We start from the raw sequence: 57,671 nt of genomic DNA, 5'->3' as shown, positions 1-57,671 counted from the left end.
TTCCCGACTGGCCGATCCGGAACAGATAACCCGGATGAGCGAGGTTGCCCAACTTTGCCATGCGAGTGTCCGTGTGCTGACAGCTTGCCGCGGTCATGTCGCGGAGGCCGACTACAGGAAACAGAAACTGGCATGGCGCAGCCGGCTCAACGGCGTTACCAATTCCTTTCAGGACCTGGGTCGTTCCGGATATTTCAACGCTTTCTCCGGTGTCCTGAGAACAAACGGCAAACTCCTGGGCCATTTTCGAAAAAAACCCAATATATGGCAGCGAATAGGGATCAAAAGCCCGGATAGTGCCCGTATCCTCAGGAATACAAAGAATCCGGTTTTGCTTCTCTGAGCCCCCCCCGGATAGAAGCCTCGCCAAAAATTAATTAATTAGGACATTTTTGTCCGATTAAATAATTATCTTTGCCCTGGGTACAGGATAATTATGTTTTCAAAAGCCTGCGAATATGGAATTCGGGCGGTGGTATATATCGCCCACAAATCCCTGGAAGGGCAAAGGGTCAGCTTAAAGGAGATTGCGGATGCTATCGATTCACCAGTGGCCTTCACGGCCAAGATACTCCAGCAATTATCGCGAAATGGCCTTGTCGATTCCGTTAAAGGTGCCTCAGGGGGTTTTGAGATGAGCGAAGGACGGATCCGAGAAGTCAGGCTGGCAGATATCGTTTCCGTCGTAGACGGCAACCGCGTCTATGAGGGTTGCGGTTTGGGGCTGAAAAAATGCAACGAACATAAGCCCTGTCCGGTGCACTGGGAATTCGTCGAAGTGCGGGACCGGCTCAAGGCCTTGTTGGAAACCACCAGCATCCACGATATGACCCTGGGGGTCGGGAGTGGGATCAGCTACCTGAAGCGCTGAGCTGGAGCCTGACGATGAATAAAAAATTTTTGGTAAGAATTCGGATAATGTTATCCTAATTATCAGGTAACCGTCCGGATTCCCAATTTAAAACCCTTAAAATATCATTAACTCCAAGTACAACGCCATGGAACAAACACTCCAACAACCAATCGGCCAATGGGTAGCCGACGACTATCGTACGGCCCAGGTATTCAAAAAACACAAGATCGACTTTTGCTGCAAGGGCAACCGGACGGTTGCAGAAGTGGCCCTCAAAAAAGGACTTGACCCGGATAACCTCCTGCAAGAACTGACAGCAGTCCTCAGGAGCGAAGGGCCCCGGGAAGATTGTACCTCCTGGCCCCTGGACCTCCTGGCTGATTACATCGAAAAAATCCACCACCGGTATGTGGAGGCCACGCTGCCCACCCTAAAGCAATACCTGGACAAACTCTGTAAGGTCCACGGGGAGCGCCACCCGGAACTCCACGAGATCCGGGAGCATCTGTACGCATCTGCCGGGGAACTCGCCATGCACATGAAAAAAGAAGAACTGGTACTGTTCCCCTGGATTCGCAAGATGGAAAACGCCCGGCAAAGCGGGACTTCTCCCGGACGACCTAAATTCATGACCGTAAAAAACCCGATTGCCGCCATGATGGACGAACACGACAACGAAGGGGAACGCTTCCGCAAAATCGCGGCGCTCAGCGACGACTACCAGGCCCCTTCGGACGCTTGTGCCACCTATCGTGTGGCCTACGCCCTGTTGCAGGAATTTGAAGCCGACCTCCATCGGCATATCCATTTGGAAAATAACATCCTGTTCCCGAAAGCGCAGGAATTGGAACGGGTATTCACAGCGCCTTCCGGCAACCCCGGCTAATCGGACTATGGAAAGAGGCGATATTGCAAATCGGAAGGATGTAGCACGGCTCGTGCGCACATTCTACGGTAAAATCAGGCAGCACCCGGTACTCGGGCCCATTTTTGAGCAAAACATCACCGACTGGGAGGCCCATTTTGAGGTATTGACGGACTTTTGGGAAAGCCAGCTCTTTCCGGTGAAAAAATACTGGGGCAACCCTGTTACGGCTCATCAGCAGGTGGATGTACAAAGTGGCGGCACCATTACCATGGACCACTTTGGCCAGTGGATCAACCTGTGGACGGAAACCCTGGACGAACTCTTTGAGGGGGATAATGCCTGGATTGCCAAAAACCGGGCGCGGAAAATGAGTACGATGCTGTTTCTTAAAATCTACGAGAACCGCAAACGATGAAGCCTGGAGTATCATTGATATACCGGGATCTGACCCGCTGGTTCGGAACCCATATCACCGGGCAGACCGATGCAGGCCTCCGGGTTGTGCAGGAAATCAGCAAAGCCTCGGGCCTCTCCTGCCTGGACCACCCCTTTGAACCGGATACCTGCCTACAGGCAAGTAGCGAAGTGCGTCGGGAATACCGGCTACACTACTCCCCTGAAGATTTATTTCACTTCCTCCTGGGTTATTGTATGAAGGCCCCGGCGGGACACATGCCACGGCGATTCATCGCTGTGGATTTTGCGGGCATGGTCGTGCCCGACGGCCCTGCGGCCTTTTGGGAGCTGGTAGATTGGGGAGAGGATGTCGCTAAACAAAGCGGGGGAGGGAATCCAAACGGGGCCCCATCTGATTAATGGCTACGCGGCCATTGGCAGGTAATGATCCATAAAATCCCCAGGACCATCAGCAGGCTCGTGTAAAAAATCCATTGTGAAAAATCCAGGGGGACAGAGAAATTTAGCCAGCCCTGGGAACCCCTGAGGAAGATCAGCAACTCCGACAGTACAAACCCCAGCAGGAAGACCCCTGTTCCACCGACGGGCAGCCGGATGATCCTTTGCGATTTGCCCAAGAGCCACAACGCGGGGGTGAGGATTCCTAAAAAAGTCAGGTGCAGGTACCCGATTATATAATCGATATTCCCGGCTATCAGGGTGGCGAATGCCGGCAAGGCTGAAAGGGCCTGCAACAGAAGCTTTACCCCGAATAGTACCAGGACAAACACCAACAGGCGATGTAAGGCCCAACCGTTGAACCGTTGGCGCAGGCCCACCCATAGGGCGCTCCCAATGTAGAGGAACCCGGCGAGTTGCAGCAGGGCCCCCAGGCCGCCGATCACATAAAACACCCCGGGTGGCTCCATCCACAGGGTAGAGAGGAAAAAGGAGAGTATGATGCCACTTTGAAGCAGCCAAAACCCGGTTTCAAATCGTTTGGGCAACAGGCCTATCCCCCGTTTGCCGGCCAAATGCAGTCCGAGCCCGGCCAGGGCAAGGACCATCCAACCGTTGTACTGGAAATGCAAATATAAATAGATAGCCAGCCGATACCAGGCGGATTCCGGGCCCAGGGTGTTCATGATCCCACCCAGCGCCCAGGGGCCCAAACTGGAAAGGACCATGTAAATAAGTGAAGCCCGGACCAGGCGGAAACCGGGCGCTTTTCGTTGATCCGCCCTGGAATTGGATAGGAAAAAAGCAAAATAGCCGTAGGAGGCCAACAGGAACAGGGTCGAAAACAAGATAGACCAGAATGCATACCCCTGGAAGGGGAAGCTCACGAGCATGCCCACCAGGGTCAATTGCGTAAAAAGGAACAACCGGTGATAACGAGCCCGGATGGAGGAGCTATGTAGGAAAGCGTGGTAAATTAAGGTGGTCAAAGCCAGGTACACCCACCCCAGTAGTGCAATATGCGAATGCGTGTGCACCAGGAACCTGTATTTCCCCGTAAATCAAACACCCCGAAACCCCGTAAGGCCAAACCGAATAGTGCGGCGACCAAAAAATAGACGAGGGCCAGGCGAAAATGGAGGCGGATAGGCTTCACGGGGTGAAATTTAGCCTTTTTATACGCGGGCAGAAAGTCCTATCATCTTATTGCCACGGCACGCCTCCCGCCTTGCGAATGTGTTCCTTGAGTTGGGTCCTCAATGCCCGGTACGCTTCCGAATCCGTTTCAAGGGGGGTAGTTTCCAGCTCATCCTGGCCGATATTAAAAAACTGTATGGGTTCAAAAGGTGTGTTCTGTAAAATCTTGAAATCCCCGAATCGCGCGGCGTAATAGGCTTGTCCGCCATAATCACCCCCCTCGCGGCGGACCCAGTAGAGGTAGCGGTTGGCCGTGTCCTGCACTTTCCCTGTCAAGGTGGGCACAAGGCTGATGCCGTCGACGTTTTCAGGGGGCTTGCGTCCCGCCAATTCACAAAATGTGGGGAATAAATCCATCAACAGGGCCGTATTGTCACTGGTGGTGCCAGGGGCAATTTTTCCCTTCCAGTAAAAAATGGCCGGGACGCGTATCCCGCCTTCGTACATATCCTGTTTGCCGCCCCTGAGCGGGCCGTTGCTCTGCGCATACCAAAGGGCCCCGCCATTATCCGACACAAAAACCACCAACGTATTTTCTTCGAGCCCTGTGGTTTTCAAAGCCTCCATAACCCGGCCGACACTATAGTCCAGGTGCTCCACGAAAGCCACGTTTTTGGCCCGTTTCTCCGTCAGGTTTGGTTCCCGCTCCCGGACCTTATCCAACCATGCCTGAGGGGGTTGGATCGGGAAGTGGGGTGCGTTGTACGCGAGATAGAGGAAAAATGGTTGCTCCTTCTCCTGGCGCTCTTTCAGGAAATCAATGGTCCAATCCGTAAACAGGTCCGTGGCATGTCCTTTGGGGTCGATTTCCTCCCGGTTCAGCCGCATCCAGTTGATGCCGCCCCGGCGGTGGTCCCAGTAATCGTCCATCATATCCCCCAAAAATCCCTTGAAATAAGTAAACCCGCGGTCATTGGGCGTATCGGGCTCTTCCAACCCCAGGTGCCACTTGCCGATAATCCCGGTGTGGTAGCCTGCCGGGTTCAACTCCGAGGGGATGAGGACCGCATCGTCCGCGAGGTTCCCCCAGTTGTTCTCCGGGTTTTGGCGGATGACGCCCGGGACGCCGACGAGGTCCGGATACCTGCCCGTAAGCAACGCAGCCCGGCTCGGGGAACATACCGTGCTGTTCGCGTAGAAATTCGTGAACCGCATGCCGTTTGCCGCCAGGGCATCGATATTGGGCGACTGCAGATCCGCAGCCCCCTGGCAGGACAGGTCGCCATACCCCAGGTCGTCGACCAGGATACAAAGAATATTCGGGGCATCCGGGCGCTCTTGCGCATAACACGTTCCGGTTGCTGCGGCCAAACAACCTATGGAGAAGAGGGCCAGGATGGCGTTCAGCGGGCAAAGCCGGCGGGAATCCGATTGATGGAAAGTCATGACAAATACATTTAAAGTTAAAGCGCGGTGTCCCCACCGCGCTTCGAATTAACTAACTAAACAATCAATCTACATCTAGAACAAAACATAAATCAATTTCTTTTCAGGTCAACCCCGGTCCTTCAGCAAATCGGGGGCTTTGACCATTTTGGCGTTATGCGCTTCCACAACCCGCCGGATTTCTTCGATGACCTCCGGGTGCTTCCCGGACAGGTCGTATTTTTCGGAGGGGTCCTCTTCCACGTTGTAGAGCAACGGCGGATTGTGTTCCACCCGCTCGGCCCCCATCACATAGGCCTCCTTGGTATAGAAATGTGCCTTGTACGGCCCCAGGCGTACGGCATACAGGTCGGCCCCCTGATAGTAAAACATTTCCTTCCTGGGCGACTCGGCATCCCCGAACAGGATCGGGCTCAGGTCTACCCCGTCCATTTCCCGGTCGTCGGGCATGGGCACCCCGGCCAGGCTGCTGAAGGTGTTAAACAGGTCCAGTGTGCTGCCCATATCCATGACAACTTTGGCAGGGAGCATTCCGGGCGCCCAGAAAATCGTGGGCTCCCTCATTCCGCCTTCCCAGGTTGTGCCTTTGCCTTCCCGCAGGAGGCCGGCGCTGCCCCCGGAGATACCAGTGGGCAGCCAGGGGCCGTTGTCGGAGGTAAAGACCACGATGGTATTTTCTGCGAGACCTTCCGCCTCGAGCAGCTCCATGATCTGCCCTACCCCATGGTCGATTTCCTCCACCACGTCGCCGTAGAGACCCCGGGCGCTGGTGCCCCGGAACTCATCCGAGGTAAACAGGGGCACGTGTGGCAGGCTGTGCGCCAGGTACATGAAAAAGGGCTCATCCTTGTGCTCCCGAATCCATTTCACCGCCTCATCGTTATAGCGCTTGGTGATGGTGTTCTGGTTCACCGGACGTTCGATCTCTTCCGTCCCGCGGATCAATGGCACGTTATATTCCTCGGTTTTCAGGGATTCATAGCGCTCCGTATACCGGCCAAAATAATCCTGGTAGGAAGCAAACTGGCCCGTAAAGTCCATGTCATTCGAGTAAGGAATACCGAAATAATCGTCAAAACCGTGGTTGGGCGGCAGGTATTCCTCCTTGTGCCCCAGGTGCCACTTGCCCACCATCCCGGTGGCGTATCCCGCCTTTTTCAATTGCTCGGCCAGGGTGATTTCCGAAGCCGGCATCCCATTGTGGGAGTCCGGGAAAAACACACCGATCTCGTTACTCGTCAAGCCGTTCCTTACCGGCAGTCTACCAGTCAGCAGTCCCGCCCGGCTTGGGGTGCAGACGCTGGCAGCCACATAAAAATTCGTCCATTTCTGGCCTTCGGCTGCCATCCGGTCCAGGTTTTTTGTATGGATCGTCGGGTGGCCAAAGGAGCTCAGGTCGCCGTACCCCAGGTCATCGGCAAATACGATGATGAAATTCGGCTTTTCGGGTATGCCCCCGGCAGCAGCGGTTCCTTCGCTGTCGCCCGGGCTGGTTTCGGTATTTTGACAACCCGCCATCAGGGCCAGGCACATGGTCAGGGCCATCAGGTTACGGGCGCCCATTGCCTTCCCCTTGAGGATGCGCATAGGCAGGAGTCTTCTATAAACTTGCATATACAATAGATCTATTGATTAATATCCGGGGTTCTGTTCCAGCAGGGAATTCGCGTCCAGCTCTACCTGGGGGATGGGGAACAACCTGCGGAATTCCTGGGCGTTCTTCCCTCGGGCCTGAGCCCGCTCGATGAACACGCCATGGCGGATCTGATCCTCCCGGGCTTTCTGCTCAAAATAAAATTCCCATTCCCGCTCCTGCAGGATCGCCTCCCGGAGGGTGGTTTGGTTGTAGTCTGCCAGGACCAAAGGCGTGGCTCCCGCCCGGTTGCGCACCTGGTTGATCAGGTCGATGGCTTCCTGGGAGGGCCCATTGAGTTCATTCAGCGCTTCGGCCCGGCTGAGCAGGATATCCGCATAACGGATAACCGGCACGTCATTCCCCGCCCAGGGGCCTACGGATGTCGGCTCAAAGGGGAATTTATTGGGGAAGGACTGGTCGTTGCCCAACCCCTGGACGAGTTCCCCGGTAGAAGTACTGGTCCATTCCGTAATGATCTGGCTGGTCCGCGAATCGGAAGCCTCGAAAGAATTGACAAAATCGTCGAAGAGGTAGGTGCGGGCCGCAAAAACCGAGTTGCTGGGAAACGGCACGGGAAAATCCGGGGGGAATGTGAGTGCATTCAGGGCGTTCCCGGCTGCTGTAATGGTGGCCCCGTCCTTGGGGTGCGCCCAGATCAGCTCCTGGTTACCCTCGTTGTCAAAGGCAAACACATCCGAATAGTTGGTCAGCAGCGCATATTGCCCCAGTTCAATCACATCCTGGGCGGCGTTTGCCGCTTTCTGCCACTGCCGGGTATTGAGATAGTACTTGGTCAGTACGGCCAGTGCGGTCCCCCTGGAGGCCCGTCCGAATTCGGTGGCCTGATCCGGCAGGTTCGCAGCTGCTGCCTCGAGTTCCTGTTCGATGAAGGCCCGGGTTTCCTCATCGGTAGCCCGGGGTTGCAGCGGGTCGTCCGTCGAAGACGTGTAGAGCGGAAGCCGGCCGAACCAATTGTACAGCGCAGCATAATTCCATCCGCGCAGAAAACGAGCCTCAGCTTCAGTTACCTGTCGGAATCCATCGGACAGATTCTCATTGTCCAGGTTGTCCAGGACGATGTTCGCATCCCGGATACTACTAAAATGTGCCTGCCAGATGGAGAATAATTGTGAATGGTTGGAGTCCCAGGTAAAATCCATGAGGGCAATCCACAGGTTCTCGATGGAACCGCCGGCCCCCCAGGTCTCGCCGGAGGTCATGGATTCGATATGGAGCGGGCCCCAGGTTTCAACAGCTCCGGAACGGTGCGCATTCGTATAGGATGCCTTCAGCAAAGTCGACAATCCGGTTTCCGTTGTAAACAGGGTGGAAGGAGACAATTCTGAAAAGACTTCTTCATCCAGTCGCTTCTCACACCCCAGGTGGAAAAATACGATAAGGGCTAAGAGAGTTATTTTATATGGTTTCATTGTTATATGATTTTTGATGGTTGGGTTTAGAAATTAGCGGTCAAACCGAGGAGGAATGTCCTCGCCAGCGGATAACTGCTATAATCAACCCGGACGTTGCTGCGCCCCAGGGAGTTGGCCTCGGGGTCAAACCCGGCGTAATCCGTGATGGTAAAGAGGTTCTGGCCGGTAACATACACCCGGAGGGCATTGATAAAATCCAGGTTGTTCACCGGTACGTTGTAGCTCAGCTGCAGGGTCTTCAAACGGAGATACGACGCATCCTCTACTGTCAGGCTGTTTACCTTGCCCGCGCCGTAGGCGTTCGGGTTAGTAGACGACGGCCAGGGTGCATTCGGATTCTGCGGTGTCCAGCGGTTCAAAATCTGGTCGGCGATGCGATTCCGGCGGAAATTGGCCGGATACAGGGATTCGATGACGTTGATGTTGATCAGGTCGGCTCCTTCCTGCCCCTGGAAAAAGAAGTCCAGCTGGAAATTCTTCCAGGAAATCGAGTTCTGGATCCCATAGGTGAAATCCGGGAAGGGACTTCCGATGATTGTCTGGTCATCCGGGGTGATCGCCCCGTCGCCGTTCCGGTCTTCAAATATCGGAAAACCGGGCTCTGCCGTGGGCTGAGCCGAGTTGGCGATATCGTCCCCTTCCTGGAAAATACCGGTAACCACATAGCCGTAGTAGGCGGCCAGCGGATCGCCTTCGCGGATCACGGCCGTATTTCCAACCGACTGGATATTCCCGGTCACGATATTGTCAATCCGGCCCAGGTCGACGACCTCATTCTTGATGGCCGCAAAGTTCAGCGTGGTCTTCCAGGAGAAATCCTCCGTCGAAATATTTGTGCTGCTGAACAAGAATTCAAAACCGGAGTTTCGGACCTCACCCACATTGGTGAGGATGGAGGAATAACCCGATGCAACGGGGAGCGGCAGGTTAAACAGGAGGTCCTTGGAGCTCTTGGTAAAATAATCGAGGGTTGTGCTAAACCGCCCGCTGAGGATGGATGCATCCAAACCGACGTTGAATTGTTCGGTGGTTTCCCACTTCAGGTCCGGGTTGGCGATCCGCTGGGGAACCACCGTACTCTGGATATTTCCGCCGAGCACAACGAATGGGCCGGTGCCAAATGTCAGTTGGGAGGCGTAATTCCCAATTTCCTGGTTCCCGGTCTGGCCCCAGCTGGCTCTTAACTTCAACTGGTCGAATATCTCAGGGATAAACTCCTCCTCCTGCAGCTTCCACCCAAAGGCGAAAGACGGGAAGTACCCCCACTTGGTATTCTCCCCGAAACGGGAGGAACCGTCCGCCCGGATCGATGCGGTCAGCAGGAACTTATCGAAGAGCGTATAGTTTACCCGTCCCAGGTAAGACAACAGCGTGTTTTCCTCCTTGCCGCTGTTCAGGTCGTCGTTGTTCGTGTTCCCCAGGGAAAGGTTGTTGGTACCAATTTCGTCCGTTGGGAAACCGCTGATGTTGGCCGACACAAACCGGGTGCTGAATTTCTGGTAGGTCGTTCCCCCCAGAACGGTCAGGATATGGTTTTCATTAAAGGTTTTGTTGTAGGTCATCGTGTACTCAAAGAGGTAGTTGTTCCGCTCGAGTACGTTGATGTTGGCGATCCCTCCGGCCGCGCTGCCGTAAATCGTGCGGCTGGAATTGTAGATGTCCCTGCGGGAAGTTTGCCGGTCCGTTCCGAAATTGAATTTACCGGATAATTCATCCGTGAAATTGTAATTCAGGAAGGCGCTTCCAAAGGTCCGGTTGGTTTCGTTCTCGCTCAAAATCCCGTTCAGGGTTGTCACCGGGTTGTTTACCGTGAGGTTGGGCGATTGCGCATACGAGCCATCCGCATTGAAAATGGGTTCCGTCGGGTCGTACAGCAAGGCACCGTAAATGGGTCCGGCATTTTCATTGGTCTGGATACCGTCCACGTTGTTCTGGTCCTTTACGAGGCTTGTGTTGAAGTTTATACCGATCTGCGCGTTCTCGCCCAATCGGGTATCCACGTTGATCCTTCCGGTATATCGCTTGATGCCGGAATTCTTCACGACCCCTTCCTGGTCAAAGTAATTGACCGAGGCGTAAACGGAGGTAGCTTCGGAGCCGCCGCTGATGGATAAGTTGTGGCTGGATATCGGCGCCGAGCGGAACACCTCATCCTGCCACTGGGTCCCATCCCCGATAGCGCTGATGTCCTCCGGGGAAAAAACCACCCCGTTCCCCTGTGCCTGCGACAGTTCGTTGATTGCAGTGATGTACTGGGAGGTAGAGAGGACGTCGATTTGCTTGGCAACGGTCTGCATGCCCGCATAGGCGTCATAGGTCAGGTTCACCTTGCCATCCCGGCCTTTCTTGGTAGTGATGAGGATCACCCCGTTGGCTCCCCGCGAACCGTAAATGGCAGTTGCCGAGGCATCCTTGAGGATTTCGATAGACTGGATATCCGCCGGGTTGAGCGCATTGAGTGGGTTCCGGGGGCTTTGGTTGTCCCCGGTTTGGGCCGCACCGCCGGAACTCAGGTTCGGGCTGTTGTCAATCGGGAACCCGTCGATAACGTAGAGGGGTTCATTACTCGCATTCAGGGAACTCGCCCCCCGGATCCGGATGGCAAGTCCGCCCCCCGGCGCCGAGCTGGCCTGGGTAATCTGCACCCCGGCTGCCCGACCGAGCATCAGTTGGTCTACCGAGGCATTCGCCCCCGGGTTCAGGTCGTCCTGGCTCAGGGAGGTGACGGATCCTGTCAGGTCGCTTTTGCGCTGGGTACCGTAGCCCACTACCACAATCTCATCCAGGGCCGCCGCACTTTCCTCCAGGGTAACATTCAAAGTAGCTTGTCCGTTGACGGCTACTTCCTTGGTGGAAAACCCGATGTAGGACACCACTACGGTTGCGTTCTGGCCGGAAACCACCAGGGAATAATTGCCATCGAAATCGCTTTGCGTTCCAGTGGTGGTACCCTTTTCGACAATATTCGCGCCGGGCAGGGGAATCCCCTCCTGGTCCAGTATCGTCCCGCTGATCTCAAATCCCTGAGGCACATTGGCCTCTTCAATTCCCGGGGCTTTAGCCAGGGGCAGGGCAAAAATCGTCACCTGCCGGTCGCTGATTTTGTAGCCCAGGTTCCACCTCGGGAGTACCGGGTCCAGGATGTTCATCAGCGTGGCATTTTCCTTCCTTACGGTAACGATTTCGCTTTCCGGCAAAACCCCGTCCTTGTAAAAGAAAATATATTCGCTTTTACCTTGAATTTCGTTGAGCAGTGTTTTCAACGTAACTTTTTCGACATCGATGTCGAGCCGTGTCTGTGCGTAGGAATCATTTGCCTGCAATGTGGTTATCCCGATGGCGATAAAGAGCAGAAATGTCCTCATAATGGTGAAGATGATGCGTCGGGAGTTGATTTGGCTCAAAGCCTGCTCGCATCTTGCGTAATTATTCATAATTTTACAGTTCAGTTTAGTATTAGTTGTCGTTATTCTGGCGATAATTAAAACTTCGGCCGGCGGGTGTTGGCGCACCTGTCGGCTTTTTTTATGTGCTTTTCTTCATAGGCGTCGCATTATTGGGTTGGTTCTTTGGTCAATACGATGGCGTCAGCAGTTTCTCGGAAATGGATTTCGGTCGCATCCGAGATGATGCCGATAACACTTTCTACATTTTCTTTCAGGTCCAGTTTTCCGGAAAACGTCTCTTTGGCCAGGTCCGGGTCCTCAATGCGGACGGTCCGGTTGTAATATCTCGAGAGTTTCGTGGCAATTTCTCCCAGGCTGTGGTTTTTCAGGCTCAGGAACCCATCCCGCCAGGAAAAGTAATCTTCCGGGTCCACCTGCTGGGTATAGACCTTTTGGGTCCGGGCATTAAACGCAGATCGCATCCCGGGAGTCATCCGCATGGCCGCATCCTTTTTTGCCGAATAGGACACACGAACACTCCCGCTTTTTAAAACGGTACTCGTTTCGACGTCCTCCGGATAGCTGGAGACATTAAAAACGGTTCCCAAAACCTCGATCCGCTGGTGTTCAGACAATACGCGGAAGGGTTTCTCCGGGTTATGGGCCACGTCAAAAATTGCCTCGCCTTCCAGGTAGACTTCCCGGTTGTCCTCGTTAAAAACGGCCGGGTAGACCAACCTGGTTCCCGAGTTCAGCCAGACTACCGTACCGTCCGACAGCTTCAAGTCGGTACGCTTGCCATAGGGCACGAGAATGGTGTTGTAGGTGGCTTTGTTGTCCCTGAGCGCCTCCTGTTTGACGGTCTGGTTCCCAACGCGTACGTCAGTCCCGGTTTCGGAATACGCCACCCCGGCCTGATCCTCATCGAGGGTCAGGTTTTTCCCCTGGCCCAGTACGATGGTAACCTGATCGCCTTCATTCGGGCGGATGTCCGGGGCGGATTTTACAAAATCCTCGATACCCGGTGTTGCCGGCTGGCGGTAGAAGAATGTCAGCCCGATGGAAATAGCCAGGCAGGCTGCTGCGCCAATCAGGACACGACGGCGGAATTTCCATTTCCTGTGGTGATCGGCCTTGCGGGCCGATTCCATGATCCGGTCCCGTAACGCCTGTTTTTCATTAGGGGATAATATGTTCTTTGAATCTTGTTGCATGGTGTTTTTGGATAGGGAATCGGTGCATGTCTGCCGGCCCCTTTAACTAAAGGAGTCCGGGCATTCGCATTTATAGACACGTAAATCGAAAAAAAATTAAAAAAACAGGGAGAGGGCTGCTTTTCGCATGGCTTTCAGCGTGCGATAGACCAGGGTGCGAGCCGAAGGTACCGACAGCTGCAGGTCCTTTGCGATCTCCTCGTAGCTCTTGTCCTGGGTAAAACGAAGCTGGATGGCCTGTTTCTGGTGCTCGGTAAGCGTTTGCAATGCCTTGTGGAGGCTCTGGCGCAATCCTCTTTGGGATTCTTTCAGGACGATCACCTCTTCCGCGGATTCTGTAAAGTGACCGGGCTGGTCCAGGAAACGGGCCCCGTTGGTTTCGTCATCCAGGGATCTCGATTTTGCCTTGCCGGCCTTATAAAGCCTTCTCCTAAGTGCAGTGATCAGGTAGGCGCGGACATTGTCGGCCGGGGCGAGTTTTTTATGATACTTATACAGATCCAGAAAGAGGTCGTGAATGGCATCCTGGGCGGTACTCCGGTCGCCGCATACATAGAGAGATACTGCAAACAAATCATCCACATGCCGGTCGTAGAGCGCTCCGAGCGCCTCCATGTCTCCAGCTTTTAATCGGCCCCACAACCCGGAATCACTTGGAGCTTCCGGCGAGTGCTTGTGCCTGTCTGTTGATTGGTCCAGCATGAGTTGAAACAATATCCGCGAGGGTTTTTAAAACGTGAAATTGCCAAATCCGCAATAATCTGATCCTGCATTGCGGCATTGGAATCAAATATATTAATTAATTAACAAAATCTTAAAATGAATTTTTTAACCCGAAGACGTCGGAAATACCGGATGACTTGGATCAGCATCAAAAAAAACAGAAGTTCCGAACACAACTGTCTTCAAATTAATAGTCCTGCAAAATATTATTTCAGCAAACCGTGTCTATAAACAGGGAGAAATCAACTCTATGAAATAGAACTACGAGATGGAATTCGTCCACCCTTGGAACAAAAAGACGCCCTGTGACTATACGATCTGCTTTTCAATACGTTTCCCCGAGAAAGATTTTCTGGCCCCTCCAGATTTTCCTGGCAACTACCTTCTTGGGGTTTGCGCAGGAGAAGCCCAATATCGTCTGGATTGTGTGTGAAGACATCTCCCCCTATTTGGGGAGCTACGGGGAGGCCGGGATCCGGACCCCTAACCTGGACGATTTTGCGAGGGAAGCCGAGCGGTATACCCGGGTCTATACCACTTCCGGGGTGTGCGCACCCAGCCGGTCTGCCATCATCACCGGGATGAACCAGATATCCATTGGCACCCCACATATGCGTACGCACAACGACCCGAGGCTGATGCCCGAGGGCGTCCCCAGCCATTCGGCCGTGCTGCCCGAGAATGTGCGCGCCTTCCCGGAATACCTGCGCATCAACGGCTATTACACCTCTAACAATGCCAAGGAAGACTATCAGTTCGAAGAACCGGTCACCGTTTGGGACGAAAGCAGCGTGGCGGCCAGCTATCGGAACCGGGCAGCCGGGCAGCCTTTTTTCAGCGTCTTCAACCTGGCGATTACCCACGAATCCCAGGTGATCCGCCCCCCGGATTCCCTGTACTACGACCCGGAAGCAATGACCTTGCCGCTGTACTATGAGCACACCGGACAAATGCGTCGCGACAAGGCAGCCCTGTTTACCCGCATCGAGCAAATGGACCGGGACTTCGGGGAGCTCATAGCCCAACTCAAAACCGACGGGGTCTACCAAAACAGTTATATCATATTCTACAGCGACCACGGCGGGAACCTGCCCTGGATGAAACGCGAAATCCTGGAGCGCGGCCTGCACATCCCTTTTATGGTCCGGCATCCCGGGGGCCAAAAGGCGGGTTCGGTAAACAACGACCTGATCAGCGCTGTCGATTTTGCCCCGAGCATGCTCTCGATTGCGGGCATCCAGCCACCGCAGTACCTGCAGGGAAAGGCTTTTCTGGGCCCCCACGAAAACGAGGAAAAAAATGCGTACATCTTCGCTGCCCGGGACCGCACGGCCAACCACTACGACCGGGTGCGGTCCGTGAGCGACGGGACGTTCCGGTACGTGTATAATTTCATGCCGGAAGTCCCCAAATACCAGGATTTGGCCTACCGGAAGCAAATGGCCAGCATGCGGGAAATAATCGAAATGCGGGATGCGGGGGAAATCACCAATCCGTTTCTGCTGGACTGGTTTCAAGCCCCCAAGCCGCAGGAAGAGCTCTATTATACGGCCAAAGACCCGGACGAGGTTCACAACCTGGCCGGCAACCCGGCCTTCGCCGAAAAACAGGCTGAATTAAAGACCGCCCTCTTTAACTGGCTGGAGGCCGTTGGCGACGTGGCGGAAATACCGGAAGCCGAAATGATCCGGAATTGGTGGAACGGAAAGGATTCCCCGCCGGTAACCGCAACTCCCGTGATTGAAAAGGTGGCGGGGGGCGTCCGGCTCTTTTCCGACACGCCGGGAGCATCCATCGGCTACCGGATCTTTGACGGGGCCATCGGGGATACCACCCGGGTCCGCGAAATAAAAACCTGGGACTTTTTCTATCTTATGCCCGGGAACAAAGCTACCACCGTGGAAGTCCCCATACCCTGGGAAGTGTATTCAGGCGGAACGGTCCCCCTGAAACCGGGGCAGACCATCCAGGTAAATGCCCGGCGGATCGGCTACCTGCCATCCGAGAACACTCTTGAAATGAATGAATAAATCCAATTAAACAACCTAAATAACCCAAACCAGATGTTCCAAATAATGCGACCCCTGATTGCACTAGCCTGCGGACTCCTCCTGGGAGTCCCCACCTCGCTTACCGCCCAGCGAAATACCGGCAAAAAACAGCGCAACGTCATCTTTATCCTCACCGACGACCACCGCTTTGACTATATGGGATTCACCGGGAAGGTGCCCTGGCTGGAGACCCCGAACATGGACCGGCTGGCGGCCGAGGGCGCCTACCTGCCGAATGCATTTGTCACCACCTCCCTCTGTTCCCCGAGCCGGGCCTCCATCCTCACCGGGATGTTTTCCCATACGCATACGATTGTGGATAACCAGGCCCCGAACCCGGGTAACCTCACCTATTTCCCGCAATACCTGCAGGAGGCGGGCTACCAGACGGCCTTTTTGGGCAAATGGCATATGGGCAGCCATACGGACGAGCCCCGCCCGGGCTTCGACCACTGGGAGAGCTTCTTTGGGCAGGGGGTCTACTACAACCCCACGCTGAACATCAACGGGGAGCGCATCGAATACAAGGATTCCACCTATATCACCGACCTGCTCACCGAGCACGCCGTGGACTGGCTGGAGTCCCGGGATAAAGACAAGCCCTTCTTCCTCTATCTCTCCCACAAGGCCGTACACGCGGAATTCCAGCCGGCCCGGCGGCACAAAGGCCGGTATGCCGGGAAGAAAATTGAATTGCCGCCCACATACGAGCAGACCAAAACCGGGGCCTGGCGCGACCTGAAATGGCCGGAATGGGTAGCCGACCAGCGGGTGAGCTGGCACGGGGTGGATTATATGTACCACAGCAACATCGACATGCAGGAACTCGTACAGGCCTACTGCGAGACGCTCCTGGGGGTGGACGACAGCGTGGGTGCCGTGCTGGAATACCTGGAAGAAGAAGGCCTGGACGAGGAGACCCTGGTCATCTATATGGGCGACAACGGCTTCAGCTGGGGGGAACACGGGCTTATCGACAAGCGCCATTTCTACGAGGAGTCCGTCAAGGTTCCGCTGCTGGTGCGTTGCCCCGAGCTCTTCGAGGGCGGCCAGGTGCCGCAGGACATGGTCCAGAATATCGACATTGGCCCCACCGTGCTGGCCGAGGCCGGGGTGGCCCAGCCGGACGATATGCCGGGGGTTTCTTTTATCCCAATCCTGACGGGGGATAAAGATGCTACCAAACGGGATAAGATATTTTACGAATACTATTGGGAAAACGATTTCCCGATGACCCCAACCGTCTTTGGCATGCGGACGGATAAGTACAAATACATCCGCTACCACGGCATCTGGGACCGGAACGAACTCTACGACCTGGAGAACGACCCCCATGAGATGTACAACCTCATCGGCGACCCGGAAAAACAAGAGGTAATCCAAACCATGCTCGATTCCCTCTACAACTGGCTGGAAACCACTGACGGCATGAAGATACCGCTCAAATCAACGGACCGGCCCCGGTGGGGGGACTACAGGCACAAAGGGGAATATTAGGGCGCATACGTTCCGTCAAAATGACAAAAGCATTGTATCTTTTGGATTTTAACCGGTACCCGAACCCGTAAATATCCAATTAGCAACTGCCATGAACCAGACCCATCGGAACCCGTCGGGCTTCCGCAATTCCAGCCGTGTCCTTTTAAACTTTTTATTCGCCTGCCTCTGCGCCATCCTCTCAGGGGGCAGCCTCGCCTCCTGCGAGGATGAAGGCCCGCGGGTCCTGGTATTCTCCAGGACGGCGGTCTGGGAGCACGAATCCATCCCGATTGCCAACAAGGCCATCGACAGCCTCGGGGAGGCCAACGGGTATCGCGTGGATCTCAGCCGGGACGCCTCGGACTTCAACGACGAGGAGCTGCAGCGGTACGATGCGGTGATCTTCAACAATACCACGGGGAACGTCCTCAACCCGGAACAACAGGCCGCTTTCCAGAGGTATATCCAGGCCGGGGGCGGGTTTGTTGGCATCCATGCCGCGGCGGATACGGAGTACGAATGGCCCTGGTACGGCCAACTGGTGGGCGCCTATTTTGAAAGCCACCCGCACAACCCGAATGTGCAGACCGCCGCCATCGATATCGTGGATTCGGACCATCCCGCCACGGATAGCCTGCCCGCCCGCTGGGAGCGGCGGGACGAATGGTACAACTACCGCTCCTTCTACCCGAATATCCATGTCCTGGCACAGATCGATGAGGAAACCTACCGGGGCGGCACCAACGGAAGCCAACACCCCATCGCCTGGTACCACGAATTCGACGGGGGCCGCTCCTTTTACACAGGAGGGGGCCACACACCCGCCTCCTTTTCGGAACCCTTGTTCCTCAGGCACCTGCAGGGTGGTATTCGCTACGCCATGGGAAGCGGGCGGAACCTGGATTACTCCCGGGCAACGGCCATGGCCGAACCGGAAGCGAACCGGTTTGAGAAAACCGTCCTGCTGAACGACCTGAGCATCCCGATGGAGTTGGATATCTCGGATGACGGCCGCATTTTCTACACGGAACTCCGGTCGGCCAACCTGGGGGTTTACAACATCCATACGGGCGAGCACGGCATTGCCCACCGGTTTGACGTGGCCACCGAAGGCGGCACCGGCCTGATTGGAGTGAAGCTGGACCCGGGATTCGCCACCAACAACCTGATCTATGTGTACTATGCCCCGGCCACGGAGGCCGAAACAATCGTCTTCAACCTCTCGCGTTTTGTCGTACGGGATGACCAGACCCTGGATCCGGATTCCGAGCTGGTCCTCCTGCAGGTACCCGTACACCGGGACGGCGGATCCCACCACGGGGGGTCGATGGCCTGGGACCCGGACGGCAACCTGCTCCTTTCCACCGGGGACAGCTCCAACCCCTTCCCGGCTGAAGGCTACGCCCCGCTCGACGAGCGGCCGGGCCCGGAGTATATCAGCCTGGACGCGCAACGGTCCGCAGCCAATACAAACGACTTAAAAGGAAAAATCCTCCGGATCCGACCCAATTACGGACCGGAATCCAACACCAACCCCTATACGATCCCGGATGGCAACCTGTTTGCCGCCGATACGCCCAAAACGCGGCCGGAAATCTACATCATGGGGTGCCGCAACCCCTATCGGATTGCCGTCAACCCGGATACCGGTACGCTCTACTGGGGGGATATCGGACCGGATGCGGGTGAAGACGGGCCCCAGGGCCCCAAGGGGTACGACGAATTCAACCAGGCCAAATCGGCCGGGAATTACGGCTGGCCCTATTTTATCGGGAATAACCGCGCCTATACGGACTGGGATTTCCAGCAACAGGCCGGGAATTCCACCTTTGATCCGGATGCGCCCTACAACGACTCCCCCAACAACACGGGTCTGAACCAGCTCCCGCCGGCCCGGGGGGCCATGATCTGGTATCCGTACGACGCGTCTGCGGAATTCCCGGATTTCGGGACGGGCGGGCGTTCGGCCATGGCAGGCGCCTTCTACAAATACGACCCGGATTCCGAGGCCCCCAACCGGTTTCCGGAGTATTACGACGGTACGTTGTTCGTGTTTGAGTGGATGCGTAACTGGGTAAAGGCGTTGCGGTTCGATGCGGAAGAAAATTACCTGCGGGCTGAACCATTTATGACGGAAAACGGGGATTTCAGGCGCCCGATCGATGCGGTGTTCGGGAAGGACGGCATGCTGTACATGCTGGAATACGGTTCGGTCTACGGGGCGGACAACGACGATGCCCGCCTGGTACGCATTGCCTACAACCGGGGGAACAGGCCTCCGGTAGCCAGTGCAGGTATCCGGGATTCCGCCGCCGAAGCAAACCTCTCCAAACGGGTATATATTACCTCGGAATTGCGCACCCTGCAGGCGCAACGGGAAATTGCCGGGCAGGCACCCCTCAGGGTCCATTTCACGAGCCGGGGTTCGGGGGATCCGGATGGTGGCGAGACACTATCCTACTCCTGGGACTTTGACGGGGGGGAAACCGTCAGTTCGGAGCGGCATCCAACCCATACGTATACCCGTCCGGGAACCTATACCGCCCGCCTGTCCATTACGGATGCGGCCGGGAATAGGGCCACGGACAGCGTCCGGGTAACGGTGGGCAACGAGCCGCCCCGGGTGGCATTCGAGAGCCCTGACAATCAATCCTTTTTCTGGGAGGGCCGGCCATTCCGCTATGAGGTACGGGTTTCGGACCCGGAAGAACCCGCAACGGACCCCGACAGGCTTTCCGTCCGGTTCGGGTTTACTTCCAAACCCGCCAGGGCCGCCACAGCCGGAGCGCCTTTAGCGGACACCCCCATGCCCTACGGCTACGCGCTGATTGAACGCAGCGATTGCCGTGCCTGCCACGTGACGGAAGGGGCCTCGGTAGGGCCTTCCTATACGGATATCGCCCGCCGCTACTCCGGGCAGCCGGACGCAATGGAATACCTGGTGAAAAAAGTCATCGAAGGAGGTGCCGGGGTCTGGGGTGAAAGCCCGATGAGCGCCCACCCCCAGCTGGCCGCGGCCGATGTGCGGGAGATGGTCCGGTACATCCTGTCCCTCTCGGATGCCGATGGGGAAATGACCCAAGTAGCCCGCACGGGTTCCGTTCGATTCAGGGACCACGGGGAGGAAGGCGCATCCGGAAGGTACTTGTTGGAAGCTGCCTACAGGGATACAGGCGCTAACGGAATCGGCCCGCTGACCGGGCGGGAGGTCCTTATATTCCGCAATGCCCGCGTCCCCATGGTATCCATGGACGAGTATGTAGGCTTTGAGCGCTTCGGCAACTACCTGACCAATGCAGGGCATAAAGCCTACTATATGATGAAGGACGTAGACCTGACGCACATTACGGGGTTTTTGTTCGAATATTCGGCGGAGGGGCCCACAGGTGCCATCGAGGTCCGCATCGATTCCCGGGCCGGACCGGTTATCCTCAGGACCCCGTATCCGGCCACCGGCAACTGGGACCGGGTGGAAACCCTGGAAGTACCGCTAGAACAAGAGATACAGGGACGCCATGACATCTATTTTATCCCGGTAAAGCCTGAGGCCCCGAATACGGACATCATCAACATGAAGGCGGTCACCTTCCTCGCCGATGCGCCCGGTTGATTCCCTGGGGAATCGAGGCAATTCCTGGTGGGAAACCAAACGTTTTAGCGGACGATTACCAGTATATTTCGGGTGTAGCGAATGCATTTGCTCTATCTTAAAAAATCATTCCCATGCCGAATTCAAGCATCAAGAACGAAGATCAGTACGAAGCGCTTCGGGAGAAGGGCTACAGCAAGGAAAAAGCCGCGCGGATCGCCAATACACCCGATGCCGGGGAAAAAGGAGGCGCTGCCGACAAATACGAGGCCCGGACACGGGAGGAGCTCTATGAGCAGGCCCGGGAAATCGGGATTGCAGGCCGATCCAAAATGAACAAGAAGGAATTGATCGATGCCCTCCGGAACCACTAGGGAAATACGCTGGTTCCTGGAACGCGAACACACGCAAATCCTCCGATGGTTTCAAAGCCTCCCCTTTGAATCCCCGGAGGAACGGGTGGATTACTACCTGGACCTCCACAAGGCCGACGTCGGCACCAAATACCGCGAAGGGAATATCGAGATCAAACAACGTTTGGGCACCTGGTCCGACGGCTGCCTCTCCCCGTACCACTGGGGCCGGTTTGAAAATTATACAAAGTGGAGTTTCGCCCTGGCCGATGCAGGGGCTACCCACTCGCTGCTTCACAAAAACCCCGACAATTGGTTGCCGGTATCCAAGAGTCGCCGGGTCGCCATCCTGCACCCGGTTGGGGATACCCTGACAACCTCGCCCCCCGGGGAATCCATCCAATCGGGCTGTCAGGTGGAATACGGCCGCGTGGCCTTTTGCGAACAGCAATGGCATACCATCGCATTTGAGTTTTTCGGCCCGGAATTCCCGGAATTGCCCGAATCCCTGGCTCGCTCCATCCTCGGCGAAGAGCCGTTAGACCGGGATACCTCCATGGGGTACGCGGAATTCCTAATGAAGCAGCTGGAGCCCCCGGGAACCCAATAAAACGCGATGCGTTTCCGGGTTTTTTGACCATCCCCAGCCAGCCGCCATAATCCTGGCGTCTGGTTTCCTACTATATAAATCGCTAATTTTCCCGGGAGTCCATCCATCTCTAATCAATCCAACCCAATACATGGAGACCGCAAAAGCCCCCTGGTACTACCTGTTATTGCTCATCCTCGCCGGGGAATCGGTGTTTATCCTGCCTTTTGTCCTGTCGCGGGTTTTCCGGCCTACCGTCCTGGAGGCATTTGACCTGACCAATACGGAATTGGGACTTTGCTTTTCGGTGTACGGGTTGGTGGCACTCATCGCCTACCTGCTGGGGGGGCCGCTGGCCGACCGCTACGCGCCGCGGCGGCTGATCGCCATCGCCCTGTGGACTACCGCCCTGGGCGGCCTGGTCTACGCCACCTTTCCCGGATTTACCGTACTGCGGATCCTCTACGGGTATTGGGGATTCACCACCATATTCCTGTTTTGGGCACCGATGATTAAAGCTACCCGGGTTTGGGGCGGCACGGGGTCCCAGGGAAAGGCCTTTGGATTCCTGGACGGCGGCCGCGGGCTGGTGGGCGCGCTTTTCGGCACCCTGGGCGTGCTGGTATTTTCCCTCTTCCTGGTCTCGGAAGCCCTGGACGCCACCTTTGAGGAGCGTCAGGAAGCTTTCAAATACGTCATTTTGTTTTCATCGGCCCTGGTCGCACTCGTCGGGGGGTTGGTCTGGCGCTTTATGAAAACCAGCGATGGGGACGAAAAGTCCATCCGGGTGGAACGGATTACCTGGTCGCAAATCGGCCAGGTGCTCCGCCTGCGGTCTGTCTGGCTGCTCATGCTGATCATCCTGTGCGGCTATGTGGGCTATAAGATTACCGATGTCTTCTCCCTCTTTGCCCAGGACGTGATGCACTACGACCAGCTGGAATCCGCACAGGTGGGGACCTTCCTGTTGTTTATCCGTCCGGTGATCGGGGTATTGATCGGCATTGTGGCCGACCGGACCCAGACCACGCTGATGCTCTTTTTGAGTTTTGTCATCGCTGCCGGGGGCTCCCTCCTCTTTGCCGCCGGGCTGGTTACCCATTCCGCCACTGTTTTGTTCTTTGTTTCCACATTCATTGTGGCAGCGGGCGTATACGCAACACGCGCCATTTACTTTGCGGTGATGGAACGGGGCCGCATCCCGTTATTGCTTACGGGAACCGCTGTGGGTATGGTGTCCCTTGTCGGATATACCCCGGATATTTTTGCCGGCCCCGCCATGGGATACCTCCTGGACGCATCTCCCGGCCCCCCGGGCCACCGGCACGTCTTCTGGATGCTCGGGGCTTTTTCGGTCATGGGGGCCGCCGCCGCCTGGGCCTATCACCGGCGGTACAGCCAGGGGAAAAATGACTAATACACCAACCCGTATACTGTTTCAGGCCTGCAAACACCCACCCCCGAAGCAGCGGCATTTTGAATTCGTGTTTTGATTATCTTTAAGGGAAAAATCGGGGTACTGGTAAATCACCCGCAAATTCATTCCGTATGTCTGCTATGAGCGAACTCCCTGGCCTGCTCGCCTCGAAGACCACCGTCAAAAGAATGCTCCTGGGGGCATCCATCGGCCTTGCCATCATCTCCCTGTTCGTCTTTTCAGTCGATGACCCGAATCCGGAGTGGGGGGCCAACTGGCGAATTCGACCTCTGGTCATTACCCCCCTGGCGGCTGCCCTGGGAATGCTGGCTTTCTACTTAAAAGACCTGGCACGACCCCAATCCGATGTGATGCGATTGTTAGTTTTCATGCTGAGCCTGTTCGGTTTCCTGGTGGCCCTTTGGCTAGGGACTGTCCTGGGCCTTGACGGGACGCTATGGGACTGATCTGCCGACCTTAGGGCTGCCTATTTCGCGATCCCGCCGGTACAGCCTGAAAATATTTTACGTTGAACTGTGTACCTTTGGCCGAAAATCCAACGCGGCATGCCCCATCCAATCGACTATCCGAAAAAAGTTTACCTGAACGGGGAAATCCTCGATGCCGAGGAGGCCCGGATTTCCGTTTTTGACCGGGGGTTTATCTTCGGGGATGGGATCTACGAGGTGATGGCCCGGATTGGCGGCCGGTTTTTCCGGCAGGCCGATCATATGGCGCGCATGCAATCCTGTCTGGAAAAAATTGCCATCCCCTTTGACGCATCCCGCCTGGAGGCTGAAATACCTGCCCTCCTGGAAGCCTCCGGCCTTGCGGGCCAGGACTGCCTGCTCTACCTGCAGGTGACCCGGGGTACGGCCCCGCGGCAACACGCCTTCCCCCCGGACGCCCAGCCCACCGCCATGATGTACGCCTGGCCCAAAACCCTCCCGGAGGTTGAAACATCCCGGGCTTCGGTAATTACCCGGGAGGATTTCCGCTGGCATCGCTGCGATATCAAGTCTACTTCCCTACTGGGAAATATCCTCTCCAACCAGGAGGCCGCCTCCAATTCCTGTTACGAAACCATTTTTATCCGGGATGGACGGGTTACGGAGGCTTCCCACTGCAATGTGTTTTTCGTACGGGGCGAGGTGGTTTATACCCATCCTGCCGACACGAACATCCTGGACGGAATTACCCGCCGGGTTGTCCTGGAACTATGCCGTGAAATGGGCCTGGAGGTGCGGTTGGAAGGGGTGCCGGCCGGTCAGGTGCGCCAAATGGACGAGGCCTTCCTAACCGGGACGAGCACGCAGGTGATGGCCATCGCGCGGGTGGATAGCGAGGCGTGTTACCAAGAGGCACCCGGCCCGGTCACCCGCCGGATCCAGGAGGCATTCCGCGAAGCGAAAAAAGGTGAATGACGCAGAAACTCCGCGGTATGCATCCCAAGTGCCCGCAACAGGCCGGACCCAATCTCCAGCCGCCAGGATCCAACCCCCCGCCGCCCGGACCCAACCCCCAGCCGCGGGCCGTGCAACAAAAATCCCCGAAATAAAAAAGGCTGCATTGCAGCCTTTTCCTTTTCCGAATTACCGGTTTAATAGTAGCTATAGGTAGTCTCTTCCCCCTGGGTTGTCCGGCGGACAGCCCTTCCTTCGGTATCGTATTCATAAGAAAAAACATACTGCAGATCCGCCCCGTTTTCCTCCACCCGGTAAGAACCGGGCAGGTTGTGTTGTGCCTGAACGGTCGGCACCACCTCAACCACGGGAAACATATTCGGTTTATCGAGGTAGTTTTCATAAGTACGGGTCGAAATCAGCTCGTACTCTTCCGGGGTATCCACCGGAATATACGTCAGTTGCCTGTACAGGTTCCCGTCGGTGAAAAACAGGTTGACAAAGACATAGGAGAGCGTGTACTCCCCGGAACCCTGCAGGTGGAATTGCTGCTTACCCCCGATATTCCCGGCGTCGTCATAGGCGTACACATCGTACGACTTGCGAACTCCCTGGTCAATGACTTCCGAGGTGGTCAGCCGGCCGTTATCCCAGTGAAAATACTCGTCCCGGCCATCGTGGTAGTTAATCTGGGATATTTTCCCGTCTTCATAATAGTAGGTATCCGTACCGCGGCGCAGGCCTGGGGTTTCCGTCTCCCATTCCACCCGGTCGATTTGCCCGTCCGGGCGGTAAAGATAGGTTTTAGAAGATTTCCAACCGCCTCCGGACGACTGGTAGGACCTGGGTTTCCCCTGCAACTCGTCATCGATGATTTCCACGCTGACGGACCCCCGTTCGCCTATGGCAAATCCTTCGCTGGCGGAGGAAATCGTAAAATCGACGTGTTTCATCCCGCCGATCAGGTCATCGTCCTGAGGGACCAATGTAAAGGCGACTGTTTCGGCTTCTTCTGCAATTTGCAGGGTCAAAAACCCGTTGATAGCCGCGGGGACTGTATGGAACTGCAAACCGTCGTCCGCTGCGATCCGGATGGTTACCTGACCGGTTCTGAAGGCTGGAATTTCCAGGTTCAGGGTAATTTCAACTGCCTCGGCATTTTCCAGGTGCGAGAAATCCTCCACGAGGTTAATCGCTACCGGGTTCGAACCCCCGGGGTTACCCGGAGCCTGGTCGTCGTCTTTTGAACAACCAATCAGGATGGCAGGCAGGAGTATATACCCCATGTAATGAGCAAATGGTTTCATAGTTTTCTGATTAATGGATAAAGGCGTAGGTAAACGAAAGTTGGGAGGGGCGAAGGTCCGTTGGTCGCCTGGCGACCCTGGCGGAAATGAAGTGGTTTATTCCGGTATCTGAATTTGAAATATCAACAATAGACGCCGCGGGTCAATTTTTGTTACACGAATTAATATGATGATGGGGTTTACGCCCAAATGGTGGGGTTTACGCCTAAATTTAGTAGTTTGGGTTTCCATTCCCCCGTAAAACAAAGTCCTTATGGCCACCCGCCACTACTGGAAACTGTATCCGATCCTGCTGCTCCTACTCGCCGGGCCCGAGGCATGGGCGCATCCCACAGGCAACCTGCTTGTTGTTGGCGAACAGGTGCTCTGGTCGTATATCAGCCCGGTGGAAGATCCGGACCACAAGGCTTGCATCATGTCCTGGAAACCGGGTACGGATCCCATTGTCCTGTTGCAATCCGAATACCCGGCGAGCGATTTTATGCTCTCTGCCCGGGGCGAAGAAATATACGCGGTTGAAAGGCGCTACCTGGCTGCCGAAGACCGGTTTGAATCCCGCGTGCTGAAACTGGGCCCCGGTGAAACCGCCGAGGAAATATGGCCCTGGTTCCCGGACTCCTGGCGCGTGGGGGAGGCGGGCTTTTTCATGCTTTCGGATATGCAGATGGTAATGGGCCGGTACCCTGGGGTAGCCGTTTTGGAAAAAGGCGGGGAGCCCGAGCCTTACCTGAATTTCGGGGAGCCTGTCCGCAAGATCCGCCACCTGGAGGATGAACGGCTGTTGCTCCTGGGCGAAGGCGCGTGCTGGTTAACGGACCAAAAGGGCAAAGTCCTCCAATACTGGGATTCCTTCCTGGACCCGGATGCCCCCGAGCCCCCGTTGGGCCGCAACCAGGTTTTTGACGCGGATTACCGGGACGGCGAACTGTTGCTGGCCTATTGGGGAATGCGCCAATACAAGGTCATCCATCCTGACGGGAGGCAGGAGGTAATTCGCCAATTGGAAGATCCGCTTACCCCCCATTGGGTGGCCTATTCCAACTTCGGAAAACTCCTGTTTGCTTCCCGCCTGGTATTTACCGGGGAGACCCCCAGGCCCGACCTGGTGCGGATAACCGATGCCGGCCGGATCCTATCCGTTTGGCAAATGCCCGAATAAAACCGATAACAGAAAAGCCGATAACTAAAATCACGCTGCGATGAAACGAACCGATCCGCCCATTATAATTTCGACAATTATTAACGCCTCTCAGGAAGCAGTCTGGCAGGCCATTACCGACCCGGACCAAATGCGCGCATGGTATTTTGAGGACATCCCGGATTTCAAGGCCGAGGTGGGGTTTGAAACCGGGTTTGACGTGGCGGTTGAAGACCGGGTATTCCCCCACAAATGGCGGATTACCGAGGCAGATCCGCCCTGCCGGATTACCTGCGAATGGCGGTATGAGAATTATGCGGGGTGCGGGTATGTAACCTTTGAACTGGCCGGTGTGGAAGCCAAAACCCGGGTACACCTTATCAACACGATTACCGAGGATTTCCCCGGGGATATACCCGAATTCAAACAGGAAAGCTGCATCGGCGGGTGGGAGTATTTTATCCGGCAGCGCCTCAAGGGATTTCTGGAGAATCCCGAATAGCGGCTATTGAAGGGATTCCCTATCTTGTAAGCTGTTTCAACTCAAAATCAGGGATGTTATGCGCTTACGATTTTTCACCCAATTCCTATTTACGGCACTTATCGGGTTCCACGCCGGGGCCCTGGCCCAGCCCATGGACAAGATCCATCCGGTCTTCGAAAACGGGGAAGCCCAGGTGGTGCCGGGGTTTCTGGACCCGGAAGACTGGATCCGACACGACCTGTGGGTGGAAACCCCGTTTGACACGGATGGGGACCAGCAACCGGACCGCATGCATGTCTCGGTCACCCGTCCGGGCCAGACCGAAACGGAAGGGTTGAAACTGCCGGTCATCTATATCTCGAGCCCGTATTTTGCGGGGACGGCGCCTTTCGTGGATGGGTTGTTCTGGGATGTAAAACACGAACTCGGGCAACCGGCGCCCAGGGAGCGGGTGCACCCGGCAGTGACCCGCAAGGGCAAACGGCCGGTTATCTCGGATTCCCATATCGATACCTGGGTGCCGCGGGGCTATATCGTGGTGCATTCCTCCTCCCCGGGAACCGGGCTGTCCCAGGGGGCCCCAACTGTGGGCGGCGACAACGAATCCCTGGCGCCCAAAGCCGTGATTGACTGGTTGAATGGCCGGGCCAAAGGATATACGGAGCCTGTTGGCGGGGAACCCGTCGAGGCGTACTGGACTACCGGGAAGGTTGGGATGACCGGTACGTCCTATAACGGGACCATCCCGCTGGCAGCGGCCACCACCGGGGTGGACGGGCTCGAAGCCATCATCCCGATCGCCCCGAATACCTCTTATTACCACTATTACCGCTCCAACGGCCTGGTGCGCTCGCCGGGCGGGTACCTGGGCGAAGACATCGACGTGCTCTACGACTTTATCAACAGCGGGGATACCGCGCGCAGGCCCCACAACGACCAGACGGTCCGGGATACCGAGATGCAGATGGGGATGGATCGGATTACCGGGGATTACAACGATTTCTGGGCAGGTCGCGATTACCTGAACGACATGGAGCCGATGAAGGCGGCCCTGTTGATGTCGCACGGCTTTAACGATTGGAACGTGATGCCGGAACACAGTTACCGGATTTACAAAGCCGCCCGGGCCAAAGGCATCCCGGCACAGATCTTCTACCACCAGAAAGGACACGGGGGGCCGCCTCCCCTGAAAATGATGAACCGCTGGTTTACCCGCTACCTGCACGGAGTGGAGAACGGTGTGGAAAACGACCCCAGGGCCTGGATCGTCCGGGAAAAAATGGATAGTGGCCAGCCGACCCCCTACGCGGATTACCCGAACCCGGAAGCCGCACCGGTTGTGCTGTACCCCTCCCCCGGGGCGCCAGGCCATGGAAGGTTACTGGCCAGTAAAGCCGATAGCGGTACCCGGGAGACCCTGGTAGACAACTTTTCGTTTCCCGGAGAGACCCTGGCACGGGCAGAAACCTCCGGGCACCGACTCCTCTACACCACCCCGGTACTTGCCGAAGACCTGCATATCTCGGGGGTTCCCCGGGTAACCATCCGGCTGGCGAGCAGTGAGGAAGCGGCCAACCTGTCCGTTTGGCTTGTTTCCCTGCCCTGGAATACCGGGCAGGGTACCCGCATCACGGACAATATCATTACCCGGGGATGGGCAGACCCGCAGAATTACCGATCCCTTACGGAAAGCGAACCCCTGGAACCCGGACGCTTCTACGACGTCGCCTTCGACCTGAACCCCGACGACCAGGTCATTCCAAAAGGACAGCAAATCGGGTTGATGATTTTTTCGACCGACCGGGATTTTACGCTTTGGCCCGAACCGGGCACGGAGCTGACCATCGACCTGGAAGCCACCCACCTGGAGCTACCGGTTGTAGGGGGCGCCCCGGCCTACCGGAAAGCAGCAGGAACCGGGCATTAAACCGACAACAACGGCTTAGCTGCCGTTGTGAAGCCCGGGAGGGAGCCCGCGCCAGGGCCGGAGCCCTGGAAGGAGCCGAAGCCCGCGCCGGAACCGTAGCCGGAGCCCTGGAAGGAGCCGGAGCCTGAGCCGGAGCCGTTTCAGAAAACCACAAATCGAAAAGCAAGTATGTCAATGGACCGTCGAAAGTTTATTTCCCGTTCGGGCCTGGCCGGTGCGGCCAGCCTGCTGCCGCTGGGCGCCCTGGGACGCAGTAATATAACACCCGGGGGCCATCGCCCCTGGCGTGAAACCTCCCCCGAAACCGGCCCGGTGTTTTCCGGCAATCCACCTTCCGGATCCCGGAAATTTAAACTGGGGCTGCAACTCTTTACGGTCAATGACGACATGAACCGGGACCCGCTGGGCACCCTGAAGGCCGTCCAGGCGATGGGGTATGAAGACTTCGAGATATACGGCTTTGACCCGGAACCGGTGACGTATTACGGCCTGGAGGCAGCCCGGTTAAGAAGCAGCCTGGACACGCTCGGGCTCACTGTAAGCAGCGGCCACTACGGTTTTTCGACCTTCTTCGACGCCCCCGAAGACCGCATGCGCTGGTTTACGGATCGATGTATCCAGGGAGCACTCGCCCTGGGGAGTCCCTATATCACCTGGCCCTGGCTGGCCCCGGACTACCGCACACCGGAAAATTACAGGAAGTTGGCCGGGATGCTCAACCGCATCGGGGAACAGGTTAAGGGAGCCGGGCTTGGGTTTGCCTACCACAATCACGGCTTTGAATTCGAAGCCGCCGGGGAAGTGACACCCTACGAATTGCTGCTCCGCGAAACGGACCCGGAACTGGTAAAGCTGCAGATGGACCTCTATTGGGTAGTACATGCGGGCCGGACCACCCCGCAACAACTGGTGAGCGAACACCCGGGGCGGTTTGTGATGTGGCACATCAAGGATATGGATACCCGTACCCGCGACTATACCGAACTGGGCAACGGGTCCATCCACTACCCGAACATCCTCCCGGACCCGGACGCCTCCGGCCTGGAATATTACTACATAGAGCAAGGCGGGAATTTTGCTAGCAGCCCGCTGGAGAGCGTTGCCGCCAGTGCCGCTTATTTCAAAGAGCACGTGCAGGGGTATTTTGAATAGGAAGCAGGCGTACTACTTGTAATCCGTGCGGTTTTCTTTTCCATATTGCCTAGATTTACGGGGGGATTCGATATTCGCGACATCATGAACACCCGACAAGATGAATACCCCAAAATATGAACACCTGATAATCAACCATGAAAAAAATCCTTCTCGTACTCCTTGCCATCATCCTGATTTTTGCAGCGGTATTGCTCTTTAATGCCTTCACACTGGAATCCCGCCAGATCGATGCGGAACCCCTGGCACAACCTGAATTGCCCAGCGGCATTTACGACCGCCTGGCCGGGGCCATTACCTTCCCGACGATCTCCGTAAGCGAAGAAGCGGAACCGGATTCGGCCGCTTTTAAGGGCTTCCACAAATTCCTGGATTCCGTTTTCCCACGGGTGCATGAAAACCTGGAACTCACGCTGATCGGCGAATACAGCCTTTTGTATCGTTGGGAAGGCTCCGACCCGGCCAAGAAGCCCGTCATCTTTATGTCCCACCAGGACGTGGTCCCCGTAGACCAGCCTACCCTGGAAGACTGGGAGGCCGGACCCTTCGAAGGCGCTATTACGGACGAGTACGTGATCGGACGCGGGACGATGGACGACAAAGGCACGCTCATGGCCCTGATGGAAAGCGTGGAACTCCTGCTGGGCGAGGGCTACCAGCCGGGCAGGACCATCTACCTGGCCTTCGGTCATGACGAGGAAGTGGGCGGCAGCAACGGGGCCGCCAAAATTGCGGAATACCTGGAACAGCAGGGCGTTGAAGCGCTGATGACTGTGGACGAAGGGGGGTATCTGGCCCAGGACCTCGTACCCGGCGTAGAGGCACCCGTAGCCGTGATCAACCTGGCCGAGAAGGGGTTTGCCTCCTTCGACCTGGTAGTGGAAACCGGGGGCGGCCACAGTTCCCAACCCCCCAGGGAAAATACCATCGGCATCCTGGCACAGGCCATTGTGGATTTGGAGAACAACCAACGGCCTTATAAAATGGTGGAACCCATCAACCATACCCTGGCGTTTATGGGGCCGGAACTGCCTTTTGCCGAGCGGGTGGCCTTTGCCAACCCGTGGCTGCTGGACGGTCCCATCCTCGAGGCGATGAATGCGCATACCACCACCGCCCCGACCATCATCACCGGGGGCGTTAAAAACAACGTGATCCCTACGGTAGCGCGCGCCACCATCAACTTCCGGATCCTGCCGGGGGAAACCATTGAAACCGTCGAGGAACACATCCGAAGCACCGTCCACGACACCATCCGGGTGGAGCCGACGGGCTTCCTGACCAACCCCTCCCCGGTATCTAAAATCGATTCCGAAGGCTTCCGGGTATTGCAGCGGACCATCCGGGGCCTGTTTCCCGAAGCAGTAGTGGTTCCCAGCCTGGTTGGCGGGGGAACGGATGCCCGTTATTTTTACAACATTTCCGAAGATGTGTACAGGTTCTACCCCATGCGGCTCAGCCCGGAGAACGCCAGCCGTTTCCACGGGATTGACGAAAAAATTTCCAAAGAGAATTATGCGGAAATCATCGGTTTCACCTACCACCTCATCCGGGAGCTGGACTAATCGGGAAACCGCTGCGTGAAACCTGCCCGTCACATCCTGCCCGTCATCGTATTCGCGCAGTTTTGCTGTACCTCCCTGTGGTTTGCAGGCAACGCGGTGATGCCGGACCTGGTCCGGGAATTCGGCCTGTCCCCGAACGATGTCGGCCATCTGACTTCTGCCGTCCAGTTCGGATTTATCAGCGGTACGCTGGCTTTTGCTATCCTGACAGTGGCCGACCGCTTTTCCCCTTCCCGGGTTTTCCTGTTCAGCGCCCTGGCCGGGGCCCTCTGCAACCTGGGGATGTTGCCCGGGGAACAAGGCATGGCCAGCCTGCTCGCTTTTCGTTTCGCCACGGGGTTTTTCCTGGCGGGCATCTACCCCGTGGGCATGAAAATTGCCGCGGACTACTTCGATAAAAAGCTGGGGCGCTCCCTGGGGTTCCTGGTGGGGGCCCTGGTCCTCGGCACGGCCTTTCCCCACCTGGTCCGGGGCCTGGGCGCCGACCTCCCCTGGCGGTATGCCCTGGTTGCCACTTCGGCCCTGGCCGCACTGGGCGGGGTCCTGCTTTGGGCAACCGTAGCCGACGGCCCGTATCGGCGGCCCGGCAGCGGCCCGGACTTCTCGGGCTTTTTCCGGATCTTTTCGGACCGCAATTTTCGGGCGGCAGCCTTCGGTTATTTCGGGCATATGTGGGAACTCTACGCCTTCTGGGCCTTTGTCCCGCTACTCCTCGCTGCATACCTGGAAAAGCACCCGGGAATTGCCGCCTCCGTCCCCAGCCTGTCGTTTGCCGTTATCGGGATTGGCGGCCTGGGCTGCGTGGTTTCCGGCCAGGTGTCCCGGCAACTGGGCACCAGAGCCACAGCCGCCACAGCCCTCTTCCTCTCCGGGGTGTGCTGTTTGGCGCTGCCCCTTGCCGCCGCGGCCTCCTGGCCCGTTTTTCTGGGGTTCCTCCTCTTCTGGGGGTTTATGGTCGTCGCGGATTCCCCGTTGTTCTCCACCCTGGTGGCGCAGCGGGCCCACCCGGCCCTGAAAGGAACCGCGCTCACCATTGTCAATTGTATCGGGTTTTCCATCACGATAATCAGTATCCAGTTGCTCACCGCACTACAGGGTCGGGAAGGGGGCTTTGGCATATTTGCCATCCTGGCCGCCGGGCCTTTGTTGGGGCTGATCGGCCTGTGGTCGGAACGCCAAAAAACCACCAAACCGTGAAAACCTGGGTCGTATTACTAAGAGGTATCAACGTAGGCGGCAAGCATATTGTGCCCATGAAGGAATTGCGGGAGGCTCTGGAAGCCGACGGCTTTGCAGCCGTCCGAACCTATATACAAAGCGGCAATTTGGTATTTAATTTTCCGGGTCCTCCTGAAACACGTATCGGGGAGCAGATCGAAAAAAACTTCGGCTTTAGTCCCTGGGTCCTCGCCCTAAGCCCGGAAGAGCTGCGGCAGGCAGCTGCCGCCAATCCGTTTCGGGACGATGCCGGAAAAACCGTGCACTTCTTCTTCCTGGACCGGGAACCTGAATCCGTCAATCGGGACCTGGCCGAGGAGTTGCGAGCAAATTCGGAACAATGGGCGCTAACGGGACGCGTTGCCTACCTCCGCGCCCCGGACGGTATCGGGCGTTCCAAACTGGCATCCAAAATGGACCGGGTTTTTCCCGGAACGCAAATAACCGCGAGGAACCGGAATACGGTCGAGAAATTACTTGGGATGCTGCCCGAAGAGACCGGTCCCGGCGGGGAACCTTCTTAAAATGGGAGTCAGCCTCCGGATCAGCCCCCCGGACGTCGGATCAGCCCCCCGGACGTCGGATCAGCCCCCCCGGCCGTCGGAACAGCCATTTCGTCGCGCCCCGGGCCCATTCCCGCTTGAGGGGTTGGTAAAAAACGCGTATTTTACGCGTTGAGAAAACAAGCATGCCCCAACTCCTGTCATTCATGAAAAAACCGTCCAGGCTCCTGATCATTTTATTCGCAGCGGCATGCTCCCTTCCTTTCGGCTGCAAAGAAGAGAAAAAGGCCGAACCCAATCCCTGGACGCTGGCCTATGCCGGCCAGTACCTGATCCGGGAAGCGGGCCAGACCTCCCGGAATGTTTCGCAGCGCTATGTACTTGCAGCGGGGGGCAATGCCGAATTGCACCGTTTGGAACGGCCCGGCCGCTATGGAGAATACCGCCTGGATACCATCGTAAGGGGCACCTGGCAAGCCGTGGAGGGGCGGATAGACATCGCCCTGGGAGAAGATGCCGACCAGCGCGTGGAAACCTTTACGCAGGAGTTGCGCCCCGTGCCTACAGACAGCCTTGCAATCGACACGCTTTGGGTAAACGGAGAACAACCGGGGCGCACCCTGGAACTGTTGATCCGGTTCTGAATGACACGCCGACTGCCATCGGATTTTCCGTGGAAACCCTTGCGAAACACCCGTATAACAAGCGAATGACAGCCAGATGACATTGAAATGTCGTGGTGCTGTCCGGGATGGGGAAGTAGCTTTGCGGAGACGAAACCCCGTAAAACGAATAGTATGACACTTGGCGAAAACTTAATCTACCAACGCAAAAAACAGGGACTCTCCCAGGAGGAACTCGCGGGCAAAACCCAGGTTACGGTACGAACCATCCAGCGGATCGAAAAGGGGGACGTCAACCCCCACCTGCAAACCGTAAAACTCCTGGCCGCCGCCCTCTCCGTGGAGGTGGAAGACCTGATGCCAATCGACAACCCCCGGGAGGAAACCATTCAGGCCAAATGGCTCCTCCTGATACACGCCACCCCCCTATTGGGGTTGTTTATCCCGTTCCTGAATGTCCTGTTGCCGCTTTTCCTCTGGATCCACAAGCGGGAAGACCACCCGCTATACTACCGGCACGGGGCACAGGTGATCAACTTCCAGATCACCGTCCTGCTGCTCTACCTGGCATCTTTTGCCGCCCTGCTGACCTGGGAAGGCTACGGGTTCGTTTTCTTCATTACCGTAATCCCACTCTGCATCGCCATCACCTTTGCCAACATCATCTATGCGCTTCGATCCCGCAAATGCTTCTACCCGGCCATCCCCTTCCTGGGCAGCGGAAGGAAAAAAACGCTGAAAACCATCCTGCTTGCAGGGTTTGCGCTTACTACCCAGTCCCTCCCTGCACAAGGCCAGGCACTAGCCGGGCATTGGGATGCCAACCACCGGGCAGGCACAATTGAAAGGTTGGACGGCATCCGGCGGTCCAAGGCTATCGAACGACTGGATGGCAGCCGGATTACCGCGGCCGAACTTACGCGACAGATTAAAGAGCTGGCCGAAGCCGGGGGCGTAACCGGATTGGCGGTTGCCGTTTTCAATGAGGCAACCCCGGTATACCAGGAAACATTCGGGTACCGGGATGCCCCGCGGGGGCTGCATTTGGAGGTCGGATCAAATATGTACGGCGCCTCCCTGAGTAAGGCGGTTTTTGCGGTCCTGGTCATGAAATTAATCGAAGAGGGGGTGATTGACCTGGATACGCCCCTGGAGTCCTACCTGCCTAAAAAAATCCACGAATACACGCCCCAGACCAAATGGCATGATGATTATTCCGACCTGGAAGGCGATACGGTGTATCCGGCTATCACGGCCCGCATGTGCCTGGCCCATACGAGTGGGTTCCCCAACTGGCGCTGGTTTGAACCCGACCAAAAATTGCGGGTTCACGGGACACCCGGGGAGGAGTACCGGTATTCCGGGGAAGGCCTGGTCTACCTGCAGGTGGTCCTTGAAAAAATCACCGGGCAACCGTTGGAGGAACTGGCCCGGGAGCACATCTTTAAACCCCTGGGCATGTCGGATACCGCCTATTTATGGAAGGAACCATTTGCCCGAAACTACGCCGTAGGACACCGGGCAGACGGGACCGCCTATAAAAAGGATACCGACAACGAACCGCGCTCGGCCAGTACGCTGGAGACCACCCCTGCAGATTACACCCGGTTCCTGGAAGGCGTACTGAAGCGGGAGATCCTGCAACCTGAAAGCTGGGGGCGGCTGTTCAGCCGGCAAATCCGGATTCGCTCGGTCAAACAATTCGGGGAAGGCGCCAGAGAGCAAACGGACCGGTACGACGGGATCGGACTCGGGTATGCCATGGGCTGGGGATACCTGGAAACCCCGCACGGGCCCGGGCTATTTAAGGAAGGCCACGGGAATGGCTTCCAGCACTACACCATCGTCTTTCCCCGGGCAGGTAAAGGCATGATGATCCTGGCCAACAGCGACAACGCAGAAGGGATCTTCAGGGACCTGTTGCATCTGGCGCTGAAAGACACCTACACCCCCTGGAGGTGGGAGGGTTATATCCCGTTCTACGATCGCTGATCCGGCTCAGGCGTATCCGATCTGGATGGCCGTGATAATGGCGGCCCCACCCAGGGCAAAGAGCAGCAGGACCGGCTTCCAGATAAACCGGATCCACTTGTCATAGGAAATACCCGCCACCGCCAGGATGCCCATAAGCGCCCCGTTGGTGGGTACAATCAGGTCCATATTCACCGCCCCGTACTGGTAAGCCAGCACGCAGGTCTGCCGGGAAATCCCGATCAGGTCCGATAGCGGGGTGAGGATCGGCAGGGTCAGTACGGCCTGACCGGAGTAGCTGGGAACCGGGAAATGCAAAAGTGCCTGAGCGCCATAGATGCCCAGGGCAGAGATACCCTGCGGCAGGTCCTGCAGGGGGGTAAACAGTCCGTAGACCACACTGTCAATAACCTTCCCGTTCTCCAAAAGGATGGTAATACTTTGCGCCAGCCCGATAACCACCCCGGCAAATATCATCTCCCGGAACCCCGCGGCGAAAGCACGGCCCGTGCCGTTCAGTCCGAGCTTCCCGACCAGCCCGGCAACAATTCCCAGGCCGAAAAATGCCGCGGACAATTCATTGAAGTACCACCCCCATTGCAACATGCCGTAGGTGACCCAGACAAAGGTGGCGACGAGCAGGCACAGGATCAGGATACTCCCCGGGGTCAACCGGTTGCCCTCCGTTTCGATGGCCTTTTTAGGCACCCGGTTTTTCCGGGCATACCGGACCATCGCCCCCGTCCAGAGCACAAAGGCGAGCCCCAGGACGACCAGGCGAAACCCGCTGCCTGAAAGCAGCGGCAACTCGGCAGCCTCCTGGGCAATAACAACGGCAAAAGGGTTGATCGGGCTGAATGCCGCCCCCAGGACGGCCGAACCATAACTGATGCCCAGGGCTGCAAAGGCGTCATAGCCCATCGAGCGCGCAAACAGGATCAGGATGGGGGCCAGGGCAATAATTTCTTCCTGCAGGCCAATGGTGGCGCCGGCTGCGGCAAACAAAAGGGATACCAGGACCAGGGCCATTACTTCGCGACCTTTGAGCAGGTCCACGACCCGCTGCAACCCCTGCCCAAGGGCCCCGGTTTTTTCAATGACATAAAAGCTCCCCCCTATCAACAGGATCAGCACAATCAGGTCGGCCCGGGCGATGATCCCTTCGGGGATTGCCAGCAGCAGGTCGAATACCCCCGGGGCATCTGCCTCGATCTGCTTATACGAGCCGGCCACCACCTGGGTATTGCCGGTCTCCGGGTCGGTGATTCGCGCAAAAACGCCTGAGGGAATGATATAGGTAAAGATCCAGGCCAGGAGGATGCCCCCCAGCATGATCACCAGGGTATCCGGAAATCGTTTCATCGGTTGGTTGGTTTGTTCTTACTGTCAGGCAATTCGATTCCCGGAATACCGCTACGGGTCAGGCCGGGCAACAGGGAAGTTATGGAAAATATGCAAACGCCCTGCTGGAATCCGCCGATATTCAGGTTCCCCCCTTTTATCAAAGAGTTAAGGCAGGAAATATCCTACTATAGCAGTTTCGACCGGATGTCCTGCCAGTCCTCCGCCCGCTCAAACCCGGTAGTGTGGATGTTGTGCGGGGAAGTAAACAAGATACTCCGCCCCTGGAACTTCTCCAGGTTGTGGCTTCGGTCGTCGATGAGTACGTCCCCGCGCAGGATGTGCTTGTCCCCGCAAAGGATCCGGTTGCGCCAGTGGATAAAAGGGAAATGTTCGTCCAGCCATTCGTGTTTCTCTTTCAGGGAATCCGGGAACTGCATAGCGGCTGAGGCAATATAGACCTGGTGCCTGGACGCGATTTCTTCCAGCACCTCCCGGCTGTCGGGAAGCGGTCGGAGATCGCGAAAAAAACCGGGTTCGAAGTAATGTTGCCACAGGGTTTCCCGGTGTTCGGGAATTTGCTGCCAGACTTCGCCCCCCATGCACTGTTCCTTGCTTAAGGTGGCGCCGAACCGCTTGTTGAATCGTTCGATGTGCGCCCCGTAGGTATCGGCCAGCACCTCATCCATGTCTACAAAAACAACCATCCTGATCTCGTTTTTTGCGAAGTACCATAAAATGTTGCGAAAGATCAAATGTCGCGTGCCTGGCCAACTTGGGAACAACTGTCAAAAACCGTATCTTGGTAGCTGCCTTTCGCTAAAAATTGCCTATGAAAAAGTATCTGTTTGTATTCGTGATGGCTGCCTGCGCCCTGGGTTGTTCCGACGATGACGGCGGCAGCGGGCCGGACCCGAACCTGGAACTGGTACCCGGAACCTGGGAACTGACCGAACTGCGCATCAGCCCGGCCCAGGACATTGACGAAGATGGAACGACCACCTCAAACATTCTGGATGAGTTGCCCTGCGTCAATGCGCGGATCACCATCCGAAGCGACAATACCTGGAGTTTTAGCGGGAATGACGTGATAATCACCACCATTACGGGCGGCCTCTTTAAATTCTTCTGCTCGGACCAAATCCGATTGGCTTCCGGCAACTGGGATTTGGTGGGAAACACGCTTCGTCTTGCCGACGGATCCGGGGTGGTAACCCAGTTTACCTTTGACAGCGAGACGGAAACCCTCACCAATACCATTGGGGAGGTCCTGCCTGAATTACAGGCGGAAATTTATACAAAACAATAGCGCGCAACCACAGAATTACGCAGTTTTGGATGGCTATTCCGTCAGGGTGAAGTCTGCCTGGAGGCTGGCCCGGGAACTTCCCCCTACATAGACACTGAACCGGCCGGGCTCCGCTTCCCACGTGCCACCTGCCGTATAATATGCCAAGTCTTCAGCCGACAGCGTAAAGGAAACTTCCGCAGATCCGCCTGCTTCGAGGAATACTTTTTCAAAGCCCTTGAGTTCGCGAACCGGCCGGGCCCGGGAGCCAAAGTGATCCCGGACGTAGAGCTGGACAATTTCGGTTCCCGGCGTATCGCTGGCATTCTCGAGTCGAACGCTGACCTCCAGGGAACCCCCGGGCCGGATTTCCGTCGTTTGCAACTTTAAGTCGGCATAGCGGAAGTCCGAATAGCTCAACCCGTGCCCGAACGGATAGAGGGGCTCATTGACCTGATCGATATAGTGGGACCAGAACACCAGGTCGTTCCCCGGGTATTCCGGCCGGCCGGTGGCCAGGTGGCTGTAATACACCGGAATCTGCCCGACGGATTTCGGGAACGTCATGGGCAACTTCCCGCTTGGGTTGTAGTCCCCGTATAACACCTCGGCAATGGCGTGGCCGCTCTCCGTACCCAGGTGCCAGGCTTCCAGGATGGCCGGCACATGCTCAGCCGCCCAGTTGATGGTCAACGGACGGCCGTTCATCAATACCAGGACGATATTCGGGTTCACCGCATGGACCGCTTCGAGCAACTCCTGCTGCAGGCCCGGCAGTCCGAGTGCGGCCCGGCTCCTCCCCTCCCCCGACTGAAACCCGTGTTCCCCAAGGACCATCACGACGGTTTCCGAGCTCCGGGCAAGTTCCACGGCGGCGGGGATCCCGCTCCGGTCGGTGGTATTGATTTTAGTTTCGAAGACAAAGGCAGTCTCCCCTTCTGCCAGGGGTACCCCCCGTTCATATGCCAATGTATTTCCGCTATAGGCCTGCATCCCTTCCAGGACGGAAACCGCGGAATTCGGTTCGGCCGTTAGGCGCCAGCTGCCCAGGGGGCTGTCCTTATCCGATGCAAGCGGGCCGATCAGGGCAATGGAACCGCCATTTTTTGACAGGGGCAGCACACCTCTTTCATTCTTGAGCAAGACGATGGATTTTCGCGCCATATCCCGGACGGTCTCCAGGCGCGCAGGATCCGAGAGGATGCGTTTCTCCCGCTCTGCATCCGCGTACCGGTACGGGTCGGCAAACAACCCCAGGTCGTATTTCAACCCCAGGATCCGCAAAACGGCCTCGTCCACCAGGCTTTCCGGCACCTTGCCGTCCCGGACAAGTTCCGGCAGCTCGGTCAGGTACATGCCGCTCTCCATATCCATATCCGAACCGGCCACTGCCGCCCGCAGGGCTGCTTCATTCCGGTCGCGGGCATAGCCATGCGGGATCATTTCGCCTATCGACCCCCAATCGGAGACTACAAACCCCTGAAAATCCCAGGCGTCTTTCAGGATTTCCCGCTGCAGGAAGGCGTCCGCGGTTGCCGGGATCCCATTTAATACGTTGAAGGAATTCATGACCGTCGCTGCCCCGGCATCCACCCCGGCTTTAAACGGTGGAAGCACCACGTTGTACAGGGTGGACAAACCGAAATCGGCCGTGTTGTAATCGCGTCCCCCTTCGGCAAAGCCATACCCTGCAAAATGTTTCAGGCAGGCGGCTACCGTCAGCGGGTCGGACAAATCGTCCCCCTGGAAACCGCGGACCCGGGCCACACCAACCCGGCTTCCCAGGTAGGGGTCTTCCCCGGCCCCCTCCATCACCCGGCCCCATCGGGGGTCGCGGGAAATATCCACCATGGGGGCAAAGGTCCAGTGAATCCCGGACGCCGCTGCTTCCCGGGCAGCGAGTTCCGCGGATTTCCGGATTGCCTCCAGATCCCAACTGGCGGCCTCGGCAAGGGGAATTGGGCTGATGGTCTTAAACCCGTGGATCACATCCTGCCCGAAAATCAGCGGAATGCCCAACCGGGTTTCTTTAACGGCTACCTCCTGGAGTTTACGGGTATCCGAGGTGTTGGTGATATTCAGCATGGAGCCCACCCGGCCACTCCGCAAGTCTTCGTATTTACGCTCGGCATCGCCCCCTTCCGGGACCGGCCCGGTGACATCCCAGAAACCGTTGTACTGGTTCATCTGCCCAACCTTTTCCTCCAGGGTCATCCGCGAGAGCAAGTTCCTGATAAACGCATCCCGTGCGGTTGCAGCATCGGCTGACTGCCCGGCCGGTTGTTGCGAATAGGAAACGTTTGCAGTACAAAGTGTAAATAGCAGGAGAAAGGAAAGAGCGCGCATCGATCGTTGGTTTTTACCAAATATCGATAAAATATATCAGAATGGTTCTCAGACGATTTCGGCGCTCAGGCCAGCTTGCAGCAGGCGGGTGCATCGCGGTTTCAGGTCGCTGAATTCCCCTGTTTTAACGGTGCATTTGCCGTTGTGGTGTACGATCAGGGAACACTGTTCGGCTTGTTCGGGTGTATGCTCGCAGACGTCGATGAGGGTTTGGATGACGTGGTCAAAAGTATTCACCTCGTCGTTGAACAGCACAATTTCACTCAGGTGTTTTTGCTTGTCTTCTACCAGCAATTCTTCCTGCAAGCGTTCCTTCGTACTCATATCCAAGGGGTTTGATACGAATATAATAAAAAAAAATTCCCGCAATTCGTCGGGTTTGCGGATTTGCATTCCCCTCAAAAAAAGGGCTTGCGGCAAAATGTATTTGCAAAACATCCGGTGCCCCATTCCGAATCCGTCAGCAAGAGTCCTGTCGGTCGGCCCGAAATCAGGACTTCCCAAACCGGGCGGCAACCCAGTTTTCCCGTTCGCGGAAATCCTTGAATTCCAGCCCGTGGCGGGAAGCGGCTTCGCGGATATCCGGGAGGTCGGCCCGGTAAAACCCGCTGAGCAAAAGTTCCCCGCCTTCCCGCAGGGAGGTCGTATAGCCCGGAAGGTCCTCCAGAAGTATATTCTTATTGATATTCGCCAGGATACAATCGAAATCCCTGCCACGGATGGCCCGAACATCCCCGAGGACCGCCTCGATTTCCGGCACCCCGTTCCGGGCTGCATTCTCCCGGCAATTCTCTGCCGACCAGGGATCGATGTCCACGGCCAGGACGGGTCGGGCACCCCGCCGCGCAGCCAGGATGGCCAATACGCCTGTCCCGGAACCCATATCCAGGAGGGCTTTCCCATTCAGGTCCATGTCCAGGAGGTATCGGAGCATCAGCCAGGTGGTCTGGTGGTGGCCTGTTCCAAAACTCATCTTTGGGGAAATGACCAGGTCAAAATCCGTTCCGGCCGGCGGATCCGGGTGGAACGGGGCCCGCACCACGCACCGGTCCCCCACCTGGATGGGTTGATAATCCGCTTCCCAGAGCGCATTCCAGTTTTGCTGGGCCACCCGGGTAATCTCAAAAGAAGCTTCCCATTCCGGGGACGACCAGTAAGGTACCCCGGCCAGTGCCTGCTCATCCCAGTCTTCCTCCCGGATATAGGCCTTGAGCCCTGTGGGGGTTTCCTCGAAACTCTCAAACCCGAGTTCCCCCAGTGCCGCTATGAATATTTCCGAACCCGGCTGCAGCGGCTTCAGGGTCAGGGAACAACAGATATACATAGGAACGGTTTGCACACCTATCCAATGGCCTTGATAATGGCCACAAAGTCATCCGCCTTGAGGGAAGCCCCGCCGATCAGCCCGCCATCTACATCGGGCTTGGAAAAGATCTCGGCGGCGTTCCCGGGCTTGACGCTGCCGCCGTAAAGGATGGAAACTTTCTGGGCCACCGCATCCGTGTAGGCGTCGGACACAATTTTACGGATAAATGCATGCATCTCCTGGGCCTGTTCCGGGCTGGCGGTTTCTCCCGTGCCGATAGCCCAGACGGGCTCATACGCCAGGACGATCCGCCCCCAGGCTTCCTCCGGCAGCTGGAACAGGGCGTTCTTCAACTGGGATTCTACCACCTGGAAATGCTTCCCGGCTTGCCGGTCCTTGAGCTCTTCCCCAAAGCAGAAGATGGTCCGCATGCCTTTTTCAATGGCCTGCCCCACTTTTTTGGCCAGCAAGTCGTCGTCCTCGCCAAAATACGCCCGCCGCTCGGAATGCCCGAGGATGACCGTGTCTACCCCGATGCCGAGCAGCATATCCGCGGCAACTTCCCCGGTGTAGGCCCCGGAATCCGCAAAGTGCATGTTCTGGGCAATCGCCTCGATTTTAGAATGTTCCAGGCGCCTGACCGCTTCGGCCAGGTTGACGAATACGGGCGCGACCATCACCTCGGCCGAACAGTCCGGCAGCTTGGCGGCCAGTTCGTCCAGCAGGGCTTCCGACTCGGAGGCCGTTTTGTTCATTTTCCAGTTTCCGGCTACGATATTAGATCTCATTGCGTTTCGGTTTTATTGTTGGATGTTTTGTTTCGCCCACATTTCCCGGGCCTGTTCGATTGTATAGTTCCTGTACACAAAATCTTCGCCATATAATTCCCTTCCATAATCTTCCAGGGGCTGGTCAAATCCTGCGGCCTTCCGGAGGCTGTCTACCTTCCCGGGTTGGGCCACGGGCCAGATCATATCAACTTTCTCCGGGGGGGAACCCATGTAAAATGACGTGCCCTGTGTCCCGTATATCTGGGGTTCTCCCTGCCTCATCAACTGGCGGTCCAGCATCATGGCATACAGGCGGAAAGGCAGCTCCCCGGCCCGCGCAGCCCCTTCGATCTGGGGCAGAAATTCATCGATTCGGTTGGAATGCTGGATTACGTACCACGCCGCTTTGGATGTTTCCCCGCCAACCTGACTCTTACCGGGGTAACCGTTGACCGCAATAACAGAATCGATCCAGGCGATGTTCGAACTGTCGATTTCCATTTGCAGGCCCCAGTTCGAGAAATCGCCCTGATGGGCCTCGGCCCGGTATTTCTGGTCGAGCTCCATGATGCTGTCCAGGCTATTCTTCAGGGGCATGTTATACCGTGCCGCTTCCGTCAGGGGTTGCAGTTCCAGCTCCTCCAGGTCGTTGTAATGGAGCTTCTGGCGAATGATGCCCCGTTCGAGCCTGAGGACCCCCGGGTTGGAGCGCACTATGGTCTTCAGCGTGGTCTGGTCCGAAAAATAAAACGGGAAGTCCAGCCCGTTTGCGGCCTTGAGGGCATCGACCGCCTCCTGGGAGGAGGCCGACATGCCGATTACCGAATACCCCAATGCGGCCGCGGAATCCGTGTAGCGGGCGAGGGCTTTAAACGCCGGGGCATGGCTCTTGTCCAGGTCGTAGGAGATGACCATCAGCAGTTGCGGCCGGGTCAGGATTTCTCCGGCGTAGTCCACCCCTTCCCTCTCCAGGGTAAAATCGTGGATGGGAGGCTCGTAACCCGCCCGGATCTCACGGGTATCCGCCACTTCTACGAATTCCCCCTCCACCTCCGGGTATTCCCCATTGGTGGTGATAATTTGTTCTTCCCCGTCTATCCGGAACTTCCAGTCGTATTCGTAGACCGGGGCCGGGGCGTCTTCCGGGATGACCATCCCCTCCGGGATGCTGGCGCCAATATGGTAGGGCCTGAAATCGATCCAGGGAAGGTGATTCAACACGTAGTTGGCAAACAGGATACAAGCCACCAGGGCCAGGGCAGTTGCCGCTGCCCGGAAGAGCCGGCTCCCTATCGGATTAATGTACTTACTGCCCGCCAGCAGAACCAGGATGAGCACCAGCAGGGCGACGTCCTTGTAAAAGGACTGCCAGGGCGTGAGTTTCAGGGCGTCCCCGAAGCACCCGCAATCCGTCACCTTGCCCGTCACGGCCGAATATAGCGTGAGAAACGTAAAGAATACGATGGTCGCCAGGAGCGTCCAGAGCGTGGGCTTGCGCAGATAGCCCAACAGCAGCGTCACCCCCAGTATGACTTCCAGGACCACCACAAAGAGGGCAATGGCCAGGGCATAAGGTTCCAAAAACGGCAGGTCCAGCACGGGTGGGCTGAAGTACTCCTCCAGTTTGAAGGAGAAGCCCACCGGGTCATTGAGCTTGATAAATCCGCTGACGATAAACAGGAGCCCGACCAGTACGCGGGCCAGGTGCACAAGGTATTTCATGCTTGATTGGGTTTTTCAGCGCTTTCTTCCAGATGGATCAGGGCAAAGACCGCATAGTTGATCATGTCCTGGTAATTGGCTTCCACTCCCTCGCTCACTTCGGTTTTCCCGAGATTCGCTTCAATTTGCTTAACCCGCAGGAGCTTCTGCAATATCAAATCCGTCAGGGAGGAAATTCGCATGTCGCGCCAGGCTTCCCCGTAGTCGTGGTTCTTGGCTTCCATCAGCGCCTTGGTCCGGGCCACCTGAGCGTCGTAAAGGGAAAGGGCCTCCTCCGGTTCCAGGTCCGGCTGGTCGGCAACCCCACGGGACAACTGGATCAGGGCCATAATCGCATAATTCGTGATCCCGATAAATTCCGCCAGTTCCCCTTCGTCCACTTTGCGCTCCCCGTGCTCCTGCAGGCTGCGGATCCGCTGGGCCTTGATAAATATCTGGTCCGTCAGGGAGGGCAATCTCAGGATGCGCCAGGCAGCGCCGTAATCGTTCATCTTGCGGCGGAACAGGTCCCGGCACGTGGCGATGACAGCGTCGTAGGCTCTGGAAGTTTCCTTCATGGGTTGCTCGAATTTGCGTAATTTCGGCGGGTTAACGCGCCTGTCAAAAGTACTGTTTTCACGGGATTTTTGCCGGAGCCGGGCCAAAAAACCTCGATTTATGACCATCTGCTGCAATGGAAAGCTGCTGGATCTTTCGACCCCGCGGATTATGGGCATCCTCAATTCAACCCCGGATTCGTTTTACGACGGCGGACGATTTGCAGATCCACGGGCAGCCATGCTCCGGGCAGAACAACTGCTGGGCGAAGGTGCCGACTTCCTGGACGTGGGCGGTTACAGCACGCGTCCCGGAGCGGGGCAGGTCAGTGAGAGCGAAGAACTCGGGCGCGTGGTCCCGCTGGTGGAAAAGCTGGCCCGGGAATTCCCGGAGGCGCGGATTTCGGTGGATACATTCCGGAGCCGGGTAGCCCGGGAAACCCTCGGGGCGGGGGCGGCCCTGATCAACGACATAACCGCCGGGGAGGCAGACCCGAAGATGCTGCCGCTGCTCGCTGAAAAACAGGTGCCTGTGATCCTGATGCACATGCGGGGTACCCCGGCCACCATGTCCGGGCTCACCGACTACGACCATTTGGTGACAGAGGTGCTCCAATACCTTTCCGGCCGGCTGCTGGCCGCCAGGGAACTGGGAATTGTCGATGTCCTCGCAGACCCGGGCTTCGGCTTCGCCAAGACCCGGGAACAGAATTTTGAACTCCTTGGCAAACTGCGGCATTTCGGGGTGTTGGACGTCCCGATCCTGGTGGGGCTCAGCCGGAAGTCCATGATATGGAAAACCCTGGGGATTACCCCGGACGAGGCCCTGAACGGCACTACCGCCCTGCATATGGCAGCCCTTTTTGGGGGTGCTTCCATCCTGCGCGTGCACGACGCGGCTGCCGCCAGGGAGTGCATCCACCTCTGGCAGGCAATCGGGGGCCCGCAATAGGCAGCGCAATCCCGTCGGTATTCTGGTAATTTTTCTACTTTTACAAAAAGCAGCGCGGATTGGACTTTTTAAACTTTCTGGATTTCGGCATCACCGACCTGATTGATATCCTGCTTGTCGCCATCCTGCTCTACTACTTCTACCGGCTCGTCCGCGGCACGGTAGCCATCAATATCTTTATCGGCATCGTGATCATCTGGGCCTTCTGGAAGTTTACCCAACTCCTGGATATGCGCATGACCAGCAGCATGGTGGGCGGCTTTATGCAGGTGGGCCTGATTGCCCTGATCATCGTTTTCCAGCAGGAAATCCGCAAATTCCTCCTGGTGATCGGCTCTACCAATTTCGCCAAGCAGCGCCGCTTTGTCAAACACTTCAAATTCCTGAAACAGGACGGCATCAGCCTGGCCCTGGATGTGGATGCCCTGATGGGTGCCTGTGAAAAAATGGGCAAAACAGGTACGGGAGCGATTCTGGTCATTGAGCGGGATACCTCCCTGGACTTTATCAAATCCTCCGGGGACAGCATGCAGATTGAAGTCAACCAGCCCATCCTGGAAAGTATTTTTTACAAGAACAGCCCGCTCCACGACGGGGCCGCCATCATCAAGGGGAATTATATCGTCGCCACCCGGGTCATCCTCCCGGTCTCCCGGGAGCGCTCCATCCCGCAGCGCTTCGGCCTCAGGCACCGGGCAGCCGTGGGGATCACCGAACGGACCGACGCCCTGGCCTTGGTGGTCAGCGAGGAAACCGGATTGATTTCCTATATCAAAAACGGGGAATTCGTCCTGTTCAAAGACCTCGAGGAACTCGGGAAAATGATCCGGAAAGACCTGACGTAACATCGCGCGAAATGAACTGTAAAAATTGCGATAGCAACCTGCGGACCGATTTTGCCTATTGCCCCACCTGCGGGGCACGCGTTGTCCAGAAAAGGCTCACGTTCCGGAACCTGGCCGCTGACGTCTACGAACGCGTCTTCAACATCGACAACACGATTTTCCGGACCATCCGGGACCTGACCGTCCGCCCGGAACACGTCATCCACGCCTACGTTGCCGGAATCCGGCGCAAGTACATGAACCCGCTCAACTACCTGGGGCTGGCGATCTTTATTTCCGGGGCTTTGTTTTACGCGATGCGCAAGTTTGCCATGGACAGGATCAATTTTGACGTTTTCGGGACCGGGATGACCAACGCCGCCTCCGTGAAAATTATGGATGCCGTCATGGAATACAGCAGCTTCGTCTTCCTGCTCTATATACCGATTATCGGATGTTCCGGCTACCTCACCCTGAACAGGCAGGACTACAACCTGCCCGAATACATGGTAGCATTGTCCTATGCGCTGGCCCATATCTCCATCCTGACCTTTTTACCATCGCTTCTGATTATGCTATTCCTGCCCGAACATTATATGCAGTATTCCCTTATAATGATGCTCTTTATGTTCGGGTATTCGCTCTGGGCGTTCCTGCGGCTGGGCACCTATTCCCTGGCCTCCGGCCTGGGCCGGTCCGTTATTTTCCTGCTGCTGTTTTTCCTGGGATACCTGGCCCTGTCACTCGGGCTGAACATGGTGTTCTTCCTTACGGGGGAAGTGAGCCTGGAGGATTTCAGGCCAATCGAAAAATAATCGGATTGCCGGTTGTTCCCGGGAACGACCCGCCTCAGGCGAGTTCCTCCTCGGCCATAAACTGGGCCTCGTAGAGTTTGCTGTAGTAACCCTTCTTTTTGAGGAGCTCTTTGTGGGTCCCCGTTTCCACGATGTGTCCGGCATCCATCACTAAAATTTTATCCACTTTCTTCACCGTCGCCAGGCGGTGGGCAATGATAATGGAGGTGCGCCCCTCCGTGACTTTTTCCGTGGCCTTCTGGATGAGTTGCTCCGTGTAGGTATCCACCGAGGAGGTCGCCTCGTCCAGGACCAGGATGCCCGGGTTCCGCATATAGGCGCGCAGGAAGGCGATGAGTTGGCGCTGCCCGCTGGAGAGCATGCTGCCGCGCTCCTTCACATTGTAGCTATATCCCCCGGGCAGGCTGCTGATAAACTCGTGGACGCCGATGGCCCGGGCAGCCGATTCGATATCTTCCTGCGGGATCTCCGGGTCCTGGAGCGTGATGTTGTTGCCGATGGTATCGGCAAACAGGAAGACATCCTGGAGGACCACGGCGATGTTCCCCCGAAGCGAGGCCAGCTGGTACTCCCGGATGTTCGTACCGTCAATCCGGATTTCCCCGGACTGGATGTCGTAAAAGCGGTTGAGCAGGTTGATGATGGTGGATTTTCCCGCGCCCGTGGCACCTACGATGGCCACCTTCTCCCCGGGCTGCACGGAAAAGGAAATCCCGTGGAGTACTTCTTCGTCCGGCACATAGCTGAAATGCACGTCCTTAAATTCAATGGCGCCCTCCACGTGGTCCAGGTTAAGCGTTCCGGCGTCTTCTATCCGGCTCTCCGTATCCAAAATACCGAAAACCCTTCCGGCAGCCACCATGCCCATCTGCAGCGTATTGAACTTGTCCGCTATCTGCCGCAGCGGCCTGAAGAGCATTTCAATCAGCAGGATAAAACCGAAAATGATCCCCATGTTTTCGGTCTGGATGTTTGAAATATTCTGCAAGCCTCCGTACCAGGCTACCAACCCGATAGCGATGGAAGTGACGATTTCTGCAATGGGGAAGAAAAAAGAGTTGTACCAGACGGTTTTCAGCCAGGCGTCCTGATGTTTTTTGTTGATATCCCGGAACTTCCGGCTTTCAGTTGCCTCGCGGTTGAACAGCTGCACGATTTTCATTCCGGTCAGGCGTTCCTGTACAAAGGAATTCAGGCGGGACACCTGAGCCCGCACTTCCGCAAAAGCGGATTTCATTTTCTTCTGGAATACCCGGGTAGCGTATAGGATAATCGGCAGGATGGCAAAGACGATCAAAGCCAGGCGCCAGTTCCAGATGAGCATCACCGCCGAGGCTGCCAGCATCTTCAACAGGTCTGCCACAATCATAAAGAAACCCTGGGAAAAGATTTCGCCAATCCGCTGCATATCGGCCACCGCGCGGGTAACCAATACCCCGATGGACGACTTGTTGTAGTATTCCATCCGAAAGCCCAGCATCCGCCTGAACAATTTCACCCGCATATCCCGGATGACGGACTCCCCCAACCAGTTGGCGTAATAAGTAAAGAGCAACTGGCAGACCACCTGCCCGATAAGCACGCCGAGCATTGCCAGGCACAGGTTGAGCAGATAGGGCTGGTCCTGGACTTTAATCGCGTTGTCGATGATCTCCCGGAGCAGCATGGGGGTCACCACGGCAAAAGCGGTAAGCAGGATGGCGGCAAATGCGGTTCCGAGAAAGGTGGCCCTGTAGGGACGGGTAAAAGCCATCACGCGCCTGAAGAGCGTCAGATCGAAAGCTTTACCGGTTTCTTTGGCCATGGAGAAAAAGAGTATCGGGATACGTAATACGCGTCAAATATAGGCCTTTTGCAGGTACGGAAACCCCCGCCTCGGATCGATCCTGGCTTTTTATAATTGTCTTAACACCCTCTGCATCCAGGCGGCCCTTCCCTACTTCCAGCAGCGTCCCCACAACCGCCCGCACCATGTTCCGGAGGAAACGGTCTGCTGAAATGGTAAATACCCAGACGCCGTCGCCTTCCTCCCAACGGGCTTCCCTCAGGTCGCAATTGTAGGTCTTAACATCGCTTTTGGAACGGGAAAACGCTTTAAAGTTCCCGTACCCGAGCATGGAAGCGGCCGCACGATTCATGGCCCCAAAATCCAGCTCCCCCTGAAACTGATAGGCGAGACCCTCCCGGAACGGATCCTTTTCCCGCACCAGGTGGTATTCGTAGGTCCGGCCGGTGGCGTCGAAACGGGCATGGGCATTGGGCGCCACCTCGTAGACCCCTTTCACCGCGATGTCGGCAGGGAGGAAGGCATTCAGGCGGTGGACAAAGCCGGACGGCAGCGCAGCATCCCGGTCAAAATGGGCGAACAATTGGCGCGCATGCACCCCGGCATCCGTTCTCCCGGCTCCGACCAGGTCGATGGGGCCGTTCCCCAGCAGTTTTCCCATACGGTCCTCGAGGATTTCCTGTATGGCGAGGGCATTGGGCTGCTTTTGCCATCCGTGATAGGCAGTACCGAGGTAGGAAATTTCCAGGAAAAATCGCATGCGTTGAATCAATTTCAAATCAAAGATAGGAAGTTCCGAAATGGATCGGTGCCTGCCGGGCCTTTGCAGCCTGAGAGGTTATCTTGTAAATGGGGCGGGGTGGGACACCCCCTACCCCCGCTTCCCGAGCTCAATCACTTCCAGATCCCGGATATCGGTCCCGTCGATGGCAAAGCGCAGCATCGTCCGCACCTGGTGGAACCCCGCCTTGCCGCAGGCCCCCGGGTTCATATGCAAAAGGTCCAGGTCCTTGTCGAACTGCACCTTGAGGATGTGCGAATGGCCGCTGATAAAGAGTTTGGGCGGGTCCCGCCTGATTTCCTCCCTGACGCGCGGCTCGTACCGCTTCGGGTACCCACCGATATGGGTGATCCAGACCGGGACCTCCTCGCACATAAAACGAGCGTCCAGTGGGAATTCCCCTCGCACCTCCTTGCCGTCGATATTCCCGTACACCGCCCGGACGGGCCTGATTGCCCGGAGGGTATCTGTAATCCGCAGCGAACCGATGTCCCCGGCATGCCAGATCTCATCCGCTTCCCGGGCGTATGCACAAATGCGGTCGTCGATGTGGTTATGCGTATCGGAAAGCAACAGGATGCGGGTCATGCGTGCAGTATCGGTTTGGAAAATTTGGAGTGCAAAAATAGGAATTTGCAGCGCATCGGCGGAGTACCGGGTCTGCTATTCTGGGTTGGGGTCCTGCGGTATCGACAAACATTGCCGGCAGGGCAATCGGGCGGTTACCAATAAAGAAAGGAAGCAAAATTGCTTCCTTTATCCATTTGTCAGGGACGGGTTTTGCCTCCCATCCCGTTGGCCTGTCACGGATTATGCCTCAACGACGTCTGCTCCCGGTGCATTTTTCTTGACGGATTGAATCCCGTTTTCCATGGCGCTGGTGCTGGAATACATCTGGCTGGACCCAATCACCTGGCCGTTGGCGGCCTTCAGATTGAAAAAAGGTTTTCCGCTGCTGGATTGGTCCCGCTCGAACATGGCATCGTTCTGCGAATTCTTTTTGACCGACTCGATGCCGTTCTCGCAAGCTTCCTTGGAACTGTATCCCTGGCTGCTCAGGATCACCTGCCCGTTTCCGGATTTCAGGTTAAAGCGGTATTTCCCCGCTTTGTCTGTTTTGACTTCAAATTTTCCCATTGTATACGTTTTATTGGTTCAATTTACTAAAAACTATAGTTATACTCAATTACTTTTTTCACACCAACCTCTGCAAGGGTTCCTTATGCTCAAATCTACAGCCAACGGAAGGATTGCAAGCTGATATTTATCAGGGGGCGCAAGAATTATTTGCCTTCGGACTATTGTCCTATCTTTCAGGTAAATCCACCATGCTTGGGCAAGCCATTTGTACTCTTAATGCTTTTATTTTTGATCGCGGCAGACCTCATTGCGCAACCTGTCCCGGGTACGTACACTTCAAAAATTGGCATGCAGTTGCACCGGATCCGGATATCCGCCGATTCCACATACGAACGCAGCTCATACATAGAACTGGCACATGGGGTACACCAAAGCCGCGGGTTCTGGTTCCTCCATGGGGACACGGTGATCCTTAAGCAGGCTCCCTGGGGTGCCGAATATTCGAGCCATAATCCTCGGTCTACAGGTTGGAAATCCCATCTCCGGAGTAGCGGGATGCCTGCACATGACCCATACGCTGCCAGGCACCAAAATGCAAGAACCCCGGCATTGCTGCCGGGGTCCATCGCACTAATACTACTAAGATAAAAGGTCTACCGCAACCGGTCCACAGATTTTACGAGGTCCTCATCCCGCTTGATTGCCCTGTTGGCCAGGACTAAAAAAACGATAGAAAAAACGGGGATGAGCATCCCAATACCCTTCTCAGAAACCTGGGTTTCTCCGGATAGATTTAGTGCCCGGATTACGAAGAATCCTAGTAAAAAAAGGTTCAGCAGCATATTGAAACGATTCAATACGAACTGTGATTTTCTGTTTTTAAACCGCAGCATGGAAACAACCGCCAACAGGGCCGATGCGTAAAACGCAAGGGAGATCCACAATTCGCCCTGTGCGTAGACCGCGGTGCCGTCGCTCTGTGTCCAAAGATTCACCCAGAACGGCAGAACCCCGGTGGCCAGTGCCACCAGCAGCAAATAAACCGTCTGGATGCGTTGTATCATATCTATGCACTAAGCGTAACGGACAGCAAAAATAAACAGAATCCTGCGAAATGGATGCAATATCCGGTTCAAATCTTCCGCAACAACGCTGCCGTTCTGCTAACCGCTTCAACCCCAGCCCAAAGCTTATGGCAGAGCTGCTATTTCCAGCGGTAAATTGCTGAATTATTGAAAAATATTTCGTAATATTGCAAAGTTATTAGTTATAGCACCTACCAAGCGGGCATTCTGGCCCAGGCAATATCCGAATAACACTTCTTCAATCCTACTTACTTATAACAGTACTGGATCCATCGTATAACCTATTTTATTTCTTACATGTTTGAAATCTCCGAATTGAAGGCTAAGAAGCTTCCAGAGCTTCAGGACATAGCTAAAAACCTGAATGTCCCCAAATACCGCAGCCTCAAAAAACTCGATCTGGTCTACCAGATCCTGGACCTCCAGGCTTCCAATCCTGCAGCCGTCCGCGAGCACGCCCAGGAAGCAACTGCCGAAGACAACAAAGATACCCAAGGCGCCGATGACGCCTCCAGGGATTCCGGCAAACCCCGCCAGAACCAGCGCGGTCGCTCCCCCAAAAAAGACAGCGGATCGTCCCGCCACAAAAGCAACGGGCAGGAGTCCGAGGCTCAGAAAGAAACCGGCGACAGCAGCGACAACAACGACAACAAAGACAACCGCAAGGACTCCCGGAGTCGGCGGGGCGATAACAAAGACGATCGCCGGCGCGACAATCGCAGCAAGTCAAAGGGCGACGCCTCCTCCGACAACAAGGACCGCCCCAAGCGCGAGTCCCGTAAAAAGGATAATTCCGGCGGCGACAAGCGCAACAATGGCAATTACGACAATAGCCAGAAAAACAAGTACAAGCAGCCCGAATACGAATTCGACAGCATCATCGAAAGCGAAGGCGTCCTGGATATCATGTCCGACGGCTACGGTTTCCTGCGCTCATCCGATTACAACTACCTCTCGTCACCGGACGACATCTATGTGTCCCAGTCCCAGATCCGGCTGTTTGGCCTGAAAACCGGGGATACAGTCCTGGGGAACGTACGCCCTCCCAAGGAAGGCGAGAAATATTTTCCCCTGATCAAGGTGAATAAAATCAACGGCCTGGACCCCCAGGTTGTCCGGGACCGGGTTTCCTTTGAACACCTGACCCCCTTGTTCCCGAAAGAAAAATTCAACCTGGCAGATCGCCAGAGCAATATTTCCACGCGGATCATCGACCTGTTCTGCCCGATCGGAAAAGGCCAGCGGGGGATGATCGTCGCCCAGCCCAAAACCGGTAAGACGATGCTCCTCAAGGACATCGCCAACGCGATTGCCGCCAACCACCCGGAGGTTTACCAGATCATCCTGCTGATCGATGAACGCCCGGAAGAGGTTACCGACATGCAGCGCAACGTCCGCGGAGAAGTGGTGGCGTCCACTTTTGACAAGGAAGCCACCGAGCACGTTCGCGTGGCGAACATCGTGATCGATAAAGCCAAACGCCTGGTGGAATGCGGCCACGACGTGGTGATCCTGCTCGACAGTATTACCCGCCTGGCGCGGGCTTACAATACGGTGCAACCCGCTTCAGGGAAAGTACTCAGCGGGGGTGTGGATGCCAATGCGCTCCACAAGCCCAAGCGTTTTTTCGGGGCAGCCCGGAACATCGAAAACGGGGGCTCCCTATCCATCATCGCCACGGCCCTGACGGAAACCGGGTCCAAAATGGACGAAGTCATCTTTGAAGAATTTAAGGGTACCGGCAACATGGAACTGCAGCTCGACCGCCGCATCTCCAACCGCCGGATTTTCCCGGCCATCGACCTGGTGGCTTCTAGCACCCGTCGGGACGACCTGCTCCTGGACGATACCACCACGCAACGCATGTGGATCCTCCGGAAATACCTGGCCGATATGAACCCCATCGAGGCCATGGAATTCATGGAAAACCGCATCAAGCAAACCAAGAGCAACGAGGAATTCCTGATGACCATGAACGAATAAGGGCAACAGGCTCAAAATTCAGCCCCGGCGGTATCGTCGGGGCTTTTTTATGTATAATCGGCAGGGCTGGCTTTACGGATGGCATCAAAAAAACGGGGTTTTTATAGTAATTTTAGGTCGAGACATCAAACCATTTAAACATCTAGCCATGCCGCTTTCCCAGACTACCCGGAATTTTCAACGCTTCCAGATTTTTTCGTTTTTCCTGCTCCTCATCTTTGTTTCCTGCGGGGAGCAATCCGGCACCCCCCCGGGGGATGATCCCGGACAGCAGGAAATGGTAAATGCCCCGGAGGGCATTATTACATTGGAGGAAGCGCGGATCGATTTTGAACTCTACAGCAAGCGGCGCGCCCCGCTGATCCGCCAGTACGAGGATTCCCTGCTGCGGGCGGAAGGAGTGGATTCTGCATTTGCCGTTGCCCGTTATGTAGCCTTTGACTACGCCAACCTGAAGCAATATATGCAGTATATCGAGCAGGAGGCCCAAAAGGCGGGGACGGATATTTCGAGCCTTCGCGTGTATTTCGGAAACAACCCGGAAAGCGGCGGACACGTGCATCCCCGGCAGAATACCGTTTTCCTGGTCCCCGCGGCCCAACCCGACAAGGAACGCGATGAACAATTTGGCCTATATATCCGCCCGGACGGAACCGCAGGGTATCTGAGCCTGGATCTGCAGCCCGTGAAAGGCCAGGGTTCCGGGATGGATCAGGACGGCATGGAACGTTCGGAAGCTGCTTTCCTGTCGCTGCCCACAGCGCCGGCCACTCTCCAGGACGGGGGGAGCCTGATCATGAATTTTGGCGGGTCTGCGCCGCCGCCACACAACTAATACCTAATAGCGCCTGATATATGGAGGTCAACCCAATTTCGCTCCTGCTGAAATATCCGTTCCTCCCGGTTTATCTGGTCACCGTATTCCTGGCAATATGGAGGTACCCGCGCTATTTTGATACGCTGTTGCGGCTGCTTCCGGTGTTGTTTACCTATACGCTGGCCACTGAAATCCTGGGGATCATCACCTATGAATTTACGGAATTCAGCATTTTCCTGAATGAGTTCTTCAGTTATTACAACTGGTTGATATACAATGTCTACCTGTTGATCTTTTGCGGGTACTTTTTTTTCGTCTACTACCGGGTAATCCCCTGGCGGGCGGCGCGGACCGCAATCCTCATCGGCTCGACCCTCCTTGCCATTGCGGCACTAATCAACCCGCTGTACCAGAGCTTCCAGTATGAGGTCCAGCTGGGAACCTATATTACCGGGTCTGCTGTGCTGGTGGTTTCCTCAATGATGTACCTTATATACCGCCGGTCTGTTTCCGGGAGGGCATTTACCGACCGGGACCTGCTGTCGTGGATTTCTCTGGGCATCGCCATTTTCTATTCAGGGTTTATCCCGATAACCATCTATCGCAACATGCATGCACCCACCGGCCTGATGGACCCGGTGGTGGTAACCCGGATCCTGCAGGTGTTGATTTTTGTGATGTACGGGTGTATCTTGGTAGGCTTATGGCGGATGCGGCCTCAGCGCGTATTCCTGAGCAACTGAGATTGGAACTACTGGACGACCTTGCTGAATTTGTTTTTTTCGGGTTATACGCCCTGGTACTGGGCCTGGCCGTTTATCGTTTTCCCCGATATTACGATACCCCTGCGCGGTACCTGCCGGTCTTTTTTGCCTATACGCTGCTCACCGAAACGGTGGGGATCATCGTCAGGGACTACGATGCATTCAGTATCGTGATCCGGGAGATGTACTACAACAACAACTGGCTCATCTACAATATTTACAGCCTGGTCCTGGTTGTATTCTTTTACATCCTCTATCACCGGTATATCACGGCCCTCCGCATGGATTGGGTCAAGGCCGCCGGGCTCGGGCTATTTGTCGGGGTAAGTCTTTGGAATGCCTGGCAGCACGACTTTTCCACCGTATCCCAGGCCTATGCCTATACGGCAGGCGGGGTGTTGCTCATCGTTTCTTCTGCCGGCTATTTGTTTCAGGAATTCCACCTGGCGAACCGGGATTTGTTCTGGCGGGACCTGCTGGTTTGGATCAGTATCGGCCTGCTGGTTTTCCACCTGGGGTACCTGCCGATAAACCTGCACCGCTTCCAGGTGGCCGTCGGGGAGGCCGAATACGCGGCATGGACGCGGCCGGTACACCTGGCGTTGATCTATTGCATGTACGGCTGCTTCCTTGTGGGATTTATCCGGATGAAACGACTCCGAAAACCGGGTAATCGCAATCACGGCGGGAATGGGGGGAATAATGGATCGAGCCCTTAACCGGGGACACAAAACAAAAACCCCGTTTCGCAACGGGGTTGCGAAACGGGGTTCCAATTCGGTATCAAAAAGCGCTTTTACAGCCCGGCAACCTGCCTGGTAAGCTTGCTCTTGAGGTTGGCCGCTTTGTTGGAATGGATGATATTCCGCTTGGCCAGTTTATCAATCATGCTGACCACTGAGGGCAGAAGGGCTTCGGCGCTTTTCTTATCGGTCTCCGAACGCAACTTCTTGATTGCATTACGCGTGGTCTTGTGCTGATAGCGGTTGCGCAGACGCACAGATTCGTTCCTGCGGATGCGCTTTAATGCTGACTTATGATTTGCCATGAATTCTAAATTCGCTTTATAGTCTCTATTTTCCTGGTAGCCCGTAGGGGATTCGAACCCCTGTTACCAGGATGAAAACCTGGCGTCCTAACCCCTAGACGAACGGG

52 protein-coding genes (1 of these 52 running past the window's edge) are annotated in these 57,671 nt (G+C 56.3%); 30 read left to right on the top strand and 22 right to left on the bottom strand.

Annotated elements, in window-relative coordinates; genetic code table 11:
• From AC3DKS_RS11315 to AC3DKS_RS11295, 5 genes are all read left to right on the top strand, one after another.
• A protein-coding gene (locus AC3DKS_RS11315; protein WP_015754130.1) for a universal stress protein crosses the window boundary here: on the top strand, positions 1-343 show its end. Its footprint begins 497 nt before the window's first position; only the last 343 of its 840 coding nucleotides appear in the window; its start codon lies beyond the left edge, outside the window; it ends in the stop codon at positions 341-343.
• 93 nt (positions 344-436) lie between these two features.
• Positions 437-871, top strand: coding sequence for an RrF2 family transcriptional regulator (locus AC3DKS_RS11310; RefSeq protein WP_015754129.1), 435 nt, complete (start codon positions 437-439; stop codon positions 869-871).
• Between the two features lie 127 nt (positions 872-998).
• A complete protein-coding gene (ric, locus tag AC3DKS_RS11305) occupies positions 999-1,739 on the top strand; it encodes an iron-sulfur cluster repair di-iron protein (protein ID WP_272607933.1) in 741 nt (246 codons plus the stop codon).
• Between the two features lie 7 nt (positions 1,740-1,746).
• Positions 1,747-2,136, top strand: coding sequence for a group III truncated hemoglobin (locus AC3DKS_RS11300; RefSeq protein ID WP_272607932.1), 390 nt, complete (start codon positions 1,747-1,749; stop codon positions 2,134-2,136).
• The gene (locus tag AC3DKS_RS11295) at positions 2,133-2,537 is read left to right on the top strand and encodes a hypothetical protein (protein WP_272607931.1); all 405 of its coding nucleotides are present in this window, start codon (positions 2,133-2,135) and stop codon (positions 2,535-2,537) included. Before AC3DKS_RS11300 ends, AC3DKS_RS11295 begins: the two co-directional genes overlap by 4 nt.
• Here AC3DKS_RS11295 and AC3DKS_RS11290 read toward each other — a convergent pair.
• From AC3DKS_RS11290 to AC3DKS_RS11260, 7 genes are all read right to left on the bottom strand, one after another.
• Positions 2,534-3,613, bottom strand: coding sequence for a hypothetical protein (locus AC3DKS_RS11290; RefSeq protein ID WP_272607930.1), 1,080 nt, complete (start codon positions 3,611-3,613; stop codon positions 2,534-2,536). The two genes, AC3DKS_RS11295 and AC3DKS_RS11290, sit on opposite strands and share 4 nt — an antisense overlap.
• 166 nt (positions 3,614-3,779) lie before the next feature.
• Positions 3,780-5,159, bottom strand: a complete 1,380-nt coding sequence (locus AC3DKS_RS11285) for a sulfatase family protein (protein ID WP_272607929.1) — start codon at positions 5,157-5,159, stop codon at positions 3,780-3,782.
• Positions 5,160-5,267: 108 nt separating this feature from the next.
• Positions 5,268-6,746 (bottom strand): sulfatase family protein, encoded by a 1,479-nt coding sequence (locus AC3DKS_RS11280; RefSeq protein WP_272607928.1) that lies wholly within the window; start codon positions 6,744-6,746, stop codon positions 5,268-5,270.
• A gap of 45 nt (positions 6,747-6,791) precedes the next feature.
• Positions 6,792-8,225 carry a RagB/SusD family nutrient uptake outer membrane protein gene (locus tag AC3DKS_RS11275; RefSeq protein WP_272607927.1) on the bottom strand — a complete coding sequence of 478 codons (1,434 nt, stop codon included), beginning with the start codon at positions 8,223-8,225 and terminating at the stop codon, positions 6,792-6,794.
• A gap of 26 nt (positions 8,226-8,251) precedes the next feature.
• Complete coding sequence (locus tag AC3DKS_RS11270; RefSeq protein ID WP_187289187.1) at positions 8,252-11,593, bottom strand: SusC/RagA family TonB-linked outer membrane protein; 3,342 nt, start codon at positions 11,591-11,593, stop codon at positions 8,252-8,254.
• A 188-nt stretch (positions 11,594-11,781) separates the two neighbouring features.
• Positions 11,782-12,828 (bottom strand): FecR family protein, encoded by a 1,047-nt coding sequence (locus AC3DKS_RS11265; protein ID WP_272607926.1) that lies wholly within the window; start codon positions 12,826-12,828, stop codon positions 11,782-11,784.
• A gap of 96 nt (positions 12,829-12,924) precedes the next feature.
• On the bottom strand, positions 12,925-13,443 hold the full coding sequence (locus tag AC3DKS_RS11260) for an RNA polymerase sigma factor (RefSeq protein ID WP_015754119.1): 519 nt from the start codon (positions 13,441-13,443) through the stop codon (positions 12,925-12,927).
• A gap of 413 nt (positions 13,444-13,856) precedes the next feature.
• Here AC3DKS_RS11260 and AC3DKS_RS11255 point away from each other — a divergent pair, with 413 nt between their 5' ends.
• From AC3DKS_RS11255 to AC3DKS_RS11220, 8 genes are all read left to right on the top strand, one after another.
• Positions 13,857-15,581, top strand: a complete 1,725-nt coding sequence (locus AC3DKS_RS11255; protein WP_083760693.1) for a sulfatase family protein — start codon at positions 13,857-13,859, stop codon at positions 15,579-15,581.
• A 45-nt stretch (positions 15,582-15,626) separates the two neighbouring features.
• Positions 15,627-17,099 (top strand): sulfatase family protein, encoded by a 1,473-nt coding sequence (locus AC3DKS_RS11250; protein WP_272607925.1) that lies wholly within the window; start codon positions 15,627-15,629, stop codon positions 17,097-17,099.
• Between the two features lie 91 nt (positions 17,100-17,190).
• A complete protein-coding gene (locus tag AC3DKS_RS11245; RefSeq protein WP_015754116.1) occupies positions 17,191-20,691 on the top strand; it encodes a ThuA domain-containing protein in 3,501 nt (1,166 codons plus the stop codon).
• Between the two features lie 113 nt (positions 20,692-20,804).
• Positions 20,805-21,044, top strand: coding sequence for a DUF7218 family protein (locus AC3DKS_RS11240; RefSeq protein ID WP_015754115.1), 240 nt, complete (start codon positions 20,805-20,807; stop codon positions 21,042-21,044).
• Complete coding sequence (locus tag AC3DKS_RS11235) at positions 21,025-21,633, top strand: hypothetical protein (RefSeq protein ID WP_015754114.1); 609 nt, start codon at positions 21,025-21,027, stop codon at positions 21,631-21,633. The genes AC3DKS_RS11240 and AC3DKS_RS11235 overlap by 20 nt, the downstream gene beginning before the upstream one ends.
• Positions 21,634-21,763: 130 nt before the next feature.
• Positions 21,764-23,029, top strand: coding sequence for an MFS transporter (locus tag AC3DKS_RS11230; RefSeq protein ID WP_272607924.1), 1,266 nt, complete (start codon positions 21,764-21,766; stop codon positions 23,027-23,029).
• A gap of 131 nt (positions 23,030-23,160) precedes the next feature.
• The gene (locus AC3DKS_RS11225) at positions 23,161-23,496 is read left to right on the top strand and encodes a potassium transporter KefB (protein WP_272607923.1); all 336 of its coding nucleotides are present in this window, start codon (positions 23,161-23,163) and stop codon (positions 23,494-23,496) included.
• Positions 23,497-23,595: 99 nt separating this feature from the next.
• Positions 23,596-24,453 carry an aminotransferase class IV gene (locus tag AC3DKS_RS11220; protein ID WP_272607922.1) on the top strand — a complete coding sequence of 286 codons (858 nt, stop codon included), beginning with the start codon at positions 23,596-23,598 and terminating at the stop codon, positions 24,451-24,453.
• Positions 24,454-24,629: 176 nt separating this feature from the next.
• On the opposite strand, the gene AC3DKS_RS11215 is transcribed toward AC3DKS_RS11220, so the two are convergent.
• Positions 24,630-25,739, bottom strand: a complete 1,110-nt coding sequence (locus tag AC3DKS_RS11215) for a hypothetical protein (RefSeq protein WP_272607921.1) — start codon at positions 25,737-25,739, stop codon at positions 24,630-24,632.
• A gap of 253 nt (positions 25,740-25,992) precedes the next feature.
• Here AC3DKS_RS11215 and AC3DKS_RS11210 point away from each other — a divergent pair, with 253 nt between their 5' ends.
• The 9 genes from AC3DKS_RS11210 (at position 25,993) to AC3DKS_RS11170 (ending at position 36,341) form a co-directional block, all read left to right on the top strand.
• A complete protein-coding gene (locus AC3DKS_RS11210; protein ID WP_272607920.1) occupies positions 25,993-26,898 on the top strand; it encodes a hypothetical protein in 906 nt (301 codons plus the stop codon).
• 40 nt (positions 26,899-26,938) lie between these two features.
• A complete protein-coding gene (locus AC3DKS_RS11205; protein WP_272607919.1) occupies positions 26,939-27,379 on the top strand; it encodes an SRPBCC family protein in 441 nt (146 codons plus the stop codon).
• Between the two features lie 58 nt (positions 27,380-27,437).
• On the top strand, positions 27,438-29,288 hold the full coding sequence (locus AC3DKS_RS11200; protein WP_272607918.1) for a Xaa-Pro dipeptidyl-peptidase: 1,851 nt from the start codon (positions 27,438-27,440) through the stop codon (positions 29,286-29,288).
• A gap of 168 nt (positions 29,289-29,456) precedes the next feature.
• Positions 29,457-30,440, top strand: a complete 984-nt coding sequence (locus AC3DKS_RS11195; protein ID WP_272607917.1) for a sugar phosphate isomerase/epimerase family protein — start codon at positions 29,457-29,459, stop codon at positions 30,438-30,440.
• Positions 30,441-30,577: 137 nt separating this feature from the next.
• On the top strand, positions 30,578-32,005 hold the full coding sequence (locus tag AC3DKS_RS11190) for a M20 family peptidase (protein WP_272607916.1): 1,428 nt from the start codon (positions 30,578-30,580) through the stop codon (positions 32,003-32,005).
• Between the two features lie 15 nt (positions 32,006-32,020).
• Positions 32,021-33,202, top strand: coding sequence for an MFS transporter (locus AC3DKS_RS11185; protein ID WP_041327063.1), 1,182 nt, complete (start codon positions 32,021-32,023; stop codon positions 33,200-33,202).
• Positions 33,199-33,747: a DUF1697 domain-containing protein gene (locus tag AC3DKS_RS11180; RefSeq protein ID WP_272607915.1), complete on the top strand. Its 549-nt coding sequence runs from the start codon at positions 33,199-33,201 to the stop codon at positions 33,745-33,747. The genes AC3DKS_RS11185 and AC3DKS_RS11180 overlap by 4 nt, the downstream gene beginning before the upstream one ends.
• A 185-nt stretch (positions 33,748-33,932) precedes the next feature.
• Positions 33,933-34,370, top strand: a complete 438-nt coding sequence (locus tag AC3DKS_RS11175) for a hypothetical protein (protein ID WP_272607914.1) — start codon at positions 33,933-33,935, stop codon at positions 34,368-34,370.
• 153 nt (positions 34,371-34,523) lie between these two features.
• The gene (locus AC3DKS_RS11170; protein ID WP_272607913.1) at positions 34,524-36,341 is read left to right on the top strand and encodes a serine hydrolase; all 1,818 of its coding nucleotides are present in this window, start codon (positions 34,524-34,526) and stop codon (positions 36,339-36,341) included.
• A gap of 6 nt (positions 36,342-36,347) precedes the next feature.
• Here the strand turns inward: AC3DKS_RS11170 and AC3DKS_RS11165 are convergent, their stop codons facing one another.
• Positions 36,348-37,682: a YfcC family protein gene (locus tag AC3DKS_RS11165; protein WP_272607912.1), complete on the bottom strand. Its 1,335-nt coding sequence runs from the start codon at positions 37,680-37,682 to the stop codon at positions 36,348-36,350.
• 167 nt (positions 37,683-37,849) lie between these two features.
• On the bottom strand, positions 37,850-38,368 hold the full coding sequence (locus AC3DKS_RS11160; protein ID WP_272607911.1) for a 5' nucleotidase, NT5C type: 519 nt from the start codon (positions 38,366-38,368) through the stop codon (positions 37,850-37,852).
• Between the two features lie 125 nt (positions 38,369-38,493).
• Between AC3DKS_RS11160 and AC3DKS_RS11155 the strand changes: the two genes are divergently transcribed.
• Positions 38,494-38,970, top strand: a complete 477-nt coding sequence (locus tag AC3DKS_RS11155; protein ID WP_474732401.1) for a hypothetical protein — start codon at positions 38,494-38,496, stop codon at positions 38,968-38,970.
• Positions 38,971-39,003: 33 nt separating this feature from the next.
• On the opposite strand, the gene bglX is transcribed toward AC3DKS_RS11155, so the two are convergent.
• The 6 genes from bglX to AC3DKS_RS11125 form a co-directional block, all read right to left on the bottom strand.
• Positions 39,004-41,295, bottom strand: a complete 2,292-nt coding sequence (bglX, locus tag AC3DKS_RS11150; RefSeq protein ID WP_474732404.1) for a beta-glucosidase BglX — start codon at positions 41,293-41,295, stop codon at positions 39,004-39,006.
• A gap of 48 nt (positions 41,296-41,343) precedes the next feature.
• Positions 41,344-41,619, bottom strand: coding sequence for an ATP-dependent Clp protease adaptor ClpS (locus AC3DKS_RS11145; RefSeq protein WP_041327588.1), 276 nt, complete (start codon positions 41,617-41,619; stop codon positions 41,344-41,346).
• 166 nt (positions 41,620-41,785) lie between these two features.
• The gene (gene prmA / locus AC3DKS_RS11140) at positions 41,786-42,619 is read right to left on the bottom strand and encodes a 50S ribosomal protein L11 methyltransferase (RefSeq protein WP_474732407.1); all 834 of its coding nucleotides are present in this window, start codon (positions 42,617-42,619) and stop codon (positions 41,786-41,788) included.
• Between the two features lie 17 nt (positions 42,620-42,636).
• Positions 42,637-43,389 carry a triose-phosphate isomerase gene (tpiA, locus tag AC3DKS_RS11135; RefSeq protein WP_474732410.1) on the bottom strand — a complete coding sequence of 251 codons (753 nt, stop codon included), beginning with the start codon at positions 43,387-43,389 and terminating at the stop codon, positions 42,637-42,639.
• 12 nt (positions 43,390-43,401) lie between these two features.
• Positions 43,402-45,093 carry a BT_3928 family protein gene (locus AC3DKS_RS11130; protein WP_474732413.1) on the bottom strand — a complete coding sequence of 564 codons (1,692 nt, stop codon included), beginning with the start codon at positions 45,091-45,093 and terminating at the stop codon, positions 43,402-43,404.
• On the bottom strand, positions 45,090-45,650 hold the full coding sequence (locus tag AC3DKS_RS11125; protein ID WP_015754091.1) for a DUF1599 domain-containing protein: 561 nt from the start codon (positions 45,648-45,650) through the stop codon (positions 45,090-45,092). Before AC3DKS_RS11125 ends, AC3DKS_RS11130 begins: the two co-directional genes overlap by 4 nt.
• A gap of 100 nt (positions 45,651-45,750) precedes the next feature.
• Between AC3DKS_RS11125 and folP the strand changes: the two genes are divergently transcribed.
• Genes folP through AC3DKS_RS11110 form a run of 3 tightly spaced genes read left to right on the top strand, consistent with a single transcriptional unit; the run spans position 45,751 to position 48,220 of the window.
• Positions 45,751-46,581 carry a dihydropteroate synthase gene (folP, locus tag AC3DKS_RS11120; RefSeq protein WP_474732415.1) on the top strand — a complete coding sequence of 277 codons (831 nt, stop codon included), beginning with the start codon at positions 45,751-45,753 and terminating at the stop codon, positions 46,579-46,581.
• Between the two features lie 59 nt (positions 46,582-46,640).
• Positions 46,641-47,426 (top strand): diadenylate cyclase, encoded by a 786-nt coding sequence (locus AC3DKS_RS11115; RefSeq protein ID WP_015754089.1) that lies wholly within the window; start codon positions 46,641-46,643, stop codon positions 47,424-47,426.
• 11 nt (positions 47,427-47,437) lie between these two features.
• Complete coding sequence (locus AC3DKS_RS11110; protein WP_474732419.1) at positions 47,438-48,220, top strand: DUF3667 domain-containing protein; 783 nt, start codon at positions 47,438-47,440, stop codon at positions 48,218-48,220.
• 34 nt (positions 48,221-48,254) lie between these two features.
• Here AC3DKS_RS11110 and AC3DKS_RS11105 read toward each other — a convergent pair whose 3' ends face one another.
• The 5 genes from AC3DKS_RS11105 to AC3DKS_RS11085 form a co-directional block, all read right to left on the bottom strand.
• Positions 48,255-50,024, bottom strand: a complete 1,770-nt coding sequence (locus AC3DKS_RS11105; RefSeq protein ID WP_015754087.1) for an ABC transporter ATP-binding protein — start codon at positions 50,022-50,024, stop codon at positions 48,255-48,257.
• Entirely contained in the window at positions 50,005-50,766 is a 762-nt protein-coding gene (truA, locus tag AC3DKS_RS11100; RefSeq protein WP_015754086.1) for a tRNA pseudouridine(38-40) synthase TruA, read from the bottom strand. The genes AC3DKS_RS11105 and truA overlap by 20 nt, the downstream gene beginning before the upstream one ends.
• 111 nt (positions 50,767-50,877) lie before the next feature.
• Positions 50,878-51,375 (bottom strand): metallophosphoesterase family protein, encoded by a 498-nt coding sequence (locus tag AC3DKS_RS11095; protein ID WP_015754085.1) that lies wholly within the window; start codon positions 51,373-51,375, stop codon positions 50,878-50,880.
• Between the two features lie 222 nt (positions 51,376-51,597).
• Positions 51,598-51,924 carry a YegP family protein gene (locus AC3DKS_RS11090; protein ID WP_474732423.1) on the bottom strand — a complete coding sequence of 109 codons (327 nt, stop codon included), beginning with the start codon at positions 51,922-51,924 and terminating at the stop codon, positions 51,598-51,600.
• Between the two features lie 596 nt (positions 51,925-52,520).
• On the bottom strand, positions 52,521-52,931 hold the full coding sequence (locus tag AC3DKS_RS11085; protein ID WP_015754083.1) for a DUF4293 domain-containing protein: 411 nt from the start codon (positions 52,929-52,931) through the stop codon (positions 52,521-52,523).
• Between the two features lie 318 nt (positions 52,932-53,249).
• On the opposite strand from AC3DKS_RS11085, the gene rho reads away from it, so the two are divergent.
• From rho to AC3DKS_RS11065, 4 genes are all read left to right on the top strand, one after another.
• A complete protein-coding gene (gene rho / locus AC3DKS_RS11080) occupies positions 53,250-54,935 on the top strand; it encodes a transcription termination factor Rho (protein WP_015754082.1) in 1,686 nt (561 codons plus the stop codon).
• A 148-nt stretch (positions 54,936-55,083) separates the two neighbouring features.
• Positions 55,084-55,770: a hypothetical protein gene (locus AC3DKS_RS11075; RefSeq protein WP_015754081.1), complete on the top strand. Its 687-nt coding sequence runs from the start codon at positions 55,084-55,086 to the stop codon at positions 55,768-55,770.
• Positions 55,771-55,790: 20 nt separating this feature from the next.
• Complete coding sequence (locus tag AC3DKS_RS11070) at positions 55,791-56,495, top strand: hypothetical protein (RefSeq protein WP_015754080.1); 705 nt, start codon at positions 55,791-55,793, stop codon at positions 56,493-56,495.
• A gap of 2 nt (positions 56,496-56,497) precedes the next feature.
• Positions 56,498-57,235 carry a hypothetical protein gene (locus AC3DKS_RS11065; protein ID WP_041327059.1) on the top strand — a complete coding sequence of 246 codons (738 nt, stop codon included), beginning with the start codon at positions 56,498-56,500 and terminating at the stop codon, positions 57,233-57,235.
• Positions 57,236-57,312: 77 nt separating this feature from the next.
• On the opposite strand, the gene rpsT is transcribed toward AC3DKS_RS11065, so the two are convergent.
• Positions 57,313-57,564 (bottom strand): 30S ribosomal protein S20, encoded by a 252-nt coding sequence (gene rpsT, locus AC3DKS_RS11060; RefSeq protein ID WP_015754078.1) that lies wholly within the window; start codon positions 57,562-57,564, stop codon positions 57,313-57,315.
• Between the last annotated feature and the right edge of the window lie 107 nt (positions 57,565-57,671).

The organism is Robiginitalea sp. (assembly GCF_982776155.1).
Note: the sequence above shows the minus strand (reverse complement) of the source record. Positions and strands in the feature narration are given on the sequence as shown.

Excerpts from the sequence above, each read along its gene's own strand:
- AC3DKS_RS11105 (WP_015754087.1), bottom strand. The coding sequence starts at position 50,024 with ATGGCCAAAGAAACCGGTAAAGCTTTCGATCTGACGCTCTTCAGGCGC.
- AC3DKS_RS11300 (WP_272607932.1), top strand. The coding sequence starts at position 1,747 with ATGGAAAGAGGCGATATTGCAAATCGGAAGGATGTAGCACGGCTCGTG.
- AC3DKS_RS11190 (WP_272607916.1), top strand. The coding sequence starts at position 30,578 with ATGAAAAAAATCCTTCTCGTACTCCTTGCCATCATCCTGATTTTTGCA.
- AC3DKS_RS11090 (WP_474732423.1), bottom strand. The coding sequence starts at position 51,924 with ATGGGAAAATTTGAAGTCAAAACAGACAAAGCGGGGAAATACCGCTTT.
- AC3DKS_RS11210 (WP_272607920.1), top strand. The coding sequence starts at position 25,993 with ATGGCCACCCGCCACTACTGGAAACTGTATCCGATCCTGCTGCTCCTA.
- AC3DKS_RS11230 (WP_272607924.1), top strand. The coding sequence starts at position 21,764 with ATGGAGACCGCAAAAGCCCCCTGGTACTACCTGTTATTGCTCATCCTC.
- AC3DKS_RS11075 (WP_015754081.1), top strand. The coding sequence starts at position 55,084 with ATGCCGCTTTCCCAGACTACCCGGAATTTTCAACGCTTCCAGATTTTT.
- AC3DKS_RS11200 (WP_272607918.1), top strand. The coding sequence starts at position 27,438 with ATGCGCTTACGATTTTTCACCCAATTCCTATTTACGGCACTTATCGGG.
- bglX (WP_474732404.1), bottom strand. The coding sequence starts at position 41,295 with ATGCGCGCTCTTTCCTTTCTCCTGCTATTTACACTTTGTACTGCAAAC.
- AC3DKS_RS11130 (WP_474732413.1), bottom strand. The coding sequence starts at position 45,093 with ATGAAATACCTTGTGCACCTGGCCCGCGTACTGGTCGGGCTCCTGTTT.
- AC3DKS_RS11260 (WP_015754119.1), bottom strand. The coding sequence starts at position 13,443 with ATGGAGGCGCTCGGAGCGCTCTACGACCGGCATGTGGATGATTTGTTT.
- AC3DKS_RS11280 (WP_272607928.1), bottom strand. The coding sequence starts at position 6,746 with ATGCGCATCCTCAAGGGGAAGGCAATGGGCGCCCGTAACCTGATGGCC.
- AC3DKS_RS11205 (WP_272607919.1), top strand. The coding sequence starts at position 26,939 with ATGAAACGAACCGATCCGCCCATTATAATTTCGACAATTATTAACGCC.
- AC3DKS_RS11250 (WP_272607925.1), top strand. The coding sequence starts at position 15,627 with ATGCGACCCCTGATTGCACTAGCCTGCGGACTCCTCCTGGGAGTCCCC.
- AC3DKS_RS11170 (WP_272607913.1), top strand. The coding sequence starts at position 34,524 with ATGACACTTGGCGAAAACTTAATCTACCAACGCAAAAAACAGGGACTC.
- AC3DKS_RS11160 (WP_272607911.1), bottom strand. The coding sequence starts at position 38,368 with ATGGTTGTTTTTGTAGACATGGATGAGGTGCTGGCCGATACCTACGGG.
- AC3DKS_RS11085 (WP_015754083.1), bottom strand. The coding sequence starts at position 52,931 with ATGATACAACGCATCCAGACGGTTTATTTGCTGCTGGTGGCACTGGCC.
- AC3DKS_RS11145 (WP_041327588.1), bottom strand. The coding sequence starts at position 41,619 with ATGAGTACGAAGGAACGCTTGCAGGAAGAATTGCTGGTAGAAGACAAG.
- AC3DKS_RS11195 (WP_272607917.1), top strand. The coding sequence starts at position 29,457 with ATGTCAATGGACCGTCGAAAGTTTATTTCCCGTTCGGGCCTGGCCGGT.
- AC3DKS_RS11155 (WP_474732401.1), top strand. The coding sequence starts at position 38,494 with ATGAAAAAGTATCTGTTTGTATTCGTGATGGCTGCCTGCGCCCTGGGT.
- AC3DKS_RS11175 (WP_272607914.1), top strand. The coding sequence starts at position 33,933 with ATGAAAAAACCGTCCAGGCTCCTGATCATTTTATTCGCAGCGGCATGC.
- AC3DKS_RS11240 (WP_015754115.1), top strand. The coding sequence starts at position 20,805 with ATGCCGAATTCAAGCATCAAGAACGAAGATCAGTACGAAGCGCTTCGG.
- AC3DKS_RS11265 (WP_272607926.1), bottom strand. The coding sequence starts at position 12,828 with ATGCAACAAGATTCAAAGAACATATTATCCCCTAATGAAAAACAGGCG.
- AC3DKS_RS11095 (WP_015754085.1), bottom strand. The coding sequence starts at position 51,375 with ATGACCCGCATCCTGTTGCTTTCCGATACGCATAACCACATCGACGAC.
- AC3DKS_RS11275 (WP_272607927.1), bottom strand. The coding sequence starts at position 8,225 with ATGAAACCATATAAAATAACTCTCTTAGCCCTTATCGTATTTTTCCAC.
- AC3DKS_RS11225 (WP_272607923.1), top strand. The coding sequence starts at position 23,161 with ATGTCTGCTATGAGCGAACTCCCTGGCCTGCTCGCCTCGAAGACCACC.
- prmA (WP_474732407.1), bottom strand. The coding sequence starts at position 42,619 with ATGTATATCTGTTGTTCCCTGACCCTGAAGCCGCTGCAGCCGGGTTCG.
- AC3DKS_RS11125 (WP_015754091.1), bottom strand. The coding sequence starts at position 45,650 with ATGAAGGAAACTTCCAGAGCCTACGACGCTGTCATCGCCACGTGCCGG.
- rpsT (WP_015754078.1), bottom strand. The coding sequence starts at position 57,564 with ATGGCAAATCATAAGTCAGCATTAAAGCGCATCCGCAGGAACGAATCT.
- AC3DKS_RS11270 (WP_187289187.1), bottom strand. The coding sequence starts at position 11,593 with ATGAGGACATTTCTGCTCTTTATCGCCATCGGGATAACCACATTGCAG.
- truA (WP_015754086.1), bottom strand. The coding sequence starts at position 50,766 with ATGCGATTTTTCCTGGAAATTTCCTACCTCGGTACTGCCTATCACGGA.
- AC3DKS_RS11070 (WP_015754080.1), top strand. The coding sequence starts at position 55,791 with ATGGAGGTCAACCCAATTTCGCTCCTGCTGAAATATCCGTTCCTCCCG.
- rho (WP_015754082.1), top strand. The coding sequence starts at position 53,250 with ATGTTTGAAATCTCCGAATTGAAGGCTAAGAAGCTTCCAGAGCTTCAG.
- AC3DKS_RS11165 (WP_272607912.1), bottom strand. The coding sequence starts at position 37,682 with ATGAAACGATTTCCGGATACCCTGGTGATCATGCTGGGGGGCATCCTC.
- tpiA (WP_474732410.1), bottom strand. The coding sequence starts at position 43,389 with ATGAGATCTAATATCGTAGCCGGAAACTGGAAAATGAACAAAACGGCC.
- AC3DKS_RS11245 (WP_015754116.1), top strand. The coding sequence starts at position 17,191 with ATGAACCAGACCCATCGGAACCCGTCGGGCTTCCGCAATTCCAGCCGT.
- AC3DKS_RS11220 (WP_272607922.1), top strand. The coding sequence starts at position 23,596 with ATGCCCCATCCAATCGACTATCCGAAAAAAGTTTACCTGAACGGGGAA.
- AC3DKS_RS11110 (WP_474732419.1), top strand. The coding sequence starts at position 47,438 with ATGAACTGTAAAAATTGCGATAGCAACCTGCGGACCGATTTTGCCTAT.
- AC3DKS_RS11295 (WP_272607931.1), top strand. The coding sequence starts at position 2,133 with ATGAAGCCTGGAGTATCATTGATATACCGGGATCTGACCCGCTGGTTC.
- folP (WP_474732415.1), top strand. The coding sequence starts at position 45,751 with ATGACCATCTGCTGCAATGGAAAGCTGCTGGATCTTTCGACCCCGCGG.
- AC3DKS_RS11310 (WP_015754129.1), top strand. The coding sequence starts at position 437 with ATGTTTTCAAAAGCCTGCGAATATGGAATTCGGGCGGTGGTATATATC.
- AC3DKS_RS11235 (WP_015754114.1), top strand. The coding sequence starts at position 21,025 with ATGCCCTCCGGAACCACTAGGGAAATACGCTGGTTCCTGGAACGCGAA.
- AC3DKS_RS11285 (WP_272607929.1), bottom strand. The coding sequence starts at position 5,159 with ATGACTTTCCATCAATCGGATTCCCGCCGGCTTTGCCCGCTGAACGCC.
- ric (WP_272607933.1), top strand. The coding sequence starts at position 999 with ATGGAACAAACACTCCAACAACCAATCGGCCAATGGGTAGCCGACGAC.
- AC3DKS_RS11215 (WP_272607921.1), bottom strand. The coding sequence starts at position 25,739 with ATGAAACCATTTGCTCATTACATGGGGTATATACTCCTGCCTGCCATC.